We start from the raw sequence: 55808 nt of genomic DNA, 5'->3' as shown, positions 1-55808 counted from the left end.
GCCGATTTCCAGCGGGTCGCGGTCGTAGCCCACGGCCAGTTCTTCCGTGGCGCTGCCGGAATCGGGGTTGTTGACGGTGAGCGTCAGCTGCCCGTCGGCGATGGCGAGCTTGACCGCCCGGCCGCGCTCCGAGGAGATCGTCGAGACCCGGTCCACGGCCTGCGCGAAGGTCTGGCAATCGACCGTCAGTTCCTTGTCGTTGCCGGTCGGGATCACCCGCTGGTAGTCGGGGAAGGTGCCGTCGATCAGCTTCGAGGTCAGCACCACCGAGCCGATGGTGAAGCGGATCTTGGCGTCGGAGACCTCGACCGTCACCGACACGTCGGGATTGTCGACCAGCTTCTGCAATTCGCCCACGGTCTTGCGCGGGATGATGATGCCCGGCATCCCTTCCGAGCCCGACGGCGCGTTGACGTCGGCGCGGGCCAGGCGGTGGCCGTCGGTGGCGACCGCGCGCAGCTTGAGCGCGCCGTCGCTTTCGATCGAATGCACGAAGATGCCGTTGAGATAGTAGCGCGTCTCCTCGGTCGAGATCGCGAACTGGGTCCGGTCGATCAGCATCTTGAGTTCGGTCGAGGGCAGGCGGAAGGTGTGGCTGAAGGCGCCCGCGGTCAGGTCCGGAAAGTCCGATTCGGGCAGGCACTGCAGCGAGAATTTCGACCGGCCCGAGGCGACCGTCATCGAGGCGCCGTCGGGATTGGTCGACAACAGCACTTCCGAGCCGTCGGAGAGCTTGCGCACGATGTCGTAGAGCAGGTGCGCGGGCACCGTGGTGGCGCCGGCCTGTTCGATCATCGCCGGCGTCGCCTCGGTGATCTCGAGGTCGAGATCGGTCGCCTTCATGTCGAGCGTCGCGCCCTCGGCCTTCAGCAGCACGTTCGACAGGATCGGGATCGTGTTGCGTCGCTCGACGACGCGATGCACGTGGTTCAGCGACTTGAGGAGATTGGAACGCTCGAGGGTGACACGCATGATCTGGTTACCGTTTGGGCTGGGGCCCGCGCGCACCGGCGAGGGCCTTTCAAATTCTCTCTTGTCAGGCTTTTTATCCTGCCCGAGCCACACAGCGCTGCCGCGTGCAACGCGCCCGGGCATGCAAAATGGCAGATTATGGGTCAGATATGCAACAAAAACCGGCCCGGGCCATCGGGCCCGGACCGGGATTCTGGGGATAAGGGCCGCAGCCCCCGTTGCTATTCGATGATCAGCCGCTTGAGCAGTTCGATCTCGTGGCCGAGTTTGGCGTCGGAGCCGATCAGCCCCTCGATCTTGCGCACCGCGTGCAGCACCGTGGTGTGGTCACGACCGCCGAAACGGCGGCCGATTTCCGGGAACGAGCGCGGCGTCATCGTCTTGGCCAGATACATCGCGATCTGCCGCGGCTTGACGATGACCCGCGTGCGTCGGTCCGAGACCAGCTCCTGGCGCGACACGTTGTAGTGCCGCGAAACCACGCGCTGGATGTCTTCGATGCGCACCCGCTTGGGCTCGCCCGCATTGACGAGGTGGCCGAGCAACTGGTCGACGCGGTCGAGCGTCAGGTTCGGCTCGAAGCTGCGGCGGAACAGGAGCTGGTTGAAGGCGCCTTCCAGTTCGCGGCCGCTGGCGGTGATGTTCTGCGCCACATGGGCGAGGATGTCCTCGCCGATGTCGAGCGTCGGATCCTCGATCTGGGCGATGGCGAGGCGCTGCCTGAGCATCTCGAGCCGCATCTCGTAGTCCGGCGCCTCGATTTCGATGGCGACGCCGCCCTGCAGCCGCGAGCGCACCCGCGGGTCGAGCGATTCAAGCTCCCAGGGCGCGCGGTCGGCGGCGACCACCACCTGGCGCGCCGAGTCGAGCAGCATGTTGAGCAGGTGGCAGAATTCGTGCTGGATCGACTTGCCCTGCAAGAACTGCATGTCGTCGATCACCAGAAGGTCGATGTTGCGCAGCGATTCCTTGAACGACAGCGCGTCGTTGTCGCGGATCGCCGTGGCGAAACGCCACATGAAATATTCGGCCGTCAGGTAGACCACGCGCGGGTTGCGCGCATGCCGGCTCGCCGCCGCGGCGATCGCCTGCAGCAGGTGGGTCTTGCCGAGCCCGACATTGGAATGGATGAACAGCGGGTTGAAGCGCACCGCGCCGGTGCCCGCTTCGGCAATGGTCTTGGCCGCCGCCAGCGCCACCCGGTTGGACGAGCCCTCGACATAGCTTTCGAAGGTGTAGCGGCTGTCGAGCGGGGACCCGATCACCGCATTGGCGGTCTGCGGCGCCCTGGCGAAGGCCGCGGCCTGGGCGCCCGCCGCACCCTTGGCGGCTGGCTGGGGCTCCTTGCGGGCCGTGGCCGGCGCCTGGGCGGCGATCGTGCCCTCGGCGGGCTCGTCCGCGGCTGCGGCCGGATGGCCGGCGCGGGTGGCCGAGCGCACCACGATCTCCACCTTGAGAATGCCCGGATCTTCTTCGCGGAACAGCGCGGTGATCTGGTCGAGATATTTGTTGTTGATCCAGGATTTCAGGAAGGCGGTCGGCACCGACAGGCGCACCACGCTCTTCGACGCCGATTGCAGCTTGAGCCTGCCGAACCAGCTTGTGAAAACCTCCGCCCCCACCTGGGCTTTCAGCCGCGCTGTCACCCGATCGAAGATCTCAGTGCTCTTGTTCATGTCCGCCCCTTTGTCCGCCGGCGGATACGCATCGCCTCTGAGCGGGTGGACGGTGCCTTTTGCACCCCAGTTTGCCGCTTTATGCGTTGTCGCGATTTGTGTTTGCATCGCCGCTGGTCATCCCTTTTGCCGCATTTCAAGGCCATCTTCATGATGGCCGCCCTTTCGCGCGGACGCTGTCCGCAATGCCAATATCAGTCGCGGCAGCCCCCGCTGCCCTTGAACCTCCGTTCCGGTTTCGCCGGCGACCTCGTATCGCCGTTGAGACCATGACTTTGCCGTGCCGTCAGGACGGGAGTCCGGACGGGGATCATGCCTTACACCAGGACGCCGAAACGTCCTCGCAACCTAAGGTTTATTTCAGATTTAGCCTGACAGAAGCGTCACGCCTCCAAGGTGCGGACGGAAAAACGCTTCCCTTTTCGTCCGGAAAACGCCCCTGGAACCAGTCGGTTCCGTGCCCCTTGTCGAGGGGTATTTAGGCAGGATGAGGGGGGCAGATCAAGCAAGTAATTTACGAAAAAGTAAGCTTTCAGGGCTTGACTCCGGGGCCATAAAACGCCCCGTCCGCACGGTCTTGAAACAGGCAATTGGATTCATTGCCTTTTCGCGGCTTAGGGTCATTTTTAGAAGATTAGAATTCGGTAATACTAAATTTCGGGCCTTGCTCGCCGAGCCGCGAATTTGCCTCGGCGCCCACGATCCGAAATCGAGTACCTCTCGTAACTAATTGAAAAAAATTAATAATTTATGCGAATGTGACGGACCCGTGACGATCGGTGCGACCGCCTGCGACACCTCGCATGCAACCCCTTGGCGCAAAAAGCAAAAGGCCCGGTCAAGCCGGGCCCTTAGCCGTCAAAGGATAATTTCGGGCTTGATCAGGCGCTCAGCGCCTTGACCCTGTTCGACAGCCGGGAAATCTTCCGCGAGGCGGTGTTGGCGTGAACCACGCCCTTCGAGGCGGCGCGCATCAGTTCCGGCTGGGCGGCCTTGAGTGCGGCGGCTGCGGCGCTCTGGTCACCGGAGCTGATGGCTTCCTCGACCTGGCGGATGAAGCTGCGGACACGCGAGCGGCGTGCCTTGTTGATGTCGGTGCGGCGGGCAATCTTGCGGGTCGCTTTTTTCGCCGAAGTTGTATTGGCCATGAATGCCTCTCAAGTGTCACATGCTCAAAACCGACCGGAAAGCGCCTCCTGACGAGGATTGTCGCTTCGACAGCCGGAATGCGAGAAAAACCACGGCGAGCCCGAAAGCTGCCATTCGATGGCGGGCCTATACCGGGTATCGGCGCGTGCGTCAACGCGAAAATGGGGTGCGCCGCCGGTCTGGCGGCGCATTTGCTCAGCGATGCCTGAACTGCGCCTTGCGCTTTTCGACGAAGGCGCCCATGCCTTCTTTCTGGTCCTCGGTGGCAAACAGCGAGTGAAACAGCCGCCGCTCGAAGCGCAGGCCCTCGTTGAGCGTCACCTCGTCGGCGCGGTTAACCGCCTCCTTGGCCATCATCGTCGCTGGCAGCGAGAACGAGGCGATCTTCTCGGCGGCCTTCACCGCCGTCGCCTTGAGCTCGGCGGCCGGCACCACGCGGGCGACCAGGCCGCAGCGTTCGGCTTCCTCGGCCTCCATCATCCGCCCGGTAAGGCACAGGTCCATCGCCTTGGACTTGCCCACCGCGCGGGTCAGCCGCTGGGTGCCGCCCATGCCGGGAATGACGCCGAGCGTGATCTCGGGCTGGCCGAACTTGGCGCTGTCGGCGGCGATGATGAAGTCGCACATCATCGCAAGCTCGCAGCCGCCGCCGAGCGCATAGCCCGCCACCGCCGCGATCACCGGCTTGCGGGTCGCCGCCACATCGCCCCAGCCCGCGAAGAAATCCTCGAGATAGGCGCCGACATAGTCCTTGTTCTGCATTTCCTTGATGTCGGCGCCCGCGGCGAAGGCCTTCTCCGATCCGGTCAGCACGATCGCGCCGATCTTCTCGTCGGCGTCATAGCGCTTGAGCGCCTCGCTCAGCTCCGCCAGCAGCTCCGAATTGAGCGCGTTGAGCGCTTCGGGGCGGTTGAGCGTGATGATGGCCACCCTGCCGTTGGTTTCCGTTTTCAGCGTCTTCGGCGCCATTGCCTGTCTCCTTGTTGCAGCCGTGAACTCCCGGGGCCGGCTTTTGGTTCCTGCGTGGGCCTGTCCGTGCGCGCGCTTGCGCTGCGCGTCGGTGCGGTCAGGCCTTCTGGCAGCTCGGGCAATAAAAGGTCGAGCGCCCCCCCTGCGCGATCCGGCGGACCGTATCGCCACAGCCCGGGCGGGGGCAAGCCTTTCCCTCCCGGTCATAGACCGAAAACCCGTGCTGGAAATAGCCGAGCGTCCCGTCGGTGCGGATATGGTCGCGGAGCGAGGAGCCGCCCGCCGCGATTGCCTCGTCGATCACCGCGCGGATCGCCGCGGTCAGCTCCGTGAGCGCCGCGCGCGGCTTGCCTGAGGGCGTCACCAGCCGTCCCGCCGGCTTGAACGGGGAGAGCCGCGCCCGCCACATCGCCTCGCACACATAGATGTTGCCGAGCCCGGCGATGATCCGCTGGTCGAGCAGCGCCGCCTTCAGGGGCGCGATCTTGCCCGCAAACCGCCGCGCGATCACTGCGGCATCCAGGCTGTTGCCCGTGGGCTCGATGCCGAGGCTCATGAACCACGGATGCTCCGCCAGCGCGGCGCGCGCGATCAGGTCCATGTAGCCGAACCGCCTGGGGTCGTTGTAGATCACCCGGGCGCGGCCCGCGGGGCCTTCGAGGTGAAACACCACATGGTCATGCCGGTCGTCCTTCGACCGGGCGTAATGGAAGCTGCCGGGCGTGGCGCCGCCCGCCCCCTCGTCCTCGGGCTCGATCCGGAACGAGCCCGACATGCCCAGATGCGAGACCAGCGCCATGCCGTCGTCGAGGTCGGCGATCAGGTATTTGGCCCGGCGCCCGAGCGAGACGATGCGCCGGCCCTCAAGCCGCGTCGCGAATGCCGGCGGAAGCGCAAACCTCAGGTCGGCGCGGCGCTGTTCGACGGCATCGAGGCGCGCGCCTTCCATCACCGGGGCGAGCCCGCGGCGGACGGTTTCGACTTCGGGCAGTTCGGGCACGCGCATCTCCTGATTTTTGCCGGCTCTCTTGCATCCGGCACCGGTGGCAATATCTCAAAGCCTGGCCTATAAGGCGGTGCGGCTTTGCCGCAGTCGGGCCGGCCTTGCCTAGATAGCGCGGCATGACCCGATCCGCTATGGTCAAGGCGGAATATCCCGGGATCCCCGATTGGCCCGAACAGGTCTGGACAGATGCAGGAAAACAAGATGTCACAACAGCGCGTATCCACCGATGGCGGAATGCAGACCAGCTACGGTTTTCGCACCGTGGCCGATGGCGAGAAACAGGTCCTCGTCAACGACGTGTTCCACAAGGTCGCCAAGCGCTACGACATCATGAACGACGTGATGTCGGCGGGCATGCACCGGATCTGGAAGGACGCGATGGTGACGGCGCTCAATCCGCCGCGCCGGCCGGATTACCGCTTTCTCGACGTGGCCGGCGGCACCGGCGACATCGCCTTCCGCATCGTCAAGGCCTCCGACCGCGAGGCCTCCGGCGTGGTGCTCGACATCAACGGCTCGATGCTCGGCGTCGGCGCCGAGCGCGCCCGCAAGAAGGGCTATGACGCCAATCTCGAATTCGTCGAGGCCAATGCCGAGGAGCTGCCCTTCGAGGCCAATTCCTTCGACGCCTACACCATCGCCTTCGGTATCCGCAACGTGCCCGACATCGACAAGGCGCTCAGGGAAGCCTATCGCGTGCTCCGCCGCGGCGGCCGCTTCCTCTGCCTCGAATTCTCCGAGGTCGAGATGCCGATCCTCGACCGCGTCTATGATGCCTGGTCGTTCAACGGCATCCCGGCCATGGGCAAGCTGATCGCCGGCGAGGCCGAGCCCTATCAGTATCTCGTCGAATCGATCCGCAAGTTCCCGCGCCAGCAGGATTTCGCGGCGATGATCGAGCGCGCCGGCTTCGACCGCGTGAGCTACACCAATTACACCGGCGGCATCGCGGCGCTGCATTCGGCCTGGAAGATCTGAACGGCATGGCAAGTCTCGGCACGTATCTGCGCCTGCTCCGGGCGGGCGTCATCCTTGTTCGCGAGGGGGTGGTGGCCTCGCTGCCGGCGGAAGAGCTCAGCGGCGGGATGCTGCTGGGGCACCGTCTGGCGCGCCTGCTCGCCAAGCGCCGGGCCAAGCATGCCGAACGCGCCCACCGGCTCGCCCGCGCGGTCAACCGGCTCGGACCCTCCTGGGTCAAGCTCGGCCAGTTCCTCGCCACCCGGCCCGACGTGGTCGGCGCCGAGATCGCGGTCGACCTGTCGGGCCTGCAGGACCGGATGGACACCTTCCCCGAGGCGCTCGCCCGCGCCGAGATCGAGGCCTCGCTCGGCCGGACCATGGAGGATCTCTACACCCGCTTCGACTCCCCGGTCGCTGCCGCCTCCATCGCCCAGGTCCACCCCGCCGAGGTGGCCTATGCCGACGGCGTGCGCAAGGTCGCCGTCAAGGTCGTCCGTCCCGGCGTGCGCCAGCGCTTCCAGCGCGATCTCGAGGTGTTCTACCTGATTTCCGAGCTGCAGGAGCGCTTCATCCCCGCCTCGCGGCGCCTGAGGCCGGTCGAGATCACCCGCACGCTCGAACAGACCACCCGCATCGAGATGGACCTTCGCCTCGAGGCGGCCGCACTTTCGGAAATGGCCGAGAACACGCGCGAGGATCCGGGCTTCCGGGTGCCGCGCGTCGACTGGGAACGTACCGGCCGCGATGTCATCACCATGGAGTGGATCGAAGGCATCAAGATGAGCGACATCGAGGGCCTGCGTGCTGCCGGCCACGATCTGGTCGCGCTCGCCGACACGCTGACCCAGTCCTTCCTGCGCCACACCCTGCGCGACGGCTTCTTCCATGCCGACATGCACCAGGGCAACCTGTTCGTCGATCCGAAGGGCTGCGTCGTCGCCGTCGACATGGGCATCGTCGGGCGCATGAGCAAGAAGGAACGCCGCTTCCTCGCCGAGATCCTCTACGGCTTCATCACCCGTGACTACCGGCGCGTGGCCGACGTCCATTTCGAGGCGGGCTACGTTCCCGCCCGGCATGACCCGGCGAGCTTCGCCCAGGCAATCCGCGCCATCGGCGAGCCGATCCACGGCCAGCCGGCCGAGACCATCTCCATGGCCCGGTTGCTCACGCTGCTGTTCGAGGTGACCGAACTGTTCGACATGCAGACCCGGCCCGAGCTGGTGATGCTGCAGAAGACCATGGTGGTGGTCGAGGGCGTGGCCCGCACGCTCAATCCCCGCTTCAACATGTGGAAGGCGGCCGAGCCCGTCGTCGGCGGCTGGATCCGCGACAATCTCGGCCCGCGCCGCATCACCGGCGACATCCGCGAGGGCGCGATCGCCGCCTTCAAGCTGGCCGAACAGCTGCCCGAGCTTGCCTCGCGCACGCGCCAGTTCGCCGACGAGGTCAATGCCATGGCCGAAAACGGGTTGCGCTTCGACGAGGCCACGTCGGAGGCGATCGGCAAGGCGGAAGCCCGCCACACCCGCTCGGGCCGCGTCGCACTCTGGGTGATCGCCGCAGCCATGGTCTGGATGGCGCTCGCCATTCATCCCATGTGGTAGGCCGATGTGGTAGGCCGGCCCGCCTTCAGCCCCTTTTCGCTGGACGAGATCGACATCGAACCGCTGGCGGAAGAGGCCTGGCGCGACGGCTACCGCTTCATTGAGCGCATGAAACATGACTGGGCGACCGGCGAAAACCGCTTCGACGGCCCCGGCGAGCGCCTGCTCGGCGCCTTCGAGGGGGAGGCGCTGGTGGGCTTCTGCGGCCTCAACCGCGATCCCTATGTGAGCGAACTGGTCGGGCGTATCCGCCATCTCTATGTCGGCCGCGACCACCGGAAGAAAGGCATCGCCCGGGACCTGCTGGTGCGCGCGCTCGACGGCGCCGCCTACTGGTTCCCGCGCATCCGCCTGCGCGCCACGCCGTCCTCGCGCGGCTTCTACCGGCGCATGGGCTTCGTCGAGGTCGACGAGGTCGAGGCGACCCACGCCCGCTGGCTCGACTGAGGGAGCGCAGCAGCGCCCTTCGGCTTGGCCTCGCGCCGCCGCGCAGCGCCCGATTTGCAATCCGGCGCCGTTTCCCCCAGACTGCAGGCTTCGGACCGGGCGGGAAGCCCCGGTCCGGCTTTCGCCGGCGGCGCCTGAGGCGCTGCCCGAGCAGGACACCCGGGCAGGGCATGCCGCGTGCATGGCCACCGCCGCAGCGCGGACCGGCCGGGACACACAACAAGCATTGGATAGACATATGAGCGAGGCCAAATCCGGCGACACCGTGCGGATCAACTATACCGGCAAACTGACAGACGGCACCCGGTTCGACAGTTCCGAGGGCCGCGAGCCGCTCGAGTTCCAGGTCGGCTCCGGCCAGATCATCAGCGGTCTGGACCGTGAAGTCGCGGGCATGAAGGTCGGCGACCGGCAGACCGTGACCGTCCCCGCGGCCGAGGCCTATGGCCCCCACGACCCCGCCAAGGTGCAGAAGATCCCGCGCACCGCGCTGCCGCCGGAACTCGAGCCCCAGCCCGGCATGCAGCTGCAGGCCCAGACGCCGCAAGGCGGCCAGGTGGCGCTGCTCGTCACCGCGCTTGACGAGCAGGACATCACTGTCGACGCCAACCATCCGCTGGCCGGCCAGGACCTGGTGTTCGAGATCGAAATGGTCGAGATCGTCAAGGCCGCCTGAGCGGCAGAAGCATCAGGGCGGTCCCGGCCTCTTGCCGGGGCTGCCTGCCCGTGCCGGACGGAAGAGCCGCGCCCTGTTTCAGGCGATCGCCGCCCTGATGGCGTCGGTGTCGAGCACGCGCGCGATCTTGCCGTCCATGTAGCGAAGCGACACCCGCGCATGGTCCTCGTCGTAGGAGCCGGTCGCCTCTGCCGAAAGGATCACCCGCATGTCGCGCTGATAGGCGTCGATCGCCGCCATCCGCACGCAGGCATGGGTGTTGATCCCGGCGATCACCAGGGACCCGATCTCCCTCGCCGCCAGCACCTGGTCGAGATCCGTCCCGAAGAACGGGCTGTAGCGCTTCTTGACGATCGTGATGTCGTGGGCGAGCACCTGAAGCTGCGCATCGAGCTTCGCGCCGTCCGTGCCGGCGATGGTAAGGCGCACGCCACGGTCGCGCATTTCCAGGAATGCGTCGCCGAGATCGTGCCGGAACTCCTGCCGCACCCAGATCACCGGCCGGCCGGCCGCGCGAAATATCCCCACCAGTTCGTTCGTGGCCGCAATCAGCCGCGCGCGCCGCGCGGGCTCCCAGGCGGCGAGAAAATCATTGGCCAGGTCGATGACCATCAGGGCGGGGCGTATCAGGTCCGGTGCGGTCACGTCAGGTCTCCACTGGCGCGCCACCATGACGCCCGGACATGACAGCTTGAAGATGGTGCATTTGACTGCAATGATTGCAATGCATACATCTGACTTATCGCGATCTTGCCTAATTTTGGGGCGCAACCGTGGCAACACTGACCATCCGCAATCTCGACGACACCGTCAAACAGGCCCTGCGGGAGCGCGCCGCCCGGCATGGCGTGTCCATGGAGGAAGAGGCGCGCGTGTTGCTGAGGCGCGGTATCGAGGCAAGGCCCGCCGACGACGGATCATCGTTCTATGATCGTGTCCGCACCATTGTCGAGCCAATCGGAGGAATCGAAATCGATGTGCCGCCGCGCCCTTTGGCTGACCGCCCAGTGCCATTCTCCGAATGGGGGAATGAAAGCCCCGAGGAATGATCCTGGATACGAATGTGATTTCCGAAATCATGCGTCCCGTGCCGGACCCCAGAGTCGTCGCATGGTTTGGCGAAACCGCAGGCGAACAGCGCTATGTCACCGCGATCACCGAGGCTGAGCTGCTTTTCGGGATTGCCCTGATGCCGGCAGGCAAACGGCGCGATGACAGCGCGGCGGCCATAGCGCGCGTTCTCGGTGTGGAGATGGGGTCTCCGGCCCTTCCGTTCGAAAGCGGCGATGCGCCTTTCTTCGCCGGGGTGATGTCAACCCGGCAACGGGCCGGGCGTCCGGTTTCGGTCGTCGATGCCCAGATCGCCGCCATCGCGCTTCGGCGCGGCCTGCCGGTCGTCACCCGCAACACCCGTGACTTCGAAGGTTGCGGCGTCACCCTCATCAATCCGTGGAAGTCCCAGCCATGACCCTCGCCGGCAAGCGCATTCTCCTGATCATCTCCGGTGGCATCGCCGCCTACAAGGCGCTCGACCTGATCCGCCGGCTGCGCGAACGCGGCGCCGCGGTCCGGCCGCTGATGACGGCGGCGGCGCAGGAATTCGTCACGCCCTTGGCCGTCGGTGCACTCGCCGCCGATCATGTCTTCACCGATCTGTTCTCCCGCGAGGACGAGCAGGATGTCGGCCACATCCGGCTTGCGCGCGACTGCGATCTCGTGCTCGTCGCCCCCGCCACCGCCGACCTGATGGCCAAGATGGCGAACGGGCTTGCCAACGACCTCGCCTCCACCGTGCTCCTCGCCACCAACCGCCCGGTGCTCGTCGCCCCTGCCATGAACCCGGCGATGTGGGCGCACCCGGCCACCCGCCGCAATGTCGAGACGCTCAGGGAGGATGGTATCCGTTTCATCGGCCCGGAGGCGGGCGAAATGGCCGAATCCGGCGAGGCGGGCCTCGGCCGCATGGCCGAACCGCTGGCGATTGCCGCCGCCGTCGAGGCGCTGCTCGATGACGGCCCGAAGCCGCTCAAGGGCCGCCGCGTCATCGTCACCTCCGGCCCCACCCACGAGCCGATCGACCCGGTGCGCTACATCGCCAACCGCTCCTCCGGCAAGCAAGGCCACGCGATCGCCGCCCATCTCGCCCGGCTCGGCGCCGACGTCACGCTCGTCTCCGGCCCGGTGACGATCCCCGATCCCGCGGGCGTCGAGGTTATCCGCGTCGAAAGCGCGCGCGAGATGCTCGCGGCCGTCACCGCGGCCCTCCCAGCCGATATCGGCGTCTTCGTCGCCGCCGTCGCCGACTGGCGCGTGGCGACCTCTGCCGACAACAAGATCAAGAAGAAGGAAGGCGAGGGCCCCGCGCCGCTCGCCCTCACCGAAAACCCCGACATCCTCAAGACCGTCGGCCACCACGAAAACCGCCCCAGGCTTGTGGTTGGCTTCGCCGCCGAAACCGCGGACGTGATCGCCAATGCCGAAGCCAAGCTCGCCCGCAAGGGCGCCGATTTCATCGTCGCCAACGACGTCTCGCCCGCCACCGGCATCATGGGCGGCGACCGCAACCGCGTCCGCATCGTCTCGAAACAGGGCGTCGAGGACTGGCCGGATCTGAGCAAGGACGAGGTGGCGGAAAGGTTGGCGGCAAGGATCGCGGAAGCCTTCCAGGCCTGAAAACCGGATCGAAAAACCCCCACCCCACCCCTCCCCTCAAGGGGGAGGGGCTTGACCCGGCCCGCTCTTATTTGCGGTGACTGGCGGGGACGGAGTTCAGGGTCAGGAGCTTGCCGTAAGCCCCCAACCTCCCCCTTGAGGGGAGGTCGGAGAAGCAAGCGTAGCGCAGCTGATCCGGGTGGGGGTACGGAGCCCGCGACGAGCTGCGAGCCAGGCCGCAAACATCGCACCCCCACCGGCTCTGCCCGCCTCCCCTCAAGGGGGAGGGGCTTGACCCGGTCCGCGCTCTCATTCGTGCGGAATGGCGCGGATGGGGCGCAGGGGCAGGAGCTTCCCGTAAGCCCCCAACCTCCCCCTTGAGGGGAGGTCGGAGAAGCAAGCGTAGCGCAGCTGATCCGGGTGGGGGTAGGGCGCCTGCGACGAGCCTCAAGCCAGGCCGTCGGCGTTTTCATCCTCGGCAACGACGTTTCGCCACCGGCTGGTATCATGGGCGGCAACCGCAACCCATGTCCGCATCATGAGCAGGGACGGCGTCGAGGACTGGCCGGATCTGAGCCAGGACGAGGTGGCGGAGCGGCTGCCGAGAGGATCGCGGAAGCCTTCCAGGCCTGAAACAGGATCGAAAGACCCCCACCCCAACCCCTCCCCTCAAGGGGGAGGGGCTTGACCCGGCCCGCTCTCCATGCCCATTCGCTCTTTCGGAATTTTCAACGCTCCGCTTGTCGAAAACCATGCCCCATCCGCCGGGACGCGCGCCGGAAGCACGTCGCCTCTCCCTTTGTGTTGAAGGGGGGCGCACAGGGTCGTAAGCTTGCGACGCCCCCAACCTCCCCCTTGAGGGGAGGTCGGAGAAGCAAGCGTAGCGCAGCTGATCCGGGTGGGGGTAGGGAGCCCATGAAAGGCCGCCAGCACCTGCACTCCTGCCTCAGGAATTCACAGCCAGAATTCGGGGTCGCACATGTCAATGTGAGCCCAGGAGGGAGGCGCCTTCAAGCCACGGCGGCAACCTCCGCCACCACCCGCATAGGATCAAACCGTTCCGAGCGCATGCCGTCGGCGGTCAACGTCACAAAACTCCCGGCGGGGATTTCGTGCCATTTGGTGTCGGTGTCGTGGAACGGTTCGGACACCAGGCAGTGGCCCTGGCCGCCGCAGGTGGGGGCGGAGTAGAGCGTCGGCGCATAGGCGTCGGTGGCGTAGCGGATCGCATGAAGCGTGCGTCCGTCGGAAAACGCCGCGGTGAAGCGCACGAGTTCAGTGACGCCCGCGCGTGCGGCCTCCGAGAGCGCAAACCTTATCGCCGCGGCGAAGGCGCCGGCCGGGTCGGTTGCAAGCCCGAATTCGATCGCGAGCAGGAACAGGAGTTCCGAGTCCGTGGTGCCGTGGCGGGCCTGGTAGAGCCGGTCCGACAGCGCCGCCTCCATCGGCCGGCGGATCTTCTCGAAGCCGGCGATCTGGCCGTTGTGCATGAACGACCAGGTGCCGTTGACGAAGGGGTGGCAGTTGTCGCGGCTGGTGGCCCCGCCGGTCGAGGCGCGCACATGGGCGAGAAACAGCGGCGAGCGGATCTGTCGCGCCAGCGATTTCAGATTGCAGTCCGACCAGGCCGGCAGCACGTCGCGGTAAAGCCCCGGCTCGGGCCGCTCGCCATACCAGGCAATGCCGAAGCCGTCGCCATTGGTGGCGGTCTTGGCCTGCGTCGCGCAGTGCGATTGTTCGATCAGCGAATGCCCCGGTGCGGAAACGATCTGTTCCAGCGGGATCGGCGTTCCACGATAGGCGGCCCAGCGGCACATGGCGGCTACTTGCTCCGGTTCTCTCTGCAGCGATGCAATTCGTTAATCATAAGCCCGGCTGTTTTCCCAAAGGTAAACGGCCACCCCCCATGAACGCGCGTGGCGCCGGCCGTCGGTGCTTGCGCCAGCGAACCCTGCCGGCAAGCGGCGTGCGCCCGGCGGGGCGCGTGGCCGGGACCGGGCGCGCGGGGCACAGGCGGACGGTTTGGCTGGGCATGGCAGGGCGGTCCCTGGCAGGACGGTTGGCGACAGGAAGCAAGCTTAGACCGATTCCCACGAACGCACGTCCCGATTATCCTTCAAAAATGGAGAAATGCGGGATATATGTCCCGTCATGCATCGAACCGACGACATGGATGTCCGCATCCTCTCCGAACTCCAGCGCGACGGCACGCTGTCGGTGGACGCGCTGTCGGAGCGGGTTCACCTGTCGCGCAATGCCTGCTGGCGGCGCGTGAAAGCGCTGGAAGAGCGCGGGCTGATCCGGGAGCGCGTCGCCATTCTCGATGCCGAGGCGGCGGGCTGCGGGTTGTCGGTGTTCATCTTCGTGCGCGCGGCCAGCCATGATGCCGACTGGCTCAAGAGCTTCCGCGAGGCGGTCGGCGCCTTTCCCGAGATCGTGGGCGTGTATCGCACCTCGGGCGATCTCGATTACGTGCTGCGCGCCCGCGTGTCGGATGTGAAGGCCTATGACCGGCTCTACCAGCGGCTCATCGCCAAGGTCAGGCTCGCCGATGTCTCCGCCTCCTTCGTGATGGAGGAGATCAAGGAGACCACGGCGATCCCGCTCGGCGGTCTCGGCCGGGGTTCGGCCTGATAAGGCCACGGGTTTTCAAGTCAGGTGCCCGACTTCGCCCGTTCCATCGCCCGCTTGAGCGCGGCCGCGCGCGCCTCCACCTGGTCGAGATCGGCCGTGCCGCGCGCGCTCTGGCGTTCGAGATCGTGCTTCATCTCCGCAAGCCGGGAGAGCTTTTCGTCCCTGGCCATGGTTTCGTGCTCCGACACCTGGTCCGGCGTCAGGTCGGCGTCTGCGTGCGTCTTCATCGGCATTCTGGTCTCCTTTCCTGGTGATGAAGGGGCCTGGTGATGAAGGGGCAACGTGCGACCGCGCGCCGAGGTTCCCATCCCCGCCCATCGTCCCCGGTCCTCGTCCCGGGTCATCGGCGACCGGCGCCCGCGCCCGGTGAACAATGCGTTTCCGCCCGGGCTCTTATAAACCGGTCCCCGGCAGTCTACATTGTCGCCAACGCAACCATTGCCGGCGCCTTGCCGGCCCATCACCGTGGAGACTGCCATGTCCATCCGGCCTGTCCGTCATGAATCCGCCGCCGTCCCGCATCTCGAAGGTGCCGGCGTGCACCTGCGTCGTGCCTTCGGTTTCGACGATCCCTCGCTCACCGATCCGTTCCTGCTGTTCGACGATTTTCGCAACGAGCGGCCGGAAAACTATCTCAAGGGCTTCCCCTGGCATCCGCATCGCGGCATCGAGACCATCACCTATGTGCTGGCCGGCACCGTCGAGCATGGCGACAGCCTGGGAAACCGCGGCACGCTCGGCGCGGGCGACGTGCAGTGGATGACCGCCGGACGCGGCATCATGCACCAGGAAATGCCCAAGGGCGACGCCAATGGCCGCATGCACGGCTTCCAGCTCTGGGCCAACCTGCCGTCCTCGATGAAGATGACCGCGCCGCGCTACCAGGATGTGAGCTCCGCCGACATCCCGGTCGAGGTCGATGACGACGGCACCGCCGCGCGCATCATCTGCGGCGAGTTCTGGGGCAAGCGCGGCCCGGTCGACGGCATCGCCGCCGAGCCGTCTTATGTCGACATCTCCGTGCCGCCGGGCAAGCGCAAGACCTTCAAGGTCGATGCCTACCGCTCGGCCTTCGCCTATATTTTCGCGGGCTCCGGCACCTTCCGCGATGCGTCCAAGCCCTTCGGCGTGCTGGTCGAGAAGGAAGTCGAGGGCGAGGAGATCCAGATCCGCGACATGTCCGGCGACCGCACGCTGGTCGTCTTCGACACCGGCGACGAGATCACCGTGCAGGCGGGCGACGAGGGCATCCGCTTCCTGCTCGTCTCCGGCAAGCCGATCAGGGAGCCGGTGGCCTGGCACGGCCCGATCGTCATGAACACCCGCGCCGAGCTGATCCAGGCGGTCACCGAGCTGCAGAACGGCACCTTCATCAAGCCCGCGGCCTGAGCGGTAGCGCGGGTCCCGGTGCGCGGGTTTTTGGCCCGCGCGCCAGCTTTCTGGCCCCGCGCCGCCGGATTTTGCTCCGGCGGCGCGGGCTTTGCCGCAGTCTTGCCGTGTTTGCCTTGAAGTGGCCGTTTTTGTTGCCTATTTCTCGTGCAGGCACGTGCCATGAGGCCAGGATTCGGCGGCAGCGCCTGCACCCGGTCAAGGTCCGGAAGGTTTTGGGGCACCGCCAGCCGCAGGGAAAGGTGATGGACATGAACGCCGTATACAAGCCTGGCGACGGATATGTGTTTTTCAACGAGATCGGAAAGATCTACCAGCTCTGCAACACGCTGGTCGGCAAGCTGTTGCCCGATGGCGTCCACCCGTCGCATTTCGGCATCATCCTGCATCTGGTGCGGGTCGGCGACGGCGCCACGCCGCTTGCCCTGGCCAATGCCATGAACGTGTCCAAGGCCACCATCAGCCATTCGCTGCAGGTGCTTGAGAAGCGCGGCTTCATCGAAACCCGGCCGAGTGCCACGGATGCCCGCTCCAAGCTGGTGTTCCTGACCGAGGCCGGCCGGGTCTTCTGCGAGGAGGCGATCGCGGTCGCCGCCCGCACCTTCGCAAGCTTCCTGCACGATGACGACCGCCAGATCATGTCCGACGCCTTGCCCGGCCTGATGGCGATCCGGCGGCTGTTCGAGGCCAATCGCGAGCCCGTGCGTGCCGGCGACCCGCGTTTCGACACCGCCGAGGCGAGCGAGGCGCAGCAGAAGCTGATCGAGGAAATCCTGGGCCGCAAGCCCTCCTCCCCGCTGCCTTCGGTGGCCGCGCCGCCGGTGCTGCCGGGCGAAGTGCCGGGCGCGATCGTTCAGCCCTCTGCACGGCAATTGGGCCGGGAAACCGGCTGAGCCAAGCCCCGGCCGAGGGCCGGGGGCGCCTCTCTCCGGTTTCGACGTTCCGTTTCTAGCGCTGCCTGGGGGCGGGGGCTGCATGGTCGCAGCCCGAGCATCCGCCGGGGCATTGTCCGCTGGCCTCGTCCGCCGGGCAGCATTCGGCTTGGCCGTTGAGAAGCCCGCGGATCCGCTGCTTGGCCTTGCGCGACAGGAACAGCCGCCAGGCCACATAGACGGCCGCGGCCGCGACCAGGCCAAAGGTTACGATTGCATCGAGCATGGGTCAGCCTCCGAGATAGGTGGCGGTCCGGTAGACCACGAAGGACGCGGTATAGGCGAGCGTCATCATGTAGACGAACATCAGCACCGGCCAGCGCCAGGAGTTGGTTTCACGCCGCACCACGGCGAGCGTGGGCGCGCATTGCGGGGCGAACACGTACCAGGCCAGAAGCGACAGCGCGGTCGCCAGCGGCCATTGCGCGGCGATGGTCGCGCCGAGCGATACTTCGTCGAGCGCCGTTCCGCCCACCGCATAGACGGTGGCGAGCGCGCCCACGGCCACTTCGCGCGCGGCCATGCCGGGGATCAGCGCCACCGCGATCTGCCAGTTGAAGCCGATCGGCGCCAGCACGGGCTCGATCGCATGGCCGATGATGCCGGCGAAGCTGTAGTTGATCGCCGCATCGGTCGCCCCTTCCGGCGCGCCGGGGAAGGTCGACAGGAACCAGATCAGGATCATCATCGACAGGATCAGCGTGCCCGCCCGGCGGACGAACATCATGGCGCGCTGGAACACGCCCATCGCCACGCTCCGGAGCATCGGCAGCTTGTAGCCGGGCAGTTCCATGATGAACGGCTCGGTCTTGCCGCGCCAGACGAAGGTGCGGAACACCAGCGCCACCACGAAGGCGCTGACGATGCCCGCGAGATAGAGCGAAAACAGCACCAGTCCCTGCAGGTCGATGAAACCGCCCACGGTCGAGCGCGGCACGAAGGCGCCGATCAGCAGCGTGTAGACCGGAATCCGCGCCGAACAGGTCATCAGCGGCGCCACCATGATGGTGGCGAGCCGCTGCCGACGGTTTTCGATCACCCGCGTGGCCATCACCCCGGGAATCGCGCAGGCGAAGCTCGACAACAGCGGAATGAACGAGCGGCCATGCAGGCCGGCGCCGCCGACGATGCGGTCCGTCAGGAAGGCCGCGCGCGCCATGTAGCCCGAATCCTCGAGCAGGATGATGAAGAAGAACAGGATCACGATCTGCGGCAGGAACACCAGCACGCTGCCCACGCCGGTGATGATGCCGTCGGTGAGCAGGCTCGCCAGCAGGCCTTCGGGCAGGGTCTCCTGCACCGTCGCGGCAAGTGCGTCGAAGCCGTCGCTGATCATGTCCATCGGCGGCCCGGCCCAGGTGTAGACCGCCTGGAACACGAAAAACAGCACCGCCAGCAGGATCAGGATACCTGCCACCGGGTGCAGCAGCACCTTGTCGATGCGCGAGCTCATGTCGCGCGGAATGTCGGGCGTGTTGACGAAGCGGGCCACCATCTGGTCGGCGAGGCGGTGGGCCTGGCGGATCTCGTCGGCACCGCGCTCGGCCCAGGTCATGGCCGAGGCCGTGCCGTGGCGGGCGGCGGTGAGCGCCGTGTCGAGTTCGCCGAGCAGCTCGCTCACGCCGGCACGGGAGACGGCCACCGACCGGACCACGGGAATGCCGAGTTCGCGCGAGAGCCCCTCCGCGTCGACCCGGATGCCCCGGTTCTCGGCAATGTCGGACATGTTGAGCGCGAGGATCATCGGCAGTCCGGTGCTCGACACTTCCAGCACCAGCCGCAGGATCAGCCTGAGATTGGTCGCGTCCGCCACGCAGACCAGGAGATCGGGCCGCTCGAAATTGCGCAATTTGCCGAGCACGGCGTCGCGGGTGACCACCTCGTCGGGGCTGCGCCCGCGCAGGCTGTAGGTGCCCGGAAGGTCGATCACGGTGACGGTCTTGCCGCCGGGGGTGATGAGCTGGCCTTCCTTGCGTTCCACCGTCACGCCGGGATAGTTCGCCACCTTCTGGCGGCTGCCGGTCAGGGCATTGAACAGGGCCGTCTTGCCGCAATTGGGGTTGCCGACAAAGGCGACGCGGTAGGTCTTGGCAACTGTATCGAGCATGCCCTCACTCCGCCGCCAGCATGGGGCCGTTCGCCTGCGGGCCGCGCGCGGCCGGGTCACCCGTCGCCGCCGCGCTTTGCGCGCAGTCCACCAGCACCGAATTGGCTTCGCGCCGGCGCAGCGCCACGCGCATGCTGTCGACCCGGACGGCGATCGGGTCGCGGCCGATGAAGCCTTCGTGCAGGATCTCCACCTGCGCGCCTTCGACGAGGCCGATTTCCAGGAGCCGCTTTTCGAGTTCGATGTCGAAGGCCGAGCGCGGCGCGCTGCCGTTGTTGATCGGGTTGCCGACGCGGGCGACGGTTCCGCGCAGTCCGCGGCGGCCTTCGCCAAGCTTGATCTGGGTTGGGGGAGTTCGGGGTGTGAGTCACGGCTCTGAAGTCCTTGAGGAGTAAAACGGCATGACCACGCGCTGCCGTTGAACGACGCCCTACACCCGCCCCAAAGTGGAGTCAAAATGTATGATTTGAAAGGACTCTTAGAACCTCTCTAAATAGCGGGAATGATTGGGCTTTACGGGACGGCGCAGGGTCTGGCGGCGGGGGATGCGCAGTCTCCCGTCAGCCGCGCCCGGCGGCGGGCAAACCTCCTGTAAACATGAGGAAAATCCGCCTCATTGCTGCCCACGCCACGCGGCCGCTCCGGCAGGCCAAACCAGCCGAAATCATCGAAAACGGCAGCACCGGCCATGTTGCCCAGAAGGACCAGCATCAGGACCACTGTGACACCGAGTCGCGGCACCGCCTGCCTCGGCCCCGTTCCCCGGGCGGCGATGCGCGACCTGCCGCGCCGGTCTCACAAGGGCAGCTGCGGCATGGGCGCAAGCCCGGCTGCGCGACTGTCGTGCCCGGCCCGAAGCCGAGCGCAGGTCTTGCCGGGGCAAAGGCCGGCAAGGCGGCAAGCAGAAGGCTGCCGCCGGTGCGGCGGCCATGCGTCCATGGACCCGCGCCGGGCACTGAATGGCGGCTCGCCGGTGCCAGCCCCGGGATCGGCGGCAGCGCAGGGCTACAGCGGCTTGTACATATAGGTTGTGGCGTGCAGGCCCGCCCCGTCGGCATCGAGCGCGAAGCCGGGGATCACGCCCGCGGTCCGGAACCCCGCCGCCCGGTAGAGCGGCTCGGCAACGTCGCCGGTGCGGGTGTCGAGCGTGATCAGGCTCTTGCCCGCGGCCCGCGCCTCGGCATCGAGCGCGGCCATCAGCGCCCGGCCGATGCCGCGGCGCCGGAACGCCGGCGCCACCATCATCTTCGCCACCTCGCAGCGGTGCGGCTGGTTCGGCGGCAGCGCCGTGATCAGTTGCACCGTGCCGGCAACCGTGTCGTCGCACAGGGCGACGATCAGCCTGCGCCGTCCCGCCCGCACCTCCGGAAACACCGCCTCCTCGAAGAAGGCAAGGCCGTCGGCCTGCGTGAAGGGCTGCATGTAACCGATCGCGGCGCCGCCGTTCACGGTCTCGGCCATGATCCGCGCCAGCGCGCCGGCATGGGTGTCGAGCGCGTCTGCGCCAAGGGCAAGCGTGGCAATGGCGGTCATGACGTGGCTCCGGCGAGAACGATCAGGTAGGAGGCCGGCTGGTCCCCGGTCTGGAACCGCGACGGCCCGAACAGCCGGTAGCGCAGGCAATCGCCGGCTTCGAGCACCCGCGTCTCCTCGTCGACGGTGACGGCCAGGATGCCGCTCAGCACCACCAGATGATGCTCGTGCCCCGGCATCGACGGCGCCGCATAGGAAATCTTCCGGTTGGCCTCCAGCTCGCAGCGCACCACCTCCGCCGACAGCCCGCCGCTCGGCGGCGAGACGATGCGGCGCTCAAACCCGTTGTCGGCGTCGCGCCACAGGCTCTGTTCGCCATGGCGCACCAGCGCCGCAAACGGCGTCTCGATCGGCGCCAGCAGCTGCGAAATGCTCATCTGATACGCGCTCGACAGGCTGCCCAGCGTCTCCGCCGTGGGGCTCACCTCGGCATTCTCGATCCGCGACAGCGTCGACCGGCTCACCGAACTCTTCTCCGCCAGCACCTCAAGCGACCAGCCCCGCGCGATACGGATCTGCTTCAGCCGCTCGGCGAGCCGGTCATTGAGTGTGGCTTGCATAATACTTCCCGTTATCTGGAAATGTTCCCGGATAAGGGATATGTCTTTGCGGCCACCCCGTCAAGCGGCGTTGTGTGCGTCTCAGAACTCGGTCACCACGGTCACGCCGGCGGTCTGGAACCGGTCCATCCCCATCAGCGCGTCGATCGACTGTTCGAGCGTGATCCGCGCGCCGACCAGCGCCTCGGGCTTCAGGCGCCCGTCCTCGATCATCGCCAGCATCGGCCCGTAGCGGTGCGCCTGCATGCCGTGGCTGCCGTAGATTTCCAGCTCGTACCCGATCACCCGGCCCATCGGCAGCGGCGGCAGGCTGTGCTCGCCCGCCATCAGCCCCACCTGCACGTGGCGGCCGCGCTTGCGCAGACTCAGGATCGAGTTGACGCAGGTGGCCGTCGCCCCGAGCGCGTCGAGCGACAGATGCGCGCCGCCACCGCTCACGTCGCGGACCGCTTCGGCGACGTCCGGGGTCTCGGCGGCATTGACCGTGGCAACCGCGCCCACCGAGCGGGCCAGGGCGAGCGCGCGCTCCGAAATGTCGATCGCCACCACGCGGGCGCCACTCGCTGCCGCGATCATGATCGCCGACAGGCCCACCCCGCCGCAGCCATGCACCGCCACCCATTCGCCGGGGCGCACCCGGCCCTGGTCCACCACGGCGCGGAACGAGGTGATGAAGCGGCAGCCGAGGCTCGCCGCGGTGGCGAAATCGAGGCTGTCGGGCAGCGCCACCAGATTGAGGTCGGCGCGATGGATCGACACGTATTCGGCAAACGAGCCCCAATGGGTGAAGCCGGGCTGGAACTGGTGATCGCACACCTGCTGGTGCCCCGCATGGCATTCCGGGCAGTGCCCGCAACCGCCCACGAACGGCACCGTCACCCGGTCGCCCTCTTTCCAGCGGGTGACGCCCTTGCCGACGGCGGCGATCGTGCCGGCCAGCTCATGGCCGGGCACATGCGGCAGCGCGATATCGGGGTCGTGGCCCATCCAGCCGTGCCAGTCGCTGCGGCACACGCCCGTCGCCTCGACCTTGATCACCACGCCGTCGGTCTCGGGCGCGGGATCGGGCAGGGTTGTGAGCTTCGGCGGCTGGCGGAAGGTTTCGTAGAGAACGGCTTTCATGGTTTCACCCGGGCAGAACGAGGATCGGTTCACCCGTCTCTATACGCCCAAGCCGCCCTTGGGGAGAGGCGTCTGCGCCGCAACCCGTCGGAATCCTGCCAGACCGCCGTTAGATGCCCGGGGTAGACGGTGCCGCGCCCCGGTCGGTTCGGCTGCTTTGAGCTCTATTTCGGAGTGGGGCTTTTCGGGGTGAGGGCGGTGCGAAGAACCACGAGGCGTTCACCACCTGCAGATGCCGCCCACCCCCACCCGGATCAGCTGCGCTGCGCTCGCTTCTCCGACCTCCCCTCAAGGGGGAGGTTGGGGCAGGGAGAGGGTCCCTTGCCGTATCGCTCCGGTCATGGGGGAAGCGTGCAGCCCGGTTATGCTGGAAACGTGTGGCATCCTTGCCTCCTTCTCCAAGGAGAGCATGCCTGCTGTCGATGAAGCGCCTTCCGGTCGGCCAAACTGGCAGGGTCAGGACAAGAGTGACAGACAGCGTTGCTTTGGGCCGCCGTGCATGGCTCGGGACGATGGCAATCCCTCGACACGATCGCAATCCCTCCAAGAGACCGCAGCCGAATGAAGATGCCCAACCTCCCCCTTGAGGGGAGGTCGGAGAAGCAAGCGCAGCGCAGCTGATCCGGGTGGGGGTAAGGCTGCAGGCTAAAATGCTTCATGGGGCGAAAAGGCGACGCGTCGATGCTCTCCCGCCGTGAAAATCGGCTTCCGCCCAGCCTCAGCCGGCCTGGCGGTCACCGGCATAGTGGTGGCGTGCGCGCAGGCGCGGCGCCAGCGCCCAGGCCAGCGGGAAGGTTGCGGTCAGTCCGGCGATGATAACGATCGGCAGCAGGTATTTCGCGTGTTCGGCCAGCGCCGGCACCGAGAGCACGGCAATGGCGCCGGCGCCGAACAGAACGGCGTTGATCGGCAGGGCAATCAGGGCGGCAATCCGGGTTCGGGTACGCATGGCAGTCTCCTTCGGGTGCGGTTCGGTTGGGCTCTGCGTGGGGACAAAACGCCCGGGCCGGGCATTCGGTTCCCGCGCGTTCGCGGCGCCTGCGCCCGCGCAAGCCAGCAAACCGGCCGACCGCGAAACCTGCCGGCCAAAAAAAGACGGCCTGCTTCATCCCCACCTTTCGCGCCCGTGCGATACTGCACCGGTCGTCCGCTCCACGGATGGCCGGGGCCGACGGAGCCCCGGCGGGCGGATGGCGGTGAGGTCTGGTGCGGGCGGGGCCGTACCCTCGTGCCGGACGCTTGCAGCCCGATCATCCCGGCCTTGCGCGGGCCGGCCGGACCGGAGTGGGTCCGGCCCTTGAGGCCCGCGCAGCAACAGGCCGGAACCGGAGCGGAAGCCCCGATGGCTGTCGCGCCGGCGGCGTTTCACGTGTCGGGGTCCTTGCCGGCGGGCTTGCCGGCCGGGGCTCTGGCACCGCCACCCGAAACGCCGGCCCGATCCATGAGCGCATGCCGCAGGCGGGTTGCCACGCCGCGGCATCGGCAAAAGGCGGGTTCGGCCGTAAGACGCCGAACAGGACACACCGCCCAGGGCTTGCGTGAGACCGGCCGCAGGAGGGAAAAGCCGACCCCGCCCGGAAGGCGGGGCAACCGTCCCTCACCGGCGGGGCGCGGGCGACCGCGCCAATGCCACACCCTTCCAATCCACCCGGGCCGAGCGCCCGCGCCCCGCACATCCGGCCTTGGCCGGAGACCGAAAGTCAGTCATGCCGTCGGCGAAATTTTTCGCGCGCGGGCGTTTGTCCGCGCCTGTGCCGTCCCGCCGCGCACCCGCCGCTTGCCGCGGGTGCCTCACGCATTGCGGTTCAAACCGCCTTGGCGATCATCCAGATGGCCATCGCCACCATCATCAGGTTTTCGGTCAGGGAAATGAAGCCGAGCGGCACCTTGCTGTCGCCGCCCACGCAGGCGCATTTGAGTTCGCGCCGGTCGATATAGACCGCCTTGATCACCGAGGCCGCGCCCACCGTGCCGATGAACAGCGCCACCGGCGCCGATATCCAGGTGAGCGTGCCAGCAATCATCAGCACGCCCGCCAGCGCCTCGCCGAAAGGATAGATCTTGGCGTAGCGCAACTGCCGCATCGCCAGCAGGTCATAGGTGATGAACATCATCTGGAAGGCTTCGAGATCCTGCAGCTTCTGGATCGCGAGAATGCACATCGACACGGCGATGAACCATTCCACCGTGCGCACGGTCGCAATCGTGCCGAAGGCCGCCCAGCTCATCGCCAGCGCCATCAGCGCGGCCACCGCAAAGATCGCGATCACCGGCTGGTAGCTCGGCGCGTCCTCGTCCTTGGGCTTCTCGCCGAAATGGGCCTGGAGATCGTCGAACCCGCCGATCCGTTCGCCGTCGATGAAGGTCTGCGGCGTGGTCTCGACGCCGTGGTCGCGCTTGAAGGCGTCGGTCTCCTCGCGGCTTGTGAGCGGATGGTCCTCGACGTCAAATCCCTTGCGCTCCAGCAGGTCCTTGGATTTGAGCCCGAACGGGCAGATGTCACCATCCGGTAAAGCTTGGCGGTCTGGGCCATGGTCTTGTCCTTGATGCGAGCGTCCCCGGCGGCGTCAGCGCCCTGGCCGTGCCGCCGTTGCGGCAGGGCCGGTGCCGGGCTTCACCCGGTCAATGTCGCGGAAGCGGGAAGGTTCCGGGGGCGCGCTTGCACCCCGGCTTGAGCCCCATCAGGGATAGATTTCGAAGGCCGTGTCGCGCTGGGCGTCGGTGGCATTGTCGAGATTGGCCTCGTAGATCGGGTCGATCGCGTAGCGCGACAGCACGAACTGTCCCTCGCGGAACACCCAGGAGCCCGCGGCCCAGGCGTCGCCGAGCCCGCGCCAGCTCGACAGGCTGGAGATGGTGTTGGTCTTGGGGTCGAACTCGGAATTGACCAGCGTCAGCGTGGCCGAGAACCCGGTCACGGCCGGCGGCGCCTTGAGTTCGGTCTGGGTCTCGTCGCCCTCGGCATACTCGACCGTGTAGACCGGCTCGGCAAAGCCGATCAGCGAAAACGTCTCGTCGTCGCCCTTGAACACATAGGCGTCGATCAGGTTGTAGGCGCCGGCGAAGCAGAACACCTTGTAGAGCGTGCCATGGCTGTCGGGCGTGTCCGCCTCGGCCCAGCCCGGCCGCCAGGATACGGGATAGGCCATGCTGTCGCCGAAGGCGGGATCGGCGTCGCACTGGCCGGGCAGGGCCGAAAGCACGAAGGCGCGCGCGGCATCGAGCTCGGCATTGGCCGGCTCCTGCGCGGGCGCCGCCGTCGTCGCCATGGCGAGCGTCACCGCCCCCGTCACTGCTGCAATCAGCTGCTTGCCCATGCCCCGGTCCCCCGCGCCGCGCGGCCTCACGCCGCCTTTGCTACGTGGTATTCCTTGATCGCCACCATGTCGATCATTTTCCACCGCTCGGCCTCGTAGTTGAGCGAGAAGGTGTCGGCGGCCAGGAACACCGGGTCGCCGTCGAGATCGCGGGCGATATCGCCGCGATGGGTGGTCACGAAGCGCTCGAGATCGTTCTTGTCGGCCGCCGAGATCCAGCGGCACACCGAGAACCGCGCCATCTCGAAGCCGACCGGCAGCCCGTATTCCGCCGACAACCGCTCCTTGAGCACGTCGAGCTGCAGCGCGCCGACCACGCCGACGATCGCGGGCGAGCCGTCCTCGGGCGAAAACAGCTGCACCACGCCTTCCTCGGCCATCTGCTGCAGCGCCTCTTTCAGCTTCTTGGCCTTCATCGCATCCTCGAGCCGCACCCGGCGCAGGATCTCCGGCGCGAAGTTCGGCACGCCCTGGAACACCAGCGATTCCCCCTCGGTCAGCGTGTCGCCGATGCGAAGCGTGCCATGGTTGGGGATGCCCACCACGTCGCCGGCATAGGCGGTGTCGGCGATCTGGCGCTGCGAGGCGAAGAAGAACTGCGGCGCCGACAGGCTCAAGGGCTTGCCGGTGCGCGAGAGCCTGGCCTTCATGCCGCGCTCGAGCCGGCCCGAGCACACCCGCACGAAGGCGATGCGGTCGCGGTGGTTGGGGTCCATGTTGGCCTGGATCTTGAAGACGAAGGCCGTCATCTTCGGATCGGTCGCCTCCACCGTGCGGATGTCGGCCACCTGCGCACGCGGCTGCGGCGCGAATTCGCCGAGCGCGTCGATCAGGTCGCGCACCCCGAAATTCCTGAGCGCCGAGCCGAAATAGACCGGCGTCAGGTGCCCCTCGCGGAACGCCTGCAGCTCGAACGGCTTGCAGGCCTCGACCGCGAGCGAGGTCTCCTCGATGAAGGTCTCGCGTTCGTTTTCGGGCAGCAGGCCCGCCACGGCTTCCGATTCCGGGCCGTTGACCGCGGTCAGTCCCACCTCCTGGTCGGACTTTCGGATCGCCGAACGGCTCAAATGATAGGTGCCCGAGAAGGTCCGGCCCTGGCCGATCGGCCAGGTCATCGGCGCGCAGTCGAGCGCGAGCTTCTGCTCGACCTCGTCGAGGATCTCGAACGGGTTGCGCGCCTCGCGGTCCATCTTGTTGACGAAGGTGATGATCGGGATGTCGCGGAGCCGGCACACCTCGAACAGTTTCAGCGTCCTGGGCTCGATGCCCTTGGCCGCGTCGATCACCATCACCGCCGCATCCACCGCCGTCAGCGTCCGGTAGGTGTCGTCGGCAAAGTCCTCGTGGCCCGGCGTGTCGAGCAGGTTGAAGACATGGCCGCCATATTCGAAGGTCATCACCGAGGTGACCACCGAAATGCCGCGCTCGCGCTCGATCTTCATCCAGTCGGAGCGCGTCTGGATCCGGTCCTTCTTGGCCTTGACCTCGCCGGCAAGCTGGATCGCGCCGCCGAACAAGAGCAGCTTTTCGGTGAGCGTGGTCTTGCCGGCGTCCGGGTGCGAGATGATGGCGAAGGTGCGGCGGCGGCCGACTTCCTCGGTAAGGTTTTCGGGCATCGGTGGCGGATTCCTGTTGATTGGCGCGACTTCTAGCGGTTCGGCGGGCGAGTTGCAATTGACCTCGGCCGCGCCAGGGTGGAAGCATGGGGCATGACCCGGACAGCGATCAGCCCTTCCACCGTCTCCGACATGCGTGCCGGCACGCTGCCGGTGATCGGCATCGTGCGCCTGCCGCATGGCGAAGGCCTCGCCCTTCCGGCCTACGAGACTGCCGGCGCGGCCGGCATGGACCTGCGCGCGGCGCTCGGGGACGGCGCCGATCTCGAACTGGCCCCCGGCGCCCGCGCCGCCGTGCCCACCGGCCTCGTCATGGAAATCCCTGACGGCTTCGAGGGCCAGGTCCGGCCCCGCTCCGGCCTCGCGCTCAAGTCGGGCGTCACCTGCTTGAATACCCCCGGCACCATCGACAGCGACTATCGCGGCGAGGTCAAGGTGATCCTCGCCAATCTCGGCACCGAACCCTTCACCGTCACCCGCGGCATGCGCATCGCGCAGCTGGTGGTCGCCCCCGTGGTCCAGGCCCGCCTCGTGCTGCGGGAGGCTGCGGGCGTTACCGCGCGCGGGTCGGGCGGCTTCGGCTCGACGGGAGCGGCATGAGCGGCCCGCTCACCGTCATCGACATGCACACCGGCGGCGAGCCGCTCAGGATCATTACAGGCGGCTATCCGGACCTGCCAAAGGGCACCATCCTCGAAAAGCGCGCCTATGTCCGCGATCACCTCGATCATCTGCGCAAGCTCATGATGCTGGAGCCGCGCGGCCATGCCGACATGTATGGCGCGCTGCTGGTCGAGCCGGACCTGCCCGGCGCCGATCTCGCGGTGCTGTTCATGCACAATGCGGGTTATTCCACCATGTGTGGCCATGCCGTCATCGCGCTCGGCCGCTTTGCGGTCGACCAGGGGCTGGTCACGCCCCGCGAACGGGTGACGCCGGTCAATATCGAGTGCCCCTGCGGTCTGGTCCGTGCCGAGGTCGCCATGCGCGACGGCCAGCCCGCGGAGGTGAGCTTCGAAAGCGTGCCCTCGTTCCTGTTCGCCCGCGACCGGGTGCTCGATATCGGCGAATGGGGCCGGATCCGCTTCGACATCGCCTATGGCGGCGCCTTCTATGCGCTGGCGGACGCGCGCCAGTTCGGGCTTCGCTTCGGCCGCGATCCGGTCGCGGCCTTCGTCGCCGCCGGCGACAGCCTGACCCGTGCGGCAAGTGCTGCCATTGCCCTGCATCACCCCGATGACGCCGAGCTTGCCTTTCTCTACGGCACCATTCTGACCGATGGCAACGATGCCTATTCGGATCGGCCGACGCGCAATGTCTGCGTGTTCGCCGAGCGCCAGGTGGATCGTTCGCCCACCGGCTCCGGCGTCACCGCGCGGCTCGCCGCCATGCAGGCCCGCGGCCAGATCGCGCCCGGCCAGTCGCGGGTTTTCGAAAGCCTGGTCGGCAGCCGCTTTTCCGGCTCGGTCGCCTCGGCCACCACCGCCGGTCCCTATCCCGCCATCACGGCCATGGTCACCGGCCGTGCCTTCTATTCCGGCAAGGCCGAGTTCACGATCGAGGACGGGGATCCCTTCGCGGAAGGATTTCTTGTGCGCTGATCCGGGGCGCGCGCGTTTCGGAACTGAATTCTGTTTTCCTGCTGCAAATTGGAATTATTTTGCGGCTTCCGGCGCGCTGGATTTGAGCCGGTGACTGGTGCTTGCGTCCTGCGGACACTACACTTCCTTCAAACACAAGGAGATAAGTCATGTCCGCCACTTCGCAGAAGCCCGGCCGCGGCCGCATCTATCAATCCGTGATCGACACCGTCGGCAACACGCCGATCGTTCGTCTGGGCAAGCTCGCCGAAGCCGAGGGCGTCAAGGCCGAGATCCTCGCCAAGCTTGAGTTCTTCAACCCGATCGCCTCGGTCAAGGACCGCATCGGCGTGGCCATGATCGACGCGCTGGAAGCCCAGGGCAAGATCACCCCGGGCAAGACCACGCTGGTCGAGCCGACCTCCGGCAACACCGGCATCGCGCTCGCCTTCGCCGCCGCCGCCAAGGGCTACCGGCTGATCCTGACCATGCCCGAAACCATGTCGATCGAGCGCCGCAAGATGCTGGCGCTGCTCGGCGCCGAACTGGTGCTGACCGAAGGCCCCAAGGGCATGAAGGGCGCGATCGCCAAGGCCGAGGAGCTTGTGGCCGAAAACCCCGATGCGGTGATGCCGCAGCAGTTCGAAAACCCGGCCAATCCGGACATCCACCGCAAGACCACCGCCGAGGAGATCTGGAACGACACCGACGGCAAGGTCGACATCTTCGTCTCGGGCATCGGCACCGGCGGCACCATCACCGGCGTCGGCCAGGTGCTCAAGCAGAAGAAGCCCGGCGTGCGCATCGTCGCCGTCGAGCCGGCGGATTCGCCGGTGCTGTCGGGCGGCAATCCGGGTCCGCACAAGATCCAGGGCATCGGCGCGGGCTTCGCCCCCGGCGTGCTCGACACAACGGTCTATGACGAGATCGAGAAGGTCACCAACGACGAGGCCTTCGCCATGGCCCGCAAGGTGGCGAAACTCGAGGGGCTCCCCGTCGGCATCTCCTCGGGCGCGGCACTGACCGCCGCCGTCAAGGTCGCAGGCCGCCCCGAAAACGAAGGCAAGCAGATCGTCGTCATCATCCCGTCGTTCGCCGAACGCTACCTCTCGACCGCGTTGTTCGAGGGGTTGGGCGGCTAACGGGCATCGGTTCCGGCCGGGCCACGAGCCCGCCGCCCGGGATTGAGCCGGTCGCGCTCCGCCCCGGCCCCGCGCCCCGACCGGCCCTGGATATCGCGCCCGCGCCTGCTCCCCCAGGCGCGGGCGTCTTGCTGTCCGGCCATGCCGCCATGGAGGCGCGGCCAGACCGCTGACCCTTCTCGGTCAAGGCGGACCCGATAGCCGTTGGCTCGTCCGCCGCGAACGGCGCCAGTTCACGCCGCCTGCGTCACCCGCTCGGAGGCGATGCGGTAGGAGATCGCTTCGGCGAGGTGGATCCGGCCGACGGTCTCGGCGCCGTCGAGATCGGCGAGCGTGCGCGCGACCTTGAGGATGCGGTGATAGGCACGCGCCGAAAAACGCATCTTTTCCGCCGCATCGCTGAGCAGGCTCTGCCCGCCTGCGTCGGGCTTCGCCACCTGTTCGACCAACGCCGTCGAACATTGCGAATTGGTGCGGATGTCGGGGCGCCCGAGCGCGCGGAACCGGGCCTGCTGCCGCTCGCGGGCGGCGGCGACGCGCAGCGCCACCTCGGCGCTCGGTTCCGCCGGTTGCGGCAGGATCAGGTCCTGCGCGCTCACCGCCGGCACGTCGATGCGGATGTCGATCCGGTCCATCAGCGGCCCCGAGATCCGGCTCTGGTAATCGGCCTGGCAGCGCGGGCCGCGGGCGCAGCTATGGCCCGGTTCGCCGGCCATGCCGCAGCGGCACGGGTTCATTGCCGCGATCAGCTGGATATTGGCGGGGTAGCTCACCCGGTGGTTGGCGCGCGCGATCACGCTCTCGCCGTTCTCGAGCGGCTGGCGGAGCGAATCGAGCACCTGCGGCGTGAATTCGGGAAATTCATCGAGGAACAGGATGCCGTTGTGGGCGAGCGAGACTTCGCCTGGCCGTGCCCGGAGTCCGCCGCCCACCATCGCCGCCATCGAGGCCGAATGGTGCGGCGCGCGGAACGGGCGCCGGTCCGAGAGCTTGCCGCCGGCGAGCTGGCCGGCGATCGAGTGGATCATCGACACTTCCAGCAGCTCCGGCGCCGACAAGGGCGGCAGGATCGAGGGCAGCCGTGCCGCGAGCATCGACTTGCCCGAGCCGGGTGGGCCGACCATGATCAGGTTGTGCCCGCCGGCGGCCGACACCTCGAGCGCCCGCTTGGCGGTTTCCTGGCCCTTGATGTCGGCGAGGTCGGGCAGGTCGGTGGGGGCGGCGCGCATCGCCGGCTGAGGCCGCGAGAGCACCTGCGTGCCGCGGAAATGATTGGCGATGGCGATCAGCGAGCGCGGCGCGATGATGTCGATCTCCTCGCCCGCCCAGGCGGCCTCCGCGCCGCTGCCCGCCGGGCAGATCAGCCCCTTGCCGAGCGCGTTGGCGCCGATTGCCGCGGGCAGCGCGCCGGCGACGGTGGCGATGGTGCCGTCAAGCGAGAGTTCGCCCAGCACCACATAGCCGTCGAGCGCGTCGCCGGGGATCGCGCCGAGTGCCGCCATCAGCCCCAGCGCGATCGGCAGGTCGAAATGGCTGCCCTCCTTGGGCAAGTCCGCCGGCGCCAGGTTGACCGTCACTTTCTTCGCCGGAAGCGAAAGGCCCGAGGCGTGCAGCGCCGCCTGCACCCGCTCCCGGCTTTCGGCCACCGCCTTGTCCGGCAGGCCGACGATATGCATGTTCACCTTGCCCGGCGCGATCATCACCTGGACGTCGACAGGCACCGCCTCTATGCCCTGGAACGATACCGTACTGACGCGCGCAACCATGACTGAGCCCCCTGCCGTGTCGCCTGAACTGCCGCTCCGGGCATGCGAAAATACCCGCTATGCGCGATCCGGCGGGATTGAAGCACGGTATGCGGACTAAAACAAGAACAATATGGCAACGATTGCACTTTTTGAGGGAGTTGAGTTGTGTCGGGTTGCAGGCGCGGAACATCCGTGCCGGGGCATGCGTCCGCATGCTGGGGTGGCGGGGCCAGCTACATCGTCTGGCGTGGATCCATCATGCCCTGCTTGATGCCGCGTTGGATCAGCAGCCAGTTGACCGGATAGGCGGCGATCAGGCCGCAGCTCAGCGACACGATCAGCGACGACCAGAACAGCACGTCGCCCATCGCCGCCTTGTCCGCGAGCATGAGATCGACGCCGATTGCCACGATTTCCATCACCGCGATCGAGGGCGTTTCGGCGATCAGCGTCTCGCGCAGCGCCTGCGCGAACGGCACGCCGTCCTGGATCAGCGGCCCGAGCGTCAGCCCAAAGCCCATCAGGAAGGCGAAGGCGAAGGTGGTGAGCGCAATGCCGGTGGTGCCGAGCCCCATCAGCCCGGCAGCGACGGCCACGCCGGTGACTTCGCCCAGTCCGCAGCCGGAATAGCAGTGGGCGACCGACCGGAACGCCCGCCGCCACAGCGCGTCATCGCGGATCTGCCGGCGCCCGGTGGCCCAGTAGACCGTGAGCCCCAGCGGGCCGGAATAGAGCACGGTGAGCACCCAGACGAGCTTCATCAGCGACATCAGCTGGGCATTGTTGACCACGAGGTCCCGGATCAGCAGGGCGGAGCTGACCATTGCAGCCGCACCCCAGACGACCAGGAACCAGGGGTTCATCAGAATATCGATCATCCGAAAGGGTAACAGCGCCCCCGGTGCGGTTGCAAGTCCGGGCGAGTGGCCGGGCCGGGCGATTGGCAGGGCCGGGCCGGCAGCGCTGTCGCGGGCCGGCGGGTGCCCAGGCTAGACCCGCTTGGATTCCACCGCGTCCCAGAACAGGCTGGCGATATCGGCGCCGCCGAAATTGCGGATCTCGCGCAGGCCCGTGGGCGAGGTCACGTTGATCTCGGTCATCACGTCGCCGATCACGTCGATGCCGACCAGGATGAAGCCGCGGGCCTTGAGCGAGGGGCCGATCCGGGCGCAGATTTCCTTCTCGCGCGCGGTCAGCTCGCTGTGCTCGGCGCGGCCGCCGACATGCATGTTCGAGCGCGAATCGTGCTCGGCAGGCACGCGGTTGATCGCGCCCACCGGCTCGCCGTCGATCAGGATGATGCGCTTGTCGCCGGCCCTGACCGAGGCGAGATATTCCTGGGCGATATAGGGTTCGCGGTACATCTGCGCGAAGGTTTCGAGCAGCGAGGACATGTTGCGGTCGTCGGGCTTGATGTGGAACACGCCCGCGCCGCCATTGCCGTAAAGTGGCTTGAGGATGATGTCGCCGACCTCGGCGCGGAAGGCGGCGATGATTGCCGGATCGCGCGAGATCAGCGTCTTCGGCATCAGGTCGGGAAATTCGGTGACGAAGATCTTCTCGGGCGAATTGCGCACCCAGGCCGGGTCGTTGACCACCAGCGTCTTCGGATGCACCCGTTCAAGCAGATGCGTCGAGGTGATATAGCCCATGTCGAAGGGCGGGTCCTGGCGGAGCAGCACCACATCCATGTCGGCGAGATTGACGGTCTCGCGCGGGCCGAGCTCGAAGTGGTCGCCCTCGACATCGCGCAGGATCATCGGCTCCACCACGGCCTGCACCACCCCGTCGCGCATCGACAGCCGGTCGGGCGTGTAGTGGAACAGCTTGTAGCCGCGCGCCTGGGCCTCGAGCCCCATGGCGAAGGTGGAATCGCCTGCAATCCTGATGGTGCTCACATGGTCCATCTGGACCGCGACATTCCGGATCTTGCTCATCGCTAGGGGGTCTCCGCCAATCTGACGATCTCACATAGGCGGTGAGGGGGGGCGATTGCAACGGGCTTCAGCGATAAATGCCGCAGGGATGTGCCGATGGTGGCCACGGCCCCAGCCACAGCCTACGCCCGCCGCCATCCGGCAAAGGCCGCGCAGATGCGATCGATGGCGCGGCGCACATGGGGCAGGTGCCTGTCGTCCTGGTGGGTGACGATCCACTGGTCGTGGCCGAGTTCGGAGATGGTGTCGCCGACGCGCTCAAGCCCGGGGTGCCGGTCGCCGATGAAGGTCGGCAGCAGCGCCTTGCCCCGGCCGGCAAGCGCCAGGTCGAGACCGTTGCGCGGCGCCGTCACCTCGCAGGCAGCCTCGGTGCCCGCCACCCGCGCGAGCCAGCGTGCCGAGGGCGTGTCGGCCACGATCCGGATCCAGTGGTCGGGCGCGCCGGGAAGGGCATAGGCGGCAAACTCGACCCGCAGCAGCCTGCGGCCGGCAAGGCTGCCGCCCGTGGGCCGCGCGTTGCGAAACCCGATCACCACCTCGCGCCGGGCGATGTCGAGCGTCGCCTCGGTGGACACGAACCGCAGCCGCAGGTCGGCCGGGGCGCCGGTGATCGCATCGAGCTGGTCGAGCAGCGCCAGCGTCGTCCAGGTCCCGGCGGACACCTTGACCAGCGGCCGCTCGATCGGCTCCTCGGGGGCGGTGAGCCGCAGCAGCCGGGCCTCCACCGCCTCGAGATCCTGCATCAGCGTCCGGGCCTCCGCGGTCAGCTCGTAGCCGCGCTCGTGGCGGATGAACAGGTCACGCCCCAGCTTCCGCTCCAGCGCCATCATCCGCCGGCCCAGCGTCGCCGGGCTTCTCCCGGTCGCCCGCGCCGCCGGAGACAGCCCGCCTTCGCGCGCCACGGCGAGGAACAGCTGCAGGTCCGCCCAGTCGGCTTTCGTTTCATTCATGAAAAGATCCGTTCAAACCGTTTCATTCCGTCAGCGGCAGCGAGCCATTAACCTGGGTTCACGTCAAGGCCCTGCCGACGCGCGCGCCGGGTGGTCGACGCGGACTTCCCCGGGCGGACGCATCAGGAGAGACAGATGTTCACATCCCATACCAAACGCGCCGCCGGCAGATGTCCGTTCCCGCAGGAGGGCAAATCCAGAGCAGAGCGCGAGGAGGACGAATTCATGAGATCGCATGGCCGGATCGGCAACCTGGCCATCTACCGGATGGTGCTGGCGGTCGAAAGCTGCGTCGGGTGGAGCTGCCGGGTGGTGAGCGCATTGGCGGCCGGCGCCGTGCGCCATCTGCGCAAGCCGGATGCCCCTGCGCCCGGCAAGCCTCGGCCGGGCGGTGGCTCGGGATGAGTGCCGCCAAGGCTTCCATGCTGACCGCCGGTGTCCCCGGTGTAAAGGCGCTCAGCGGTGGCACCCATTGACAGAAGTGGGTACGGCTGGCCTTGCTCAGGCGTCGAGGGAGTTGGAAATGGCCATTTTGAGAACGACCAATCTGACGATCAGGCCTTGCAGCCCGGCCGACCGCGCCGATTTCATGGACCTCGAGCGGGATCCCGAGGTGATGCGCTTTCTCAATGGGGGGCCGGTTGATCACGCAACCGTCGACCCGGAGAAAGTGACATTCCTCATGCCAAGGGGAACGGAACCCCATGTCTGGACGGCGCGGCGCTCGCGCAATGACGAATTTGTCGGCTGGTTCTGCCTTTTCCCCGAAAGCCGGGCATTGGCCGAGATCGGCTATCGGCTGTGCCGCGGCTGCTGGGGCCAGGGCCTTGCCTCCGAAGGCGCTTCAGCGCTCGTCGATTGGGGCTTTGGCGATGGCGGATATGACCGCATCATCGCCTGCACCATGGCGGTCAACCACGGTTCGCGCCGCGTCATGGAGAAGATCGGCATGAAACACACACGCACCGATTTTTCTGACTTTCCCGCTCCCATCCCGGGCTCCGGGGACGGCGAAGTCTGGTATGAGCTCACACGCATGGCCTGGCGCCGCCGCCAAAGGTAAGCAACTCCGCCCTTGGCGTGCAACTGGCTGTCTAGGCGCGCCAGCGGGTTGCCGGCAGCGGCCCGGACAGGTTGTCCGCGCGCGCCGACGGCAGCACCAGCGCCGTGGCCGCCGCGTCCATCGGTTTGGCGAACAGGTAGCCCTGGCCGAAATTGGCTCCGAGCGCCGAGACGAAATCGAGCTGGCCGTGGGTCTCGATCCCTTCGGCCACCACATGCAGCGTCATCGCCTTGCCGAGGCCGATCAGCGCCTGGACGATGGCCGTGTTGCAGGTGTTGCGGCCAAGACCCTGGACGAAGGACTTGTCGATCTTGATGCAATCGATCGGGTAGTCGCGCAGATGACTGAGCGACGCATAGCCGGTGCCGAAATCGTCGAGCGCGATCTGGGCGCCGCGGGCCGAGAGTTCCTCGAGCACGGCGCGCACGTCGAAACTGCCCTGGTCCAGGAACACGCTTTCGACCACTTCAATCTTGAGATCGCGCGCCGACAGCCCGTTGCGGGCCAGTTCCGCGAAGACGCGGTCCGTGAAATTGCCCGACTGGATGCTCGCCGAGGAGGCGTTGACGCCCACGAAGGCGATGTCGCGGCCCTCGGCGCGCCACTGCGCGAAATCGCGCAACGCCCGCGCCAGGATCACTTCGTCGATCTCCCGGGCGCATTGCGGGTCGAGCAGCGCATGCCAGAAATCGCCCGGCCCGAGGATCGAGCCGTCGGCATTGCGGATGCGCGCCAGCGCCTCCACGCCGCGGATCCGCTGTGTGGCGAGGTCGACGATCGGCTGGTAGAACGGCTCCAGTCCCGCATCGGCGATCGCCGCGCGGATCAGCGCTACCGAACGCCGCTTGTCCTCGATCGCCTGGGTGATCGCCGGCTCGTAGATTTGGATCCTGCCGCGGCCGTTCTGCTTGACGTGATAGAGCGCCATGTCCGCCTGCAGGAACAGTTCGTCCCCGGTCGTCACTTGCGCCGGCGATGCGGCGATGCCGATCGACACGCTGACGCGGATCTCGCGCTGGTCGTAGAGGATCGGAGCGGTGATCCGGGCGACCAGTTCCTCGGCCAGGATTCGGCCGCTCTCCTTATCGCCTGCCGTGTCGATCAGGATCGCGAATTCGTCGCCCCCGAGCCGGGCGCAGAAGGCTTCCGGCGGAACCGCCCCGGCGATGCGACGGGCCACCGCGCGCAGGATCTCGTCTCCCGCCAGGTGCCCGAATTCGTCGTTGATGTCCTTGAAGTTGTCGACGTCGAGCACCAGCAGCGCGGGCGCAGCGGCCGACGGGCAGCCTGCCAGCCGCTGGTCGATCTCACTCTGGAAGGAATGGCGGTTGGCGATGCCGGTCAGGCTGTCGAGATGGGCGGCGCGCCACAGCCGCCGGGTCTGCTCGTATTGCTCGGTGATGTCCTTGCAGATACCCACCAGGCAGGGCGGCCGGTCGTCCCGGTGCTGGATTTCGCCGATCGCGCGCACGCGCTTCAGGTTGCCCCGTGCCGAGAGGAAGTCGGCCTCCAGCTCGAACGGCTCGCCGCGTTCGATGCAGTTCGCGATCTTGGCGTCGACCCGCTCCCTTTCGTGATCGGCGAAATAGCCGATCGCATCGGCAAAGCTCGGCACCTCGTCGCCGGGAAGCTCGTGCAGGGCGAACATCTGCGGCGACCAATCGACGGCCCCGGTCTCGGTGTCGAACGACCAGGCGCCGATCTTGGCGATCTTCTCGACCTGGGAAAGCAGCATCGCGCGCTGGCGGGCGTGCTGCTCGGCGGTTCTCGCCTTCTGGGCGGAATCATGCGAGGCGACCAGTCCGGTCAGCACGGTCCTGAGCTGTTCGAACTGTTCCAACTGGCCGGGCGTGGCCTTGCGCGGTTTGGTGTCGAGCACGCACAGCGTGGTGACATTGGTGGAGCCGTCGAGCGAGACCGGGATTCCGATATAGTAGCGCAGATGCGGCGGACCGGCGACGCTCGGATTGTTTCTGAAGCGCTGGTCGGCCAGCGTGTCTTCGATCTCGAAGGGGGTGGTGTCGAGGATGGTGTAGTTGCAGAAGGCGTGTTCGCGACGCAGCTTCGGCAGCCCGCCGCCGATCTGCGCCTTGCACCAGCGGAAGTCCCGGTCGAGAAAGGTGATCATGGCAATCGGCGCGTCGAAGATCGTCGCGGCCATCTTGACGATGGCATCGAATTCCGGCGTGGGCGCGGTATCGAGGATGTTGAGACGGTGAACGGCTTCCAGGCGCTCGGCTTCATTGGCCGGAACCGGGAAGCCCCGGTACGGCTCCTCTAGCTTCTTGCGCGCAGCGGGTGGCTGGGCGGCCCTGCTCATGCCGTCGCTCGCGCGGCCGCGGATGGATCGTCGATGCCTGTTCGCGTCACGTTGCGCCCCTCTCCCTGTCCGATGTGCCGTCACGATAGCGGGGAATGGTAAAAAAGGCGGCATGTGCAGGGATGCAATTTGTCTCAATAAGTTTTTGGGGACGTTTTCTTGGGGCGCGGGCGGGTGTGGGCCGGGCTTTCGAGACCCGGCCCGGTCCGGAAGGACGTGTCGCCGCGCCGGCCTTAATTCACCGCCCAGGTGGCGATCGGCGGGAAGAACAGGATGATGCCGAGCACCACCAGTTGCAGCGCGATGAATGGCAGCAGCGCGGTGTAGATGTGCTTGAGCGTGATCTCCTTCGGCGCCACGCTCTTGAGGTAGAAGGCGGCGGGGCCGAAGGGCGGCGTGAGATAGGAGACCTGCATGTTGACCGCGAACAGGATGCCGAACCAGATCGGGTCGTAGCCGAGCTGGACGACGATCGGCACGAAGATCGGCAGCGTCAGGAGCGCGATGCCGATCCAGTCGAGGAACATGCCGAGCACCAGCAGGATCAGCATCATCACCATGATGATCACCACCGGCGGGGCGTCGATGCCGAGAATGGCATTGGCGACGAACCGGTTGCCGCCCATCAGGTTGTAGACGCCGACCAGCACCGCCGCGGCAATGCCGATCCAGATGATCATGCCGCAGGTCTCGAGCGTGTGCACCAGGCTGTCCTGCAGCATCTTGAAGCCGAGTTCGCGGCGCCACAGCGAGATGATCAGCACCGCCGAGACGCCGAGTGCGGCCGCCTCGGTGATCGAGGCGACGCCGCCATAGATCGAGCCGAGCACCGCCACGACGATGAACAGCGGCGCGATCACCGAGCGGATCGCGCTGCCGAGCGATTCCTCCGACAGCTCTTCCCGCGACATCGGCGGGCCGAGCTGCGGATTGCGCAGGCACAGCACCAGCACATAGCCGACATAGAACGCCAGCAGCAGCAGCGCGGGGGTGATGGCGGCGACGAAAAGATCGGCGATCGAGACGCTGGCCACCAGGCCGTAGATGATCAGCACGATCGAGGGCGGCATCATCGTGCCGAGCGATCCGCCGGCGCAGACCACGCCGATCGACAGGTTCCGGTCATAGCCCAGCCGCAGCATCTGCGGCAGCGCCAGAATGCCCAAAAGCACGATCTCGCCGCCGATCACACCCGACATCGCCGCCATCAGGATGGCGACGATCAGGGTCTGCACGGCGACGCCCCCGGGCAATCGCCCGGCCAGCACGCGCATGCCGTTGAACAGGTCCCTGGCGATCCCCGACCGGTCGAGCAGCGCCGCCATCAGGATGAACATCGGGATGGCGACCAGCGAATATTCGGTGATGAAGCCGAAGATGCGGGCGGTGACCAGCGGCAGCGCATTGCCGCCGAACCAGCCGAAGGTGAAGATCAGCGCCACGAGACCGGTGACCCAGGCGAGCGGCTGGCCGGTCAGCAACAACAGGAAGATGGCGGCCACCAGGACATAGGAGCCGTATTCGATACCCAGTGCACTCAGGCCCATGTCATCGGTCTCCGGTGGGGCGGTCGGATGCGGACACGTCGCGGCGCAGTGCCGCGACCAGGTGCATGACGGTCTGGACGAACATCACCACGACGCAGAGAAAGACCAGGATCTTGAGCAGCGCCGGCGTCGGCGGGTTCCACGAGGTGCCGGTCCCCTCGAGATGGATCTCGCCGCCAGGGGTGTGGGTCGCCTTCCAGGACATGATCCAGCCGGCATAGGCAAGGCCCGCGAAGAACACCATGGCGACCAGCGAATTGGCGATGTCGAGCCGCCGCCGGTTGCGCGGCGACACCGAGTCGTAAAACATCCGCACGCGGATATGCTTGTCGCGGGCAAGGGCGATCGGGCCGCCGACCAGGAAGATCGCGGCGATCAGGAAGATGGTGCTTTCATGCGCCCAGTAGGTGGGCGCGTCGAAAACATAGCGCGCGATCACCTCGAACACGGTGATCAGGAAGGCGAGGAAAATCGCCCAGGCGAAAAACCGGCTGGAGCCGGCAACCGCGCGATCGAGCCCGGTGCGGATTTCCGGATCGTCGCTTTCGGCATGGTCTTGAAGGTCTTTGGTGTCGGCCATGGGCGCTCTCCTCGCGATGACACGGAGTCCGCGCCCGGACGGGGATGACCGGGCGCGGCGTGGCTTGGATCAGAGCAGGTTGCGGCCTTCCAGATAGGACGTCACCGCATCGTAGTAGCGCTGGGTCATGGCGGATTTCTCGGCCCAGACCTTCCACTCGTCCTGGGCGATGCGGCGGAACTTGGCGCGTTCGTCGCCCGACCAGTTGATGATCTCGATCTCCGGATTGGCGCGCGCCTGGGCGACCGCCTTGGCATCGAGAAGACGCACGGAATAGATGTGGTTGAAGCTGAACTGGGCGACCGAGGCATCGAGGATTGCCTTGAGGTCGTCGGGCAGGCCGTCCCAGATCTCCTTGTTCATGGAAATGTCGATCAGCGGCAGCGAGTGGAAGCCCGGATACAGCGGATAATGGGCAATGTCGTTCATGCCCAGGGCCTGGTTGGTGGCGAAGACGGTGTTGTCGGCGGCCTGGACCACGCCCTTGTCGAGCGCGGAAAAGATCTCGGAGCCGGGCAGCGCCACCGGCGAAGCGCCGGCCTTGGAGAAGATCTCGAACACCATGCCTTCCGGGGCGCGCAGCTTGACGCCCTTGAGGTCCTCGACGGTGCGGATCGGGACGCTCGAGACGAAGGCCTCGGGCTCGGTCGCGGCCGCGCCGATGAAGTGGACGCCATAGGGCTCGACCAGTTCGGCATAGAGTTCGTCGCCACCGCCGGTTTGCATGAAGCCGAGCAGTTCGAACGGATCGCTCCAGGCGCCCACCAGATTGCCCATCATGGCGAAGGCCGGGTCCTTGCCGGCGAAGTAGCTCGGGTCGGTCAGGTGGCCCTGCAGGATCCCGGAGCCGACGGCCTCGAGCGTGTCGGTATGCGGCACCACGGACCCGATCGGCAGGATCTCGATCTGAATCCGCCCGCCGGAGAGGACGCCGACATTCTCCGCCCATTTCTGCTTGTTGATGAAGCCCGGCTCGCCGGCCGTTTCGGAGGTCTGGAACGTCCACTCGTAATCTGCCGCCAAGGCAGCGCCCGAAAGCGCCAGGACCGAAACGGCGGTCGCGGCCAGTCCGGCAAGCGTGGTCATGAATTTCATGTCTCTCTCCCATTAGTTGTCGCTTAACCTTGCCGGGAGGTCCTCCACCTGCCCGGTCCGGTGGCAAAAGATGTGCACGGATCGCGCTCTAGTTCAACAATCCAACGTGTTTTTATCGATTTTAATGCGCATGTATCGGGCGCGTCGCCGGCGTTCGGGAACCCGAAGATGGCATCGGCGGCGGTGCTCCCGGCAGGCGCAAGGCGCAACCAAGGGTTCGGCTCGCCTGCAGGACCGGATCCGGCCGATGCCGTTCAGAATGCATCCGGCAGATGCAGCGGCCATCGCCAGGGACGCACCACGACGATGTCGTGACGCCACGACAGCGTCGATCCGTCGGGCTGGCGGCTGATGAACAGCTCAGCCGCGGCGGCGATGCGCCGTTGCGCGGGATAGCCGACCGAATCGACGCCGGCGGCGAGGTCGCGGCGGGCTTTCACCTCGACGAAGGCCACCAGATCGCCCTTGCGCGCCACAAGGTCGATCTCGCCCGAGGGGGTGCGGTAGCGCATGGCGGCGATCCGGTAGCCCTTGAGCATCAGCGCCAGGGCCGCCAGCAGTTCGGCGCGGCGCCCCTTGCGTTCGAGCCGCCGCTTTCGCTCAGGTCCGCCGCCCGTGCGCATCCTCGCCCTCCGGCACGCTGGCCACCGGCTGCTTCATGTCGAGCAGTCGCTGGTAGAGTTGCTTGCGCGGCTGGCCGGTGAGGCGGGCCGCTTCCGTCGCGGCCTTGCCCGCCGGCAGCTCGGCCACCAGCCGGGCCAGCAGCGCGTCGATGTCTTCCTCCGAGGGCACGGGCGCGGCGCCGGGGCCGATCGCCAGCACGATCTCGCCGCGCACGCTCTCGCCGGCATAATGCGCCGCCAGCTCGCCGAGCGTGCCGCGCCGGATCTCCTCGAAGGCCTTGGTCAGCTCCCGGCAGACGGCGGCGGGCCGGTCCGGCCCGATCACCTCGGCCGCGGACGCCAGGCAGGCCCCGAGCCGATTGGGGCTTTCGAAGAACATCACCGTGGCGTCGAGGGTGGCGTAGGTCGCAAGCCGGTCGCGCCGGGCCTTGTCCCTGGAGGGCAGGAAGCCCGCGAACAGGAAGGTGTCGCTCGGAAGTCCGGCGGCCACCAGTGCTGCCATCGGTGCCGCCGCGCCCGGCACCGGGATCACCCGCAGCCCCGCCGCGATCGCCGTCTGTGTGAGCCGGTAGCCGGGATCTGAGACGAGTGGCGTTCCGGCATCCGAGATCAGTGCCACGCTCTGGCCGGCCTCGAGCGCCGCGATTAGCTTCGGACCGGCGCGGTCGGCATTGTGCTCGTGATAGGCATGCGGCCGGGTGGCGATGCCGTAGCGCTCGAGCAGCACCCGGCTGACCCTCGTATCCTCGCAGGCGATGATGTCGGCGCCCGCAAGCGTTTCCAATGCCCGGATGGTGATGTCGCCGAGATTGCCGATCGGGGTGGAGACCAGATACAGCGCCGGCTCGAGCGGTCGCGCGGCGATGCGGTGCCCGGACAGGCGGAACCCGCGTCCCGCCCCGCCGGTCTCATCGCGGTCCGCTTCGCCGGAGGTGTCCGATGTGCTGCGCGTCATGTCCGTCCCGCCGTGTGCCGTGCCTGGTCAATCGATGAGCCGGGTGTAGCAGAGTTCGGGCCGGAAAATCGAGGGGCAGGGCGATGAAGCGACCCCGACGCGGTGACCGCGATTGCGGCGCCAGGTCGCATTGCAAGCCGAAACTATAATTTAATCACTGCCTTATATGGTGGGACAATCCGGAAGTCCATGTGGTCGCGAGCAATCGGTTGTTGCATCATGCTGAGATCTCTTTTTGGGCGCTTGTCCCATCTGTTTTTCGTCCCGGGTGAAAATCCGGGATTGCTCAAGGCACAGTACGAGGTTTTCTCGCGCCAGGTGCCGCTGATGTACTCGATCGTGCTTGTCAATGCATGGGCCCTGGCGCTGAATTTCATTCCGGTTGCTCCGGCCTGGCTGACCATTTACCTGCCGGTCGGCTTCACCCTGATTTGCGGGGCACGGCTGTGGGGCTGGTGGCGGTCGCGGGGCGTGGTGCCCACGGCCCGCATGGCGCGGCGCGCGCTCACGCTCACCAACCTGTTCGCCGTCGCCCTGACCGTGACCCTGACCGGCTGGGCGCTGGCACTGTATCCCTATGGCGATCCCTATCTGCAGGGCAACATCGCCTTCTTCATCGGCATCAGCGGGCTCGGCGTGATCATCTGCCTGCAGCAGCTGCGCTCGGCCGCCTTCATCGCGGCGATCGTCATCAATCTCATGTTCTTCGTCTATTTCAGCCTCTCCGGCATCGCCAGCTTCGCCAGCATGGCGGGCAACCTGTTGCTGGTGTCGATCGCGCTGTTGATGGTGGTGACCGTGCAGTTCCGCCATTTCGCAGGCGCGGTGCAGGCCCGCCGCAAGGTGGAAGCGGTGGGCCGGGAGAATTTCCGTCTCGCCAATCTCGACAGCCTGACCGGGCTCCCGAATCGCCGCAGCTTCTTCTCGCATCTTGACGAGGTTTTCGCCGCCACCGGGACGCGCCGCCTCGCGGTCGGCATCATCGATCTCGACGGCTTCAAGCCGGTCAACGACCTTTACGGCCACAAGCTGGGCGACACCCTGCTGGTGCAGGTCGGCCACCGGCTGTCGGGGCTGATGAAGCAGAACTGTCATCTGGCGCGCCTGGGTGGCGACGAATTCGCCCTCGTCATCGCCGACTGCCCGCCGGATGCGGAGCTTCTGGCCTTCGGCGAGAAGATCTGCATGGCCCTGCGCGATCCCTTCGTCCTTCCCGAGGCGACGCTGCAGCTCGCGGGCACCATCGGCTTTGCGGTCTATCCGGAACTGGCGGTCGGCGCGGAGGAGCTCTACGAAAGCGCCGACTATGCGCTCTATCAGGCCAAGCGCACCACGCGCGGGCATTCCATGCTGTTCTCGCAGAGCCATGTGAAGGCGATCCAGCGCGAGAAGCAGATCGAGCAGGCCTTGCGGCAGGCCGACCTCGAAGCCGAAATCGCGGTCTATTTCCAGCCGATCGTCGATATCGGCAGCGACAGGACCGTGGCCTTCGAGGCGCTGGCGCGCTGGACCAGCCCCACGCTGGGCAGCGTGCCGCCGGGCCAGTTCATCCCCGTCGCCGAGCGCATCGGCCTGATCGGGCAGCTGACGCGGGTGCTGCTCAGGAAGGCGCTGGCGAGCGCGGGCGCCTGGCCAGGGGAGGTGGGGCTTTCCTTCAATCTGTCGACCCACGACATCAGTTCGTCCGAAAGCGCGATCGCCCTGGCCGGCATCATCATGGCCAGCGGCATCGACCCCAGGCGCCTCGATTTCGAGATCACCGAGACGGCGATGATGTATGATTTCGCCCAGGCCAAATCGGCGATCAACATGCTCAAGACGATGGGCTGCGGCATCGCGCTCGACGATTTCGGCACCGGCTATTCGAGCCTGAGCCAGTTGCACGCGCTGCCGCTGACCAAGATCAAGATCGACCGCAGCTTCGTCACCGAACTGCACAAGAATCCGGCCAGCCTGAAGATCGTCAAGTCGCTGCTGGCGCTCAGTTCCGACATGGGACTGCGCTGCGTCACCGAAGGGGTGGAAACCGAGGAGGAACTGGCGGCCCTTCGGCAGCTGGGCGGCAAGCTGGTCCAGGGCTACCTGTTCTCGCGCCCCATCTCCGAAACCGACGCGACTGAATACCTGCTTCAGGACGGCGCCGCGGAGACCGCCGCAAGGATCGCCTCGGGGGGCGCATAAGCCCGAGCCGTTGCGCCTGGCTGCAGATCAGGTGCGGCCGGTCAGGCGAGGTCGGCCACCACCGCGTCGAGCACCATCATGCCGTCCGGCGTGCAGCGGATCCGGTCGGGCGCCGTCTGCTCGATCAGCCCGTGGCCGATCAGGAATTCGGTGCGGTCCGGGTCGAGCGTCCGCCCCGACAGCGAGCTCCAGCGCTTGAGATCGATGCCCTCGCGCAGCCTCAGCCCCATCAGCAGCAGTTCGTCCGCCTGCTCGGCGGCGCTCAGTTCGCTGGTCTCGACCATGCCGTGGCCGTGCTCGGCCACGCGGGCGAGCCAGGTTTCGGGGTGGCGCTCGGTGGCGGTGGCGATCTTGGCCTGGGCGGTGAGCAGCCGGCCATGCGCACCCGGGCCGATGCCCGCATAATCGCCATAGCGCCAATAGGTGAGATTGTGCCGGCTTTCGGCGCCGGGCCGGGCGTGGTTGGACACCTCATAGGCCGGCAGCCCGTGGCTCTCGCAGACCCGCTGCGTGAGTTCATAGAGATCGGCCGAGGTTTCGCCGTCGGGCACCACCAGCTTGCCCGCCTTGTGCAGCCCGAAAAACGGCGTGCCTTCCTCGATGGTGAGTTGGTAGAGCGACAGGTGATCGGCGGCGAGCCCGATCGCCTCCTCAAGCTCCTGCTCCCAGGCCTCGAGCGTCTGCCCGGGCCGGGCATAGATCAGGTCGAACGACATGCGCGGGAAGATCTCGCGCGCCAGGCCAATGGCCTTGAGCGCCTCGGCGCGATCGTGCAGGCGGCCGAGCTGCCTGAGGTCCGTGTCGTTCAAGGCCTGCACGCCCATCGACACGCGGTTGACGCCCGCCTCGCGATAGCCGCGAAACCGCGTTGCCTCCACGCTCGACGGATTGGCTTCGAGCGTGATCTCAATGCCGTCCGGCACCACCCAGGCCGCGCGCACCGCATCGAGGATCGCCGCCACCGTGTCGGGCGCCATCAGCGAGGGCGTGCCGCCGCCGAAGAACATCGAGGTGACCACGCGCGGCCCCGACATCTCGCGCATCGTCGCGATCTCGCGCTCGAAGGCGCGCACGAAGGCCTGCTGGTCGACGCCGGCATGGCGGACATGGCTGTTGAAATCGCAATAGGGGCATTTGGCGGCGCAGAACGGCCAGTGCAGATAGACGCCGAAGCCGGGCTGGCCGGTGTCGGGGCTGATCCCGCCGGGCAGGGAGGTCGCGGCCGGGGAGGCGGCTTGTGGGCTCACGTGGCGGCAACGCCGAGGCGCTGTTCGGCAAACAGCTTGAAGGCGCGGGCGCGGTGCGACAGGGCGGTGGCCTGGCCGGGCTTCCAGCCGTGCTTTTCCTCGGCCGGCATCTCGCCGAAGGTGCGGGTGTGGCCATCGGGGCGGAACACCGGATCATAGCCGAAGCCAAGCGTGCCGCGCGGCGGCCAGACCAGAACGCCCTCCGCTTCGCCGCGGTAGAAGCTGGTGTCGCCCTCGGGCGTTGCCAGGCACAGCACGCTCACGAACCGGCCGGTGCGCTGCGATTCCTCGAGCGCGCCGCGCGCCTTGAGCGCGTCCTCGACCTTCTGCATGGCGATGCCGAAGTCGCGACCGCCCTCGGGCAGCGTCGCCCAGTCGGCGGTGTAGACGCCGGGCGCGCCGACGAGCGCATCGACCACCAGGCCGGAATCGTCCGACAGCGCGATCAGGCCCGAGGCGCGCGCCGCGGCGAGCGCCTTGGTCGCCGCATTGGCCTCGAAGGTGTCACCGGTCTCCTCGGGCTCGGGCAGGCCGAGTTCGGCCGCCGAGGTCACCTCGATGCCGAGCGGCCCGCACAGGTCGCGCATCTCGGCGATCTTGCCGGCATTGTGGCTGGCCACCAGCAGCGTGGTGAGCGTAACGGTCAACGGATCTGGCATCGCTTACTGCTGCGGTCCTGCGACCGTCTCCTTCTGCTTGGCCACGAGATCGGCGATCCCGGCCTTGGCGAGCGCCATCAGCTCCAGAAGCTGGGCTTCGGAGAAGGGCGCACCTTCGGCCGTGCCCTGGATCTCGACGATGCCGCCGGAGCCGGTCATGACGAAATTGGCGTCGGTCTCTGCCGCCGAATCCTCGAGATAGTCGAGATCGATCACGGCCTGGCCGGCGAACACGCCGCAGGAAATGGCGGCGACATGGTCCTTGAGCACCCGGTCGAGCTTGATCATCGAGCGCTGTTCCATCCATTTCAGGCAGTCGTAAAGCGCGATCCAGGCGCCGGTGATCGAGGCGGTGCGGGTGCCGCCATCGGCCTGGATGACGTCGCAGTCGACGGTGATCTGGCGCTCGCCGAGCGCTTCGAGATCGACCACGGCGCGCAGCGAGCGGCCGATCAGGCGCTGGATCTCGAGCGTGCGGCCGCCCTGCTTGCCGGCGCTGGCCTCGCGGCGCATGCGGTCGCCGGTCGAGCGCGGCAGCATGCCGTATTCGGCCGTCACCCAGCCCTTGCCGCCATTGCGCAGCCACGGCGGCACACGTTCCTCGAGGCTCGCCGTGCACAGCACATGGGTGTCGCCGAACTTGACCAGGCAGGACCCTTCGGCGTGCTTGGATACGTTGCGCTCGAAGCTGACCGCCCGCATCATGTCTGTCTTCCGGCCCGATGGACGCATGTTCTCTCTCCTGATTCCGATCTTGGCGCGTTCTATCGGCGCGAGGTGCCTTATGCAAAGGAAAAGCGTGGGGCGCGGCCGGGCCCGCGCCTGAGCCCCGACCGGCCGCGCCCCCAGCCGGATTGCCTCTTCCGCCCCGCGCCGCTAGACCCTATATTCCGCGCGAAAGGGCCGCTCCAGTCCTTGCCGGGCTGGGCCGAAGGCGGCTTCGAGGACAACCGGAATGACCATGAACACGCCCTCCATATCAGCCGATCTCGCCGGATCGCTCGACGAGCGCTCGCGGGAGATCTTTCGCGCGCTGGTGGAAAGCTACATGGAATCGGGCGATCCGCTCGGCTCGCGCTCTCTCTCGCGCATGCTGCCCATGTCGCTGTCGCCGGCCTCCATCCGCAACGTGATGAGCGATCTCGAGGATCTGGGCCTGATCTACGCCCCGCATGTGAGCGCCGGCCGCCTGCCCACGCAGAAGGGGCTGCGCTTCTTCGTCGACGCCTTCATGCAGGTGGGCGACCTGCAGCCCGACATGCGCGAGACCATCGAACGCCAGGTCCATGCCGAGGATTCGAGCCGGCCGGTGGAGACGCTGCTGACCGAGGCGAGCCAGATGCTCTCGGGCATGACCCGGGGCGCGGGCCTCGTCATCGCCGCCAAGCAGGACGCCACCATCCGCCACATCGAATTCATCCGGCTCGACCCGAAGCGGGCGCTGGTGGTGCTGGTCGGCGGCAACGACCAGGTCGAAAACCGGGTGATGGAGCTGCCCGACGGCGTGACCGCGGGGCAGCTGACGGAAGCCGCGAATTTCCTGAACGCCCATCTCGCAGGCCGCACGCTGAGCGAGGTGCGCGGCGAACTCGAGGGCATCACCGAGGAGGTGCGCCGGGAGCTCGATGTGCTCTCGCGCGACCTGGTCGAACGCGGGCTCGCGGTCTGGGCCGGCACGCGCGAGGGCGCGGGCTCGGCGCGGCTGATCGTGCGCGGCCGCGGCAACCTGCTCGAAGGCCTGTCGGCGGGGGAGGAACTCGACCGGCTCAAGCTCCTGTTCGACGAACTCGAGCGCAAGGAAAGCCTGATCGAGCTGATGACGCTGGCCGAGGAAGGCTCGGGCGTGCGCATCTTCATCGGCTCGGAAAACAAGCTGTTCTCGCTCTCCGGCTCCTCCCTGATCGTCGCCCCCTGGCGCGACGGCGAGGACAAGGTCGTGGGCGCCGTGGGCATCATCGGCCCGACCCGACTGAACTATGCCCGCATCGTGCCGATGGTCGACTACACCGCGCAACTGGTCTCGCGGCTGGTGCGGAAGTAGCGGGGCTGAGGGGCGTCGGGCCGTGGATCTCCGGCCCTGACCTAGGGCGCGGACGACGGGGCTTCTGGCCGGAAAGCGCCAGGGGGAGAGGTGGGCTCGCGCCTGATGTGCGGTCAAGCAGGCGCGTGAAGATCGAAGGCGGCACGAAGTTCGGCCATGTCAACCTTGCTGTTTCTGCCAAGCTCGCCCTTTAGCTCTCCGATCACCGTAGCGTCGGCGCACAAATCGGGCAAGTGCCTCTCAAGGGTGTTGGGAGATCGACAAATCAAAACGTTGTTCTCACCCGATGTCGTCGCCTCGCAGCACTCGGAGTGCGCGAGCCTGTCTCACGTCTACAAAACAGACGCTCTGACGGTCAGGGGCGAGAGCCAAGCTGACCGTGTCCCGTAAGCTTCGCAATGTCTAGGCGATCCCAGCCATCGTTGAAGCTCGGAGCTTTCCTCGGGTCGTCAGAATATGCTTTTACTAACTCGTCAAGTGGCCCTCGATTTTCAATCCCGAGCATTGGGAGCAAGCGCTTGAGTTCGCGCGCCGACTGCGCTCGAGCAAATATCTCAAATGGATGGTGGTGACCGTAAGCAAGAAGATTCATCGTAACGGGAAACCAGAAGTAGTAGGGTTCTGCGTGAAGCAGTCGATGGCGCAGGAACAGAACAAAGTCGGACTGTATCAGTTGCTCGAACCTAAAGCCGCTTCCTACCGCTCTTTCGCTGAGAAGGTCCGCGTGAAGCGAATAGCGCCCTAGCTCAAGCTGTTTGTTGCGGTAGTCAAGGAGACCATCATGAAAGGAAAATACGTCGTAGGATCCAATCGAATTGCCGCCGCTCTCTCCACGAAAATTGTCGTAGTAAGGTCGCCCTAAAATTGCATCAACTAAGTCAGTGCGACCATCAGTCATCCCAATTGTGGAGAAGTACAACAGCAGTTCATGCGCAAAGAACTTGTAGTTGTCGAAGTCGAATTTTCGATGTCTCCCGCTTTCTGGCGTAGCATGGAAAAAAGGAATGAAACGTTCGAGAAATGCGTGTAGAGCATCGCCATAGCGTGGATTAGGCTCTGCTCGGGAAATTGCGCGAACCAGCGTAATCGTTTCATCCCGATATGGCAAAAAAGAAGCGTAGTTGCTTAAAATCTCATCTGACAGTGGGTCAGTCTCCACGTTGATGCGGAATGACTGTAGCTGATTGGTGAGGGTTTCCAAATACTCCTGCGTTGCTGCAAATGCGTGAGGCCGGCTGTTCTGCACTGCGTCCATCGCTCTGCGATGAGCCGCGCTCGTAGCGAGAGTGATCGTGGTTTCATCCGAACTGAGGTAGGCGGGAGCGCGTCCAACGTCTGGTTTTCGGTGAAGGGGCTTGTCGAAAATCCAACGCACTAGCTGTTCAAAGCTGTCGGTTGCTCTGGTCTGGTCAGTGAAGTCGATGAAAATTCGCGACGTGTAGTAGGCTGGCAAGCAGGCTTTACCATGTTCATCTCTCTCAAACACGAGCGCGACGAACTTACCTTCATCCTCGCCACTATATAGCTTTGGGGATATGATCTGTGCCTCGGTGCCTGCTCCACCCGAGCGATTATCCGATTTCTCGGCGTAGGCCTTATCAGATACAATGATGACCTTCTGAATGTCTTTGTCGGTGACCATCTGCTCCATAAAAGCAGCCGACTCTTGACCTTCGCGCAGGTCCCATTTGTCTAGAATTGCATCCACGCCTGCCGAACGTAGGTCGGTTGCAAGGTCCAAGACGCGAGATTCATGGTCGGGACTGCTCCAACTATACGAGATGAACGCTTTAGGTGGAATGGGCTGGTTGTCGGACATTTGGCACTTCCGAATTGCAGATATCTTTGGCTGTATAGTCTATGGGAGAACACTATGAAACAGATTGCGGCGACGCGGGAGTGTCATGCGGCATTGCTCTACTCCACAACGTTGGACCGCGGATTTTTGTGCTCTTGCCTGGGCCTAGCGGCCGACGTGGTCGCTGGGTCGAAGCTCAGCCTCCTACATTCTAACATTCGTCCCGGTCGCTACCCCAAGGTCCGCTTCCTACGCATTTCGGCCTTTCATGTGATGCGCAGCGAACGACTGCTTAGGGTGCCAGGGCCAAGATTGCGAGCGTCCGAAAATTAGGCGCGAAGCCGCCATTGCATCAATAGGTGTTGATCGGCGCCTCCCGGCCGAATGCTGACGCAACTCCTTGACCGATCCAGCCCTGGAACAGATCCAAACACCGCCTGACCCGGACACGTCGCTATAATCAGCGCCGCCCGCTCCGCCCCGCCTCTGCCCCGTGCTCCGCCCGATCCGCCCCGCCTCCAACCCGCTTCCAAAACCCGGCCCGCGAACCCCTGACCGCGCGAGCCGGTTTGCCTGCGGACAGGGCGAGCATCTGCCCTTCCGGCGCCGGGAGACCCTTGATTTTTGCCCTCCGAACGTCGATATGCGAGGCAACATCCGGATAAGTCCCCGGAGAAATCCAAGGTAAAACAGTCAGGACAAGCACACCATGAGCGATGAAAGCCAGGGCCGCGAAGACAACAAGCCACAGGCCGACGCCGCAGCCGCGGAAGCAGAGGCCGCCACGACCGAACAGGCGACCGAGCTTGACCCAATGGAGGCGTTGCTCGCTGACCTCGAACAGCTGAAGGACCAGCGGCTGCGCATGGCCGCCGAGATGGAAAACCTGCGCCGCCGCACCGCCCGCGAGATCAAGGACGCCAAGAGCTACGCGATCGCCGGCTTCGCCCGCGACATGCTGCAGGTCTCCGACAATCTCCAGCGCGCGCTTGCGGCCGTGCCGGAACAGGCCGAAGGCGCGGATGACAATGGGTTGAAGTCGCTGGTCGAAGGCGTCGAGCTCACCGAACGGGCGATGCTCGCAGCACTCGAACGCCACGGCGTGCGCAAGGTCGATCCCAAGGGCCAGAAGTTCGATCCGAACTTCCATCAGGCGATGTACGAGGTGCCGAATCCGGAGGTGCCCAACAACACCGTCGTCGATGTGGTGCAGCCGGGCTATGTGATCGGCGAGCGCATGTTGCGCCCGGCCATGGTCGGTGTCGCCAAGGGCGGCCCCAAGGAGCAGGCCGCGGCTGCCGAGCCCGGGCCGATCAGCCCCGAGGCCGAAAAGGACGCCTGAGGCCCCACAGCCCCGGGTGCCGGGCGGGAGACACGCGACATGACCCTGCTCGACGCGCTCGATTATGCCGGCGTGGCGGTGTTTGCCGCCACCGGCGCACTTGCGGCCTCGCGCAAGCAGCTCGACATCATCGGCTTCGTGTTCCTGGCCGCGGTGACCGGCACCGGCGGCGGCACCCTGCGCGATCTGGTGCTCGGCCAGGCGCCGGTGTTCTGGGTGTCGAGGCCGGTCTACCTGGTGGTTTGCGTCGGCGTGGCGCTGGTGGTGTTCGTGACCGCGCATCTGGTCGAATCGCGCTACCGCCTGCTGCTCTGGCTCGATGCGGTGGGCATGGCCGCCTATTCGGTGATGGGCGCTGCCAAGGGGCTCGCGATCAGCGGCTCGCCGGTGGTCGCCCTCGTCACCGGCATGATGACGGCCTGCCTGGGCGGCATCCTGCGCGATCTGTTGTCGGGTGAGCCCTCTGTGCTGCTGCGTCCGGAAATCTATGTCTCGGCAGCACTTTCGGGCGCGGGCGGCTTCGTCGCCGCAACGCTCATCGGTGCGCCGCTGGTCGCGGCCTCGGCGATCGGCGTGGCCCTTGCGTTCATCGTGCGCGGCGGCGCGATCCGCTACGGCTGGGCGTTCTCGCCCTATCGCCCGCGGCCCGGCCGGCCGCCCGAAGACGTGATGTAACCGGCCTTCCCACCCGCCCGGTCGGCCCCTTGGTCAACCGCCTGCGTCGGTCCTTTTGGATCGAACAGCGGATGTCGCCCGGCTCCCCGCCCTCGAAAATGGCCGTGAGCGGGGGGATTGTTGACGGTCGTCAATGCAAGGCCGGTCCGGGCTGTGGCCTGTTGGGAATGTCCTGAAACACCACAATTCGTCTGAAGAGGAGGACCATCATGGTTCGTCACGTCCTCGGTGCCGCGGCTTTCGTTCTCGCGCTCGGCACGACATCCCCGCTTCTTGCCGCCGACGCCACGGCGCCTTTCGATCCCACAGGCTTCGGCTGGGACGGGGCCTATGTCGGCGTCCAGCTCGGCTATGACTGGCTCGATGCCGACGGCACCTATTCGGCCGAGGTCGATGATGGCGTCGCCGGGCTTCACGCCGGCTATCTGTTCCGGTTCGGCGACAATGTCTATGTCGGGCCGGAAGTCAGCGCCGAATATTCCGGCATGAAGCACCCGCCCTACGAGACCGATCACCTCCTGTCCGCACGCCTGCGCGGCGGCATGTCTCTCGACCGGTTTCTCTTCACCGGCTCGGTCGGCGTGAGCCAGGCCAGGTTCTCGAGATCGGGCGGCGGCCCGCGCTATGCGGACACCGGCTGGCTGGTGGGGGCGGGCGTCGACTATGCGATCACCGACCGCGTCACCGCCGGCATCGACTACAGCCATCACAGCTTCAGCGATTTCGACGGCACCGGCGTCGATGTCGACATGAACGTGCTGCGCGCGCGCCTCGGCCTGAAGTTCTGACCGGCCGTGCGGGGCTTGCCTGCGGGCGAGGCCCGGCTCAGTCGAGCCCGGCCTGGCGGGCGGCGTCCTTGAGCGAAAGCTGCGGCCGCGGCCCGATCTGCTGGATGACCAGGCCGGCGGCAAGGCTGCCGAGCCGGCCGCAGATATCGAGCGGCTTGCCCTGCGCATAGCCGTGCAGGAAGCCCGCGGCGTAGAGGTCGCCGGCGCCGGTGGTGTCGACCACCTCGTCGACCGGCAGCGCCTGCACCTCGACGCGCTCTCCCTGCGCAAGGATCAGCGATCCCAGCTCGGAGCGGGTGACGACCGCAATCCGGCAATCCTCCGCGAGCTGCCGCGCGGCATCCTCGAAATCATCGGTCTCGTAAAGCGATTTTACCTCGTCGGAATTGGCGAACACGATGTCGATCGTGCCCGAGCGCATCAGGTCGAGGAATTCGTCGCGGTAGCGGCCCACGCAGAACGGGTCCGACAGCGTGATCGCCATCTCGCGGCCGTGCGCATGGCCGATTTCGGCGGCGAGCCGGATCGCCTCCTTGGCGCGCGGCGGGTCCCACAGATAGCCCTCGAAATAGGTGACCTTGGCCTCGGCCACCACCTCTTCCTCGATGTCCTCGGGCCCGAGTTCGACGCAGGCGCCGAGATAGGTGTTCATCGAGCGCTCGCTGTCGGGGGTGACGAAGATCATCGAGCGGGCCGTGGGTGGCGTACCGCCCAGTGGCTTGGTGTTGAAATGCACGCCCTGGGCGCGGATGTCGTGGGTGTAGATCTTGCCGAGCTGGTCGTCGGAGACCTTGCCGAAATAGGCCGCGCGGCTGCCGAAGCTCGCGATCCCCGCCGCCGTGTTGCCGGCGCTGCCGCCCGAGGCCTCGATGGCCGGCCCCATCCGCTCGTAAAGCAGTTCCGCCCGCTCGGCGTCGATCAGGTTCATCGCGCCCTTGATGATGTCGTTGTCAACGAGGAAGGCCTCGTCGCAGCGGGCGATGATGTCGACAATGGCATTGCCGATGCACAGGACGTCAAACTTGCTCATGGAAAATCTTACCGGTTGGCGACTGGGGATGCCCGTTTTTCATAAAGATTTTTCGCGCGATTGGAAGACCGGCGCTCAGGCCTTTGCCTGTTCCGCCTGCCGCCGCTTGAGTTCGTAGAGCGCCTCGAGCGCATCGCGCGGGGTCATGTCGTCGGGATTGAGCGCGGCAAGATAGCTGTCCGACGGGGACGGTCCCTTGGCGGGCTTGGGCGCCTCGTTCCTCACCGGCACGGCAAACAGCGGCAGGTCGTCGACGAGCCGCGCCGCCGGGTTTTCCCGTTCGCTCGATTCCAGAAGGTCGAGCACCTCGCGGGCGCGGGCGACGACTGCGTCGGGCAGCCCCGCGAGCCGCGCTACCTGGATGCCGTAGGACCGGTCGGCGGCACCCGCGCCGACCTCGTGCAGGAACACCACCTCGCCCTGCCATTCCTTGACCTTCATGGTGGCGTTGTGGAGCCGCGGCAGCTTCTCCGACAGCGCGGTGAGTTCATGGAAATGGGTCGCGAACAGGCCGCGGCAGCGGTTTTCGGCATGCAGGTGCTCGACCGCCGCCCAGGCGATCGACAAGCCGTCGAAGGTCGCCGTGCCGCGACCGATCTCGTCGAGGATGACGAGCGAGCGCGGACCCGCCTGGTTGAGGATCGCCGCGGTCTCCACCATTTCGACCATGAAGGTCGAGCGCCCGCGGGCAAGGTCGTCGGAGGCGCCGACGCGCGAAAACAGCCGGTCGACCGCGCCGATATGGGCCGAGCCCGCGGGCACGAAGGAGCCCATCTGCGCCAGGATCGCAATCAGTGCGTTTTGTCTGAGAAAAGTCGACTTGCCGCCCATGTTGGGGCCGGTCAGCAGCCAGATCGCGCCGCCGTCATCCTTGCCGTCGGGCGGCGAGAGATCGCAGTCATTGGCGACGAAGGGTTGCGCCGCCTGGCGTCTCAGCGCCTGCTCGACCACCGGATGCCGGCCGGCGACAATCTCGAAGGCGAGGCTGTCGTCCACTTTCGGTCGCGCATAGCCCTGTTCCTGGGCGAGTTCGGCGAGCGCCGCGGTTACGTCGATCACCGACAGCGCCTCGGCCGCGGACTTGACCGCCTCGGCATGGGCGACCGCGAGCTGCACCATCTCGTCGAAGGCCGAAAGCTCGATGGCGATCGCCTCGCCCGCGGCATTGGCGATGCGGGTTTCG

Annotated in this window: 54 protein-coding genes and 2 pseudogenes (1 of these 56 running past the window's edge); 21 read left to right on the top strand and 35 right to left on the bottom strand. The window is 66.6% G+C overall.

Going from position 1 to position 55808, the window contains the following annotated elements; all coding sequences use genetic code 11:
• The 5 genes from dnaN to mutM all read right to left on the bottom strand — a co-directional run.
• Window positions 1–972, bottom strand: partial view of a DNA polymerase III subunit beta gene (dnaN, locus tag AWJ14_RS11390; protein WP_066178856.1) — the 5' portion only. Its footprint begins 147 nt before the window's first position; only the first 972 of its 1119 coding nucleotides appear in the window; the start codon lies at window positions 970–972; the stop codon falls past the left edge of the window.
• Window positions 973–1193: 221 nt separating this feature from the next.
• Entirely contained in the window at window positions 1194–2648 is a 1455-nt protein-coding gene (gene dnaA, locus AWJ14_RS11385; RefSeq protein WP_066178826.1) for a chromosomal replication initiator protein DnaA, read from the bottom strand.
• Between the two features lie 881 nt (window positions 2649–3529).
• A complete protein-coding gene (gene rpsT / locus AWJ14_RS11380; protein ID WP_066178823.1) occupies window positions 3530–3796 on the bottom strand; it encodes a 30S ribosomal protein S20 in 267 nt (88 codons plus the stop codon).
• Window positions 3797–3992: 196 nt separating this feature from the next.
• The gene (locus AWJ14_RS11375) at window positions 3993–4766 is read right to left on the bottom strand and encodes an enoyl-CoA hydratase (RefSeq protein ID WP_066178821.1); all 774 of its coding nucleotides are present in this window, start codon (window positions 4764–4766) and stop codon (window positions 3993–3995) included.
• Window positions 4767–4863: 97 nt separating this feature from the next.
• Entirely contained in the window at window positions 4864–5766 is a 903-nt protein-coding gene (mutM, locus tag AWJ14_RS11370) for a bifunctional DNA-formamidopyrimidine glycosylase/DNA-(apurinic or apyrimidinic site) lyase (protein WP_066178817.1), read from the bottom strand.
• Window positions 5767–5973: 207 nt separating this feature from the next.
• Here mutM and ubiE point away from each other — a divergent pair, with 207 nt between their 5' ends.
• From ubiE to AWJ14_RS11350, 4 genes are all read left to right on the top strand, one after another.
• Window positions 5974–6750, top strand: coding sequence for a bifunctional demethylmenaquinone methyltransferase/2-methoxy-6-polyprenyl-1,4-benzoquinol methylase UbiE (gene ubiE, locus AWJ14_RS11365; protein ID WP_066178854.1), 777 nt, complete (start codon window positions 5974–5976; stop codon window positions 6748–6750).
• Window positions 6751–6755: 5 nt separating this feature from the next.
• Window positions 6756–8339, top strand: coding sequence for a 2-polyprenylphenol 6-hydroxylase (gene ubiB / locus AWJ14_RS11360; RefSeq protein ID WP_066178814.1), 1584 nt, complete (start codon window positions 6756–6758; stop codon window positions 8337–8339).
• Between the two features lie 6 nt (window positions 8340–8345).
• The gene (locus tag AWJ14_RS11355; protein WP_083220200.1) at window positions 8346–8786 is read left to right on the top strand and encodes a GNAT family N-acetyltransferase; all 441 of its coding nucleotides are present in this window, start codon (window positions 8346–8348) and stop codon (window positions 8784–8786) included.
• A gap of 238 nt (window positions 8787–9024) precedes the next feature.
• On the top strand, window positions 9025–9462 hold the full coding sequence (locus AWJ14_RS11350) for an FKBP-type peptidyl-prolyl cis-trans isomerase (RefSeq protein ID WP_066178810.1): 438 nt from the start codon (window positions 9025–9027) through the stop codon (window positions 9460–9462).
• A gap of 78 nt (window positions 9463–9540) precedes the next feature.
• Here AWJ14_RS11350 and AWJ14_RS11345 read toward each other — a convergent pair whose 3' ends face one another.
• Window positions 9541–10107 (bottom strand): cysteine hydrolase family protein, encoded by a 567-nt coding sequence (locus AWJ14_RS11345; RefSeq protein ID WP_245304235.1) that lies wholly within the window; start codon window positions 10105–10107, stop codon window positions 9541–9543.
• A gap of 128 nt (window positions 10108–10235) precedes the next feature.
• Here AWJ14_RS11345 and AWJ14_RS11340 point away from each other — a divergent pair, with 128 nt between their 5' ends.
• The 4 genes and pseudogenes from AWJ14_RS11340 to AWJ14_RS22785 all read left to right on the top strand — a co-directional run.
• Entirely contained in the window at window positions 10236–10511 is a 276-nt protein-coding gene (locus AWJ14_RS11340; protein WP_066178798.1) for a FitA-like ribbon-helix-helix domain-containing protein, read from the top strand.
• Window positions 10508–10930 (top strand): type II toxin-antitoxin system VapC family toxin, encoded by a 423-nt coding sequence (locus AWJ14_RS11335; RefSeq protein ID WP_066178795.1) that lies wholly within the window; start codon window positions 10508–10510, stop codon window positions 10928–10930. The genes AWJ14_RS11340 and AWJ14_RS11335 overlap by 4 nt, the downstream gene beginning before the upstream one ends.
• Complete coding sequence (gene coaBC, locus AWJ14_RS11330) at window positions 10927–12135, top strand: bifunctional phosphopantothenoylcysteine decarboxylase/phosphopantothenate--cysteine ligase CoaBC (protein WP_066178792.1); 1209 nt, start codon at window positions 10927–10929, stop codon at window positions 12133–12135. The genes AWJ14_RS11335 and coaBC overlap by 4 nt, the downstream gene beginning before the upstream one ends.
• A gap of 450 nt (window positions 12136–12585) precedes the next feature.
• Window positions 12586–12802 (top strand): annotated as a pseudogene (locus AWJ14_RS22785) (hypothetical protein); the annotation flags it as partial.
• Window positions 12803–13124: 322 nt separating this feature from the next.
• Here AWJ14_RS22785 and AWJ14_RS11325 read toward each other — a convergent pair.
• Window positions 13125–13931: a class II glutamine amidotransferase gene (locus tag AWJ14_RS11325; RefSeq protein ID WP_066178789.1), complete on the bottom strand. Its 807-nt coding sequence runs from the start codon at window positions 13929–13931 to the stop codon at window positions 13125–13127.
• Window positions 13932–14265: 334 nt separating this feature from the next.
• On the opposite strand from AWJ14_RS11325, the gene AWJ14_RS11320 reads away from it, so the two are divergent.
• Window positions 14266–14748 carry an Lrp/AsnC family transcriptional regulator gene (locus AWJ14_RS11320; protein ID WP_066178787.1) on the top strand — a complete coding sequence of 161 codons (483 nt, stop codon included), beginning with the start codon at window positions 14266–14268 and terminating at the stop codon, window positions 14746–14748.
• Between the two features lie 20 nt (window positions 14749–14768).
• On the opposite strand, the gene AWJ14_RS11315 is transcribed toward AWJ14_RS11320, so the two are convergent.
• Entirely contained in the window at window positions 14769–14975 is a 207-nt protein-coding gene (locus tag AWJ14_RS11315; protein ID WP_139112611.1) for a hypothetical protein, read from the bottom strand.
• Between the two features lie 250 nt (window positions 14976–15225).
• On the opposite strand from AWJ14_RS11315, the gene AWJ14_RS11310 reads away from it, so the two are divergent.
• Window positions 15226–16137 carry a pirin family protein gene (locus AWJ14_RS11310; protein WP_066178782.1) on the top strand — a complete coding sequence of 304 codons (912 nt, stop codon included), beginning with the start codon at window positions 15226–15228 and terminating at the stop codon, window positions 16135–16137.
• 251 nt (window positions 16138–16388) lie between these two features.
• Entirely contained in the window at window positions 16389–17030 is a 642-nt protein-coding gene (locus AWJ14_RS11305) for a MarR family winged helix-turn-helix transcriptional regulator (protein WP_245304230.1), read from the top strand.
• Between the two features lie 55 nt (window positions 17031–17085).
• Here the strand turns inward: AWJ14_RS11305 and AWJ14_RS11300 are convergent, their stop codons facing one another.
• The 11 genes and pseudogenes from AWJ14_RS11300 to AWJ14_RS11255 all read right to left on the bottom strand — a co-directional run bounded on the left by AWJ14_RS11300 (window position 17086) and on the right by AWJ14_RS11255 (window position 27324).
• Window positions 17086–17295, bottom strand: coding sequence for a hypothetical protein (locus tag AWJ14_RS11300; RefSeq protein ID WP_066178776.1), 210 nt, complete (start codon window positions 17293–17295; stop codon window positions 17086–17088).
• Between the two features lie 3 nt (window positions 17296–17298).
• Window positions 17299–19176 (bottom strand): ferrous iron transport protein B, encoded by a 1878-nt coding sequence (feoB, locus tag AWJ14_RS11295; RefSeq protein WP_066178773.1) that lies wholly within the window; start codon window positions 19174–19176, stop codon window positions 17299–17301.
• 88 nt (window positions 19177–19264) lie between these two features.
• Window positions 19265–19516: pseudogene (locus AWJ14_RS21910) on the bottom strand (FeoA family protein); the annotation flags it as partial.
• 173 nt (window positions 19517–19689) lie between these two features.
• Window positions 19690–19917 (bottom strand): DMT family transporter, encoded by a 228-nt coding sequence (locus AWJ14_RS23095; protein WP_425349626.1) that lies wholly within the window; start codon window positions 19915–19917, stop codon window positions 19690–19692.
• A 264-nt stretch (window positions 19918–20181) separates the two neighbouring features.
• On the bottom strand, window positions 20182–20709 hold the full coding sequence (locus AWJ14_RS11285) for a GNAT family N-acetyltransferase (RefSeq protein WP_066178769.1): 528 nt from the start codon (window positions 20707–20709) through the stop codon (window positions 20182–20184).
• A complete protein-coding gene (locus AWJ14_RS11280) occupies window positions 20706–21269 on the bottom strand; it encodes a helix-turn-helix domain-containing protein (RefSeq protein ID WP_066178766.1) in 564 nt (187 codons plus the stop codon). Before AWJ14_RS11280 ends, AWJ14_RS11285 begins: the two co-directional genes overlap by 4 nt.
• A gap of 81 nt (window positions 21270–21350) precedes the next feature.
• Window positions 21351–22391 carry a zinc-dependent alcohol dehydrogenase family protein gene (locus tag AWJ14_RS11275; RefSeq protein ID WP_066178764.1) on the bottom strand — a complete coding sequence of 347 codons (1041 nt, stop codon included), beginning with the start codon at window positions 22389–22391 and terminating at the stop codon, window positions 21351–21353.
• A 718-nt stretch (window positions 22392–23109) separates the two neighbouring features.
• A complete protein-coding gene (locus AWJ14_RS11270) occupies window positions 23110–23340 on the bottom strand; it encodes a hypothetical protein (RefSeq protein WP_066178761.1) in 231 nt (76 codons plus the stop codon).
• 856 nt (window positions 23341–24196) lie between these two features.
• Window positions 24197–24889: a MauE/DoxX family redox-associated membrane protein gene (locus AWJ14_RS11265; protein WP_139112610.1), complete on the bottom strand. Its 693-nt coding sequence runs from the start codon at window positions 24887–24889 to the stop codon at window positions 24197–24199.
• A 183-nt stretch (window positions 24890–25072) separates the two neighbouring features.
• Window positions 25073–25708 carry a DUF1176 domain-containing protein gene (locus tag AWJ14_RS11260; protein WP_066178757.1) on the bottom strand — a complete coding sequence of 212 codons (636 nt, stop codon included), beginning with the start codon at window positions 25706–25708 and terminating at the stop codon, window positions 25073–25075.
• 26 nt (window positions 25709–25734) lie between these two features.
• A complete protein-coding gene (locus AWJ14_RS11255; protein ID WP_066178754.1) occupies window positions 25735–27324 on the bottom strand; it encodes a peptide chain release factor 3 in 1590 nt (529 codons plus the stop codon).
• A gap of 132 nt (window positions 27325–27456) precedes the next feature.
• On the opposite strand from AWJ14_RS11255, the gene dut reads away from it, so the two are divergent.
• The 3 genes from dut (at window position 27457) to cysK (ending at window position 30046) form a co-directional block, all read left to right on the top strand.
• Window positions 27457–27924: a dUTP diphosphatase gene (gene dut, locus AWJ14_RS11250; RefSeq protein ID WP_066178849.1), complete on the top strand. Its 468-nt coding sequence runs from the start codon at window positions 27457–27459 to the stop codon at window positions 27922–27924.
• Window positions 27921–28925, top strand: coding sequence for a proline racemase family protein (locus tag AWJ14_RS11245; protein ID WP_066178752.1), 1005 nt, complete (start codon window positions 27921–27923; stop codon window positions 28923–28925). The genes dut and AWJ14_RS11245 overlap by 4 nt, the downstream gene beginning before the upstream one ends.
• A 149-nt stretch (window positions 28926–29074) precedes the next feature.
• Window positions 29075–30046, top strand: a complete 972-nt coding sequence (gene cysK / locus AWJ14_RS11240) for a cysteine synthase A (protein ID WP_066178749.1) — start codon at window positions 29075–29077, stop codon at window positions 30044–30046.
• A 233-nt stretch (window positions 30047–30279) separates the two neighbouring features.
• Here the strand turns inward: cysK and AWJ14_RS11235 are convergent, their stop codons facing one another.
• The 4 genes from AWJ14_RS11235 to AWJ14_RS11220 all read right to left on the bottom strand — a co-directional run bounded on the left by AWJ14_RS11235 (window position 30280) and on the right by AWJ14_RS11220 (window position 34681).
• Complete coding sequence (locus AWJ14_RS11235; RefSeq protein WP_066178747.1) at window positions 30280–31812, bottom strand: YifB family Mg chelatase-like AAA ATPase; 1533 nt, start codon at window positions 31810–31812, stop codon at window positions 30280–30282.
• A gap of 215 nt (window positions 31813–32027) precedes the next feature.
• Window positions 32028–32672 carry a DUF4396 domain-containing protein gene (locus tag AWJ14_RS11230; RefSeq protein ID WP_066178745.1) on the bottom strand — a complete coding sequence of 215 codons (645 nt, stop codon included), beginning with the start codon at window positions 32670–32672 and terminating at the stop codon, window positions 32028–32030.
• A gap of 111 nt (window positions 32673–32783) precedes the next feature.
• Window positions 32784–33731 carry a glutathione synthase gene (gene gshB, locus AWJ14_RS11225; protein ID WP_066178742.1) on the bottom strand — a complete coding sequence of 316 codons (948 nt, stop codon included), beginning with the start codon at window positions 33729–33731 and terminating at the stop codon, window positions 32784–32786.
• Between the two features lie 122 nt (window positions 33732–33853).
• On the bottom strand, window positions 33854–34681 hold the full coding sequence (locus AWJ14_RS11220; protein WP_066178739.1) for a LysR family transcriptional regulator: 828 nt from the start codon (window positions 34679–34681) through the stop codon (window positions 33854–33856).
• Between the two features lie 225 nt (window positions 34682–34906).
• Here AWJ14_RS11220 and AWJ14_RS11215 point away from each other — a divergent pair, with 225 nt between their 5' ends.
• Window positions 34907–35086: a hypothetical protein gene (locus AWJ14_RS11215; protein ID WP_139112609.1), complete on the top strand. Its 180-nt coding sequence runs from the start codon at window positions 34907–34909 to the stop codon at window positions 35084–35086.
• Between the two features lie 76 nt (window positions 35087–35162).
• A complete protein-coding gene (locus AWJ14_RS11210) occupies window positions 35163–35744 on the top strand; it encodes a GNAT family N-acetyltransferase (RefSeq protein WP_245304237.1) in 582 nt (193 codons plus the stop codon).
• 31 nt (window positions 35745–35775) lie between these two features.
• On the opposite strand, the gene AWJ14_RS11205 is transcribed toward AWJ14_RS11210, so the two are convergent.
• The 6 genes from AWJ14_RS11205 to rsmI form a co-directional block, all read right to left on the bottom strand.
• Window positions 35776–38064, bottom strand: a complete 2289-nt coding sequence (locus AWJ14_RS11205) for a sensor domain-containing phosphodiesterase (RefSeq protein ID WP_066178727.1) — start codon at window positions 38062–38064, stop codon at window positions 35776–35778.
• A 233-nt stretch (window positions 38065–38297) separates the two neighbouring features.
• Window positions 38298–39611, bottom strand: coding sequence for a TRAP transporter large permease (locus AWJ14_RS11200; RefSeq protein WP_066178724.1), 1314 nt, complete (start codon window positions 39609–39611; stop codon window positions 38298–38300).
• A 1-nt stretch (window position 39612) separates the two neighbouring features.
• The gene (locus AWJ14_RS11195) at window positions 39613–40191 is read right to left on the bottom strand and encodes a TRAP transporter small permease subunit (RefSeq protein ID WP_066178721.1); all 579 of its coding nucleotides are present in this window, start codon (window positions 40189–40191) and stop codon (window positions 39613–39615) included.
• Between the two features lie 69 nt (window positions 40192–40260).
• Window positions 40261–41286 (bottom strand): TRAP transporter substrate-binding protein, encoded by a 1026-nt coding sequence (locus tag AWJ14_RS11190; RefSeq protein ID WP_066178718.1) that lies wholly within the window; start codon window positions 41284–41286, stop codon window positions 40261–40263.
• Window positions 41287–41540: 254 nt separating this feature from the next.
• A complete protein-coding gene (locus AWJ14_RS11185) occupies window positions 41541–41909 on the bottom strand; it encodes a YraN family protein (RefSeq protein WP_066178715.1) in 369 nt (122 codons plus the stop codon).
• On the bottom strand, window positions 41887–42864 hold the full coding sequence (rsmI, locus tag AWJ14_RS11180) for a 16S rRNA (cytidine(1402)-2'-O)-methyltransferase (protein ID WP_066178712.1): 978 nt from the start codon (window positions 42862–42864) through the stop codon (window positions 41887–41889). Before rsmI ends, AWJ14_RS11185 begins: the two co-directional genes overlap by 23 nt.
• Window positions 42865–43146: 282 nt before the next feature.
• On the opposite strand from rsmI, the gene AWJ14_RS11175 reads away from it, so the two are divergent.
• Window positions 43147–45045, top strand: a complete 1899-nt coding sequence (locus tag AWJ14_RS11175) for a putative bifunctional diguanylate cyclase/phosphodiesterase (RefSeq protein WP_245304229.1) — start codon at window positions 43147–43149, stop codon at window positions 45043–45045.
• Window positions 45046–45086: 41 nt separating this feature from the next.
• On the opposite strand, the gene hemW is transcribed toward AWJ14_RS11175, so the two are convergent.
• From hemW to rph, 3 genes are read right to left on the bottom strand one after another with little or no spacing between them, the layout of a single operon-like run.
• Window positions 45087–46292, bottom strand: coding sequence for a radical SAM family heme chaperone HemW (gene hemW / locus AWJ14_RS11170; protein WP_066178705.1), 1206 nt, complete (start codon window positions 46290–46292; stop codon window positions 45087–45089).
• Window positions 46289–46951, bottom strand: coding sequence for a non-canonical purine NTP pyrophosphatase (locus AWJ14_RS11165; RefSeq protein WP_066178699.1), 663 nt, complete (start codon window positions 46949–46951; stop codon window positions 46289–46291). The genes hemW and AWJ14_RS11165 overlap by 4 nt, the downstream gene beginning before the upstream one ends.
• A gap of 3 nt (window positions 46952–46954) precedes the next feature.
• Window positions 46955–47683: a ribonuclease PH gene (rph, locus tag AWJ14_RS11160; protein ID WP_066178696.1), complete on the bottom strand. Its 729-nt coding sequence runs from the start codon at window positions 47681–47683 to the stop codon at window positions 46955–46957.
• 223 nt (window positions 47684–47906) lie between these two features.
• On the opposite strand from rph, the gene hrcA reads away from it, so the two are divergent.
• Window positions 47907–48992, top strand: a complete 1086-nt coding sequence (gene hrcA, locus AWJ14_RS11155) for a heat-inducible transcriptional repressor HrcA (RefSeq protein WP_066178693.1) — start codon at window positions 47907–47909, stop codon at window positions 48990–48992.
• Between the two features lie 355 nt (window positions 48993–49347).
• Here the strand turns inward: hrcA and AWJ14_RS11150 are convergent, their stop codons facing one another.
• Window positions 49348–50811 (bottom strand): SEFIR domain-containing protein, encoded by a 1464-nt coding sequence (locus tag AWJ14_RS11150; protein WP_066178691.1) that lies wholly within the window; start codon window positions 50809–50811, stop codon window positions 49348–49350.
• Between the two features lie 688 nt (window positions 50812–51499).
• Here AWJ14_RS11150 and grpE point away from each other — a divergent pair.
• From grpE to AWJ14_RS11135, 3 genes are all read left to right on the top strand, one after another.
• Complete coding sequence (gene grpE / locus AWJ14_RS11145) at window positions 51500–52132, top strand: nucleotide exchange factor GrpE (RefSeq protein ID WP_066178689.1); 633 nt, start codon at window positions 51500–51502, stop codon at window positions 52130–52132.
• A 39-nt stretch (window positions 52133–52171) separates the two neighbouring features.
• Entirely contained in the window at window positions 52172–52807 is a 636-nt protein-coding gene (locus AWJ14_RS11140; RefSeq protein WP_066178688.1) for a trimeric intracellular cation channel family protein, read from the top strand.
• Window positions 52808–53016: 209 nt separating this feature from the next.
• The gene (locus AWJ14_RS11135; RefSeq protein ID WP_066178687.1) at window positions 53017–53595 is read left to right on the top strand and encodes an outer membrane protein; all 579 of its coding nucleotides are present in this window, start codon (window positions 53017–53019) and stop codon (window positions 53593–53595) included.
• Between the two features lie 37 nt (window positions 53596–53632).
• Here AWJ14_RS11135 and AWJ14_RS11130 read toward each other — a convergent pair whose 3' ends face one another.
• Together AWJ14_RS11130 and AWJ14_RS11125 are read right to left on the bottom strand one after the other, a co-directional pair.
• Window positions 53633–54625 carry an adenosine kinase gene (locus AWJ14_RS11130; RefSeq protein WP_066178685.1) on the bottom strand — a complete coding sequence of 331 codons (993 nt, stop codon included), beginning with the start codon at window positions 54623–54625 and terminating at the stop codon, window positions 53633–53635.
• 75 nt (window positions 54626–54700) lie between these two features.
• A partial coding sequence (locus tag AWJ14_RS11125) for a MutS-related protein (RefSeq protein WP_425349625.1) occupies window positions 54701–55808 on the bottom strand: 1108 nt, incomplete at its 5' end.

The sequence above is a fragment of the Parahoeflea olei genome, from assembly GCF_001703635.1.
In the GTDB taxonomy this organism is placed as follows: domain Bacteria; phylum Pseudomonadota; class Alphaproteobacteria; order Rhizobiales; family Rhizobiaceae; genus Hoeflea; species Hoeflea olei.
This window is presented reverse-complemented; position numbering and strand designations above follow the sequence as displayed.

Bases quoted from the DNA above. Each gene is read 5' to 3' on its own strand.
- dut (WP_066178849.1), top strand. From the start codon at position 27,457: ATGCGTGCCGGCACGCTGCCGGTGATCGGCATCGTGCGCCTGCCGCAT.
- AWJ14_RS11200 (WP_066178724.1), bottom strand. From the start codon at position 39,611: ATGGGCCTGAGTGCACTGGGTATCGAATACGGCTCCTATGTCCTGGTG.
- AWJ14_RS11140 (WP_066178688.1), top strand. From the start codon at position 52,172: ATGACCCTGCTCGACGCGCTCGATTATGCCGGCGTGGCGGTGTTTGCC.
- AWJ14_RS11135 (WP_066178687.1), top strand. From the start codon at position 53,017: ATGGTTCGTCACGTCCTCGGTGCCGCGGCTTTCGTTCTCGCGCTCGGC.
- feoB (WP_066178773.1), bottom strand. From the start codon at position 19,176: ATGCTCGATACAGTTGCCAAGACCTACCGCGTCGCCTTTGTCGGCAAC.
- AWJ14_RS11215 (WP_139112609.1), top strand. From the start codon at position 34,907: ATGAGATCGCATGGCCGGATCGGCAACCTGGCCATCTACCGGATGGTG.
- cysK (WP_066178749.1), top strand. From the start codon at position 29,075: ATGTCCGCCACTTCGCAGAAGCCCGGCCGCGGCCGCATCTATCAATCC.
- AWJ14_RS11285 (WP_066178769.1), bottom strand. From the start codon at position 20,709: ATGACCGCCATTGCCACGCTTGCCCTTGGCGCAGACGCGCTCGACACC.
- AWJ14_RS11235 (WP_066178747.1), bottom strand. From the start codon at position 31,812: ATGGTTGCGCGCGTCAGTACGGTATCGTTCCAGGGCATAGAGGCGGTG.
- ubiB (WP_066178814.1), top strand. From the start codon at position 6,756: ATGGCAAGTCTCGGCACGTATCTGCGCCTGCTCCGGGCGGGCGTCATC.
- AWJ14_RS11350 (WP_066178810.1), top strand. From the start codon at position 9,025: ATGAGCGAGGCCAAATCCGGCGACACCGTGCGGATCAACTATACCGGC.
- rph (WP_066178696.1), bottom strand. From the start codon at position 47,683: ATGCGTCCATCGGGCCGGAAGACAGACATGATGCGGGCGGTCAGCTTC.
- AWJ14_RS11130 (WP_066178685.1), bottom strand. From the start codon at position 54,625: ATGAGCAAGTTTGACGTCCTGTGCATCGGCAATGCCATTGTCGACATC.
- AWJ14_RS11255 (WP_066178754.1), bottom strand. From the start codon at position 27,324: ATGCCCGAAAACCTTACCGAGGAAGTCGGCCGCCGCCGCACCTTCGCC.
- AWJ14_RS11375 (WP_066178821.1), bottom strand. From the start codon at position 4,766: ATGGCGCCGAAGACGCTGAAAACGGAAACCAACGGCAGGGTGGCCATC.
- AWJ14_RS11315 (WP_139112611.1), bottom strand. From the start codon at position 14,975: ATGAAGACGCACGCAGACGCCGACCTGACGCCGGACCAGGTGTCGGAG.
- coaBC (WP_066178792.1), top strand. From the start codon at position 10,927: ATGACCCTCGCCGGCAAGCGCATTCTCCTGATCATCTCCGGTGGCATC.
- grpE (WP_066178689.1), top strand. From the start codon at position 51,500: ATGAGCGATGAAAGCCAGGGCCGCGAAGACAACAAGCCACAGGCCGAC.
- ubiE (WP_066178854.1), top strand. From the start codon at position 5,974: ATGTCACAACAGCGCGTATCCACCGATGGCGGAATGCAGACCAGCTAC.
- AWJ14_RS11185 (WP_066178715.1), bottom strand. From the start codon at position 41,909: ATGCGCACGGGCGGCGGACCTGAGCGAAAGCGGCGGCTCGAACGCAAG.
- AWJ14_RS11300 (WP_066178776.1), bottom strand. From the start codon at position 17,295: ATGCTCGATGCAATCGTAACCTTTGGCCTGGTCGCGGCCGCGGCCGTC.
- AWJ14_RS11150 (WP_066178691.1), bottom strand. From the start codon at position 50,811: ATGTCCGACAACCAGCCCATTCCACCTAAAGCGTTCATCTCGTATAGT.
- AWJ14_RS11270 (WP_066178761.1), bottom strand. From the start codon at position 23,340: ATGCGTACCCGAACCCGGATTGCCGCCCTGATTGCCCTGCCGATCAAC.
- AWJ14_RS11310 (WP_066178782.1), top strand. From the start codon at position 15,226: ATGTCCATCCGGCCTGTCCGTCATGAATCCGCCGCCGTCCCGCATCTC.
- AWJ14_RS11275 (WP_066178764.1), bottom strand. From the start codon at position 22,391: ATGAAAGCCGTTCTCTACGAAACCTTCCGCCAGCCGCCGAAGCTCACA.
- dnaA (WP_066178826.1), bottom strand. From the start codon at position 2,648: ATGAACAAGAGCACTGAGATCTTCGATCGGGTGACAGCGCGGCTGAAA.
- rsmI (WP_066178712.1), bottom strand. From the start codon at position 42,864: ATGACGCGCAGCACATCGGACACCTCCGGCGAAGCGGACCGCGATGAG.
- AWJ14_RS11280 (WP_066178766.1), bottom strand. From the start codon at position 21,269: ATGCAAGCCACACTCAATGACCGGCTCGCCGAGCGGCTGAAGCAGATC.
- AWJ14_RS11305 (WP_245304230.1), top strand. From the start codon at position 16,389: ATGAACGCCGTATACAAGCCTGGCGACGGATATGTGTTTTTCAACGAG.
- hrcA (WP_066178693.1), top strand. From the start codon at position 47,907: ATGACCATGAACACGCCCTCCATATCAGCCGATCTCGCCGGATCGCTC.
- AWJ14_RS11320 (WP_066178787.1), top strand. From the start codon at position 14,266: ATGCATCGAACCGACGACATGGATGTCCGCATCCTCTCCGAACTCCAG.
- AWJ14_RS11195 (WP_066178721.1), bottom strand. From the start codon at position 40,191: ATGGCCGACACCAAAGACCTTCAAGACCATGCCGAAAGCGACGATCCG.
- AWJ14_RS11335 (WP_066178795.1), top strand. From the start codon at position 10,508: ATGATCCTGGATACGAATGTGATTTCCGAAATCATGCGTCCCGTGCCG.
- AWJ14_RS11260 (WP_066178757.1), bottom strand. From the start codon at position 25,708: ATGGGCAAGCAGCTGATTGCAGCAGTGACGGGGGCGGTGACGCTCGCC.
- rpsT (WP_066178823.1), bottom strand. From the start codon at position 3,796: ATGGCCAATACAACTTCGGCGAAAAAAGCGACCCGCAAGATTGCCCGC.
- AWJ14_RS11205 (WP_066178727.1), bottom strand. From the start codon at position 38,064: ATGAGCAGGGCCGCCCAGCCACCCGCTGCGCGCAAGAAGCTAGAGGAG.
- AWJ14_RS11190 (WP_066178718.1), bottom strand. From the start codon at position 41,286: ATGAAATTCATGACCACGCTTGCCGGACTGGCCGCGACCGCCGTTTCG.
- AWJ14_RS11230 (WP_066178745.1), bottom strand. From the start codon at position 32,672: ATGATCGATATTCTGATGAACCCCTGGTTCCTGGTCGTCTGGGGTGCG.
- AWJ14_RS11245 (WP_066178752.1), top strand. From the start codon at position 27,921: ATGAGCGGCCCGCTCACCGTCATCGACATGCACACCGGCGGCGAGCCG.
- AWJ14_RS11220 (WP_066178739.1), bottom strand. From the start codon at position 34,681: ATGAATGAAACGAAAGCCGACTGGGCGGACCTGCAGCTGTTCCTCGCC.
- gshB (WP_066178742.1), bottom strand. From the start codon at position 33,731: ATGAGCAAGATCCGGAATGTCGCGGTCCAGATGGACCATGTGAGCACC.
- AWJ14_RS11165 (WP_066178699.1), bottom strand. From the start codon at position 46,951: ATGCCAGATCCGTTGACCGTTACGCTCACCACGCTGCTGGTGGCCAGC.
- AWJ14_RS11325 (WP_066178789.1), bottom strand. From the start codon at position 13,931: ATGTGCCGCTGGGCCGCCTATCGTGGAACGCCGATCCCGCTGGAACAG.